At 68.9% G+C, this 57,671-nt stretch carries 45 protein-coding genes (2 of these 45 running past the window's edge); 22 read left to right on the top strand and 23 right to left on the bottom strand.

The genetic code is table 11. The features are described 5' to 3' along the window. The 5 genes from ACQPZQ_RS08055 to ACQPZQ_RS08035 form a co-directional block, all read right to left on the bottom strand. On the bottom strand, positions 1-810 hold the 5' portion of the coding sequence (locus ACQPZQ_RS08055) for an LLM class flavin-dependent oxidoreductase (protein WP_433293620.1). 45 nt of this gene lie to the left of the window's left edge; the window shows 810 of its 855 coding nt (coding positions 1-810); its start codon is at positions 808-810; the stop codon falls past the left edge of the window. 203 nt (positions 811-1,013) lie between these two features. Then, positions 1,014-1,703, bottom strand: coding sequence for a hemerythrin domain-containing protein (locus ACQPZQ_RS08050; protein WP_433293618.1), 690 nt, complete (start codon positions 1,701-1,703; stop codon positions 1,014-1,016). Positions 1,704-1,904: 201 nt separating this feature from the next. Continuing rightward, entirely contained in the window at positions 1,905-2,876 is a 972-nt protein-coding gene (locus ACQPZQ_RS08045) for a helix-turn-helix domain-containing protein (protein WP_433293616.1), read from the bottom strand. 87 nt (positions 2,877-2,963) lie between these two features. Beyond that, complete coding sequence (locus ACQPZQ_RS08040; RefSeq protein WP_433293614.1) at positions 2,964-3,212, bottom strand: hypothetical protein; 249 nt, start codon at positions 3,210-3,212, stop codon at positions 2,964-2,966. Then, positions 3,125-3,466: a helix-turn-helix domain-containing protein gene (locus tag ACQPZQ_RS08035; protein WP_433299066.1), complete on the bottom strand. Its 342-nt coding sequence runs from the start codon at positions 3,464-3,466 to the stop codon at positions 3,125-3,127. Before ACQPZQ_RS08035 ends, ACQPZQ_RS08040 begins: the two co-directional genes overlap by 88 nt. Here ACQPZQ_RS08035 and ACQPZQ_RS08030 point away from each other — a divergent pair. The 3 genes from ACQPZQ_RS08030 (at position 3,379) to ACQPZQ_RS08020 (ending at position 5,943) form a co-directional block, all read left to right on the top strand. Beyond that, positions 3,379-3,990, top strand: a complete 612-nt coding sequence (locus ACQPZQ_RS08030) for an aldo/keto reductase (RefSeq protein ID WP_433293612.1) — start codon at positions 3,379-3,381, stop codon at positions 3,988-3,990. The genes ACQPZQ_RS08035 and ACQPZQ_RS08030 overlap by 88 nt on opposite strands. Before the next feature lie 189 nt (positions 3,991-4,179). After that, positions 4,180-5,091, top strand: coding sequence for an alpha/beta fold hydrolase (locus ACQPZQ_RS08025; protein WP_433293610.1), 912 nt, complete (start codon positions 4,180-4,182; stop codon positions 5,089-5,091). Positions 5,092-5,436: 345 nt separating this feature from the next. Further along, a complete protein-coding gene (locus ACQPZQ_RS08020) occupies positions 5,437-5,943 on the top strand; it encodes a hypothetical protein (RefSeq protein ID WP_433293608.1) in 507 nt (168 codons plus the stop codon). A gap of 122 nt (positions 5,944-6,065) precedes the next feature. Here the strand turns inward: ACQPZQ_RS08020 and ACQPZQ_RS08015 are convergent, their stop codons facing one another. After that, positions 6,066-7,469 carry an FAD-binding oxidoreductase gene (locus tag ACQPZQ_RS08015; protein WP_433293606.1) on the bottom strand — a complete coding sequence of 468 codons (1,404 nt, stop codon included), beginning with the start codon at positions 7,467-7,469 and terminating at the stop codon, positions 6,066-6,068. A gap of 583 nt (positions 7,470-8,052) precedes the next feature. Between ACQPZQ_RS08015 and ACQPZQ_RS08010 the strand changes: the two genes are divergently transcribed. After that, positions 8,053-9,087 carry a class I SAM-dependent methyltransferase gene (locus ACQPZQ_RS08010; RefSeq protein ID WP_433293604.1) on the top strand — a complete coding sequence of 345 codons (1,035 nt, stop codon included), beginning with the start codon at positions 8,053-8,055 and terminating at the stop codon, positions 9,085-9,087. Positions 9,088-9,161: 74 nt separating this feature from the next. Here ACQPZQ_RS08010 and ACQPZQ_RS08005 read toward each other — a convergent pair whose 3' ends face one another. The 4 genes from ACQPZQ_RS08005 to ACQPZQ_RS07990 all read right to left on the bottom strand — a co-directional run bounded on the left by ACQPZQ_RS08005 (position 9,162) and on the right by ACQPZQ_RS07990 (position 15,036). Continuing rightward, positions 9,162-10,790: an MFS transporter gene (locus ACQPZQ_RS08005; protein WP_433293602.1), complete on the bottom strand. Its 1,629-nt coding sequence runs from the start codon at positions 10,788-10,790 to the stop codon at positions 9,162-9,164. A 10-nt stretch (positions 10,791-10,800) separates the two neighbouring features. Further along, on the bottom strand, positions 10,801-11,865 hold the full coding sequence (locus tag ACQPZQ_RS08000; protein ID WP_433293600.1) for an alkene reductase: 1,065 nt from the start codon (positions 11,863-11,865) through the stop codon (positions 10,801-10,803). Between the two features lie 183 nt (positions 11,866-12,048). Beyond that, a complete protein-coding gene (locus ACQPZQ_RS07995; RefSeq protein WP_433293597.1) occupies positions 12,049-14,007 on the bottom strand; it encodes an ABC transporter ATP-binding protein in 1,959 nt (652 codons plus the stop codon). Positions 14,008-14,622: 615 nt separating this feature from the next. Then, positions 14,623-15,036: a VOC family protein gene (locus ACQPZQ_RS07990; RefSeq protein ID WP_433293595.1), complete on the bottom strand. Its 414-nt coding sequence runs from the start codon at positions 15,034-15,036 to the stop codon at positions 14,623-14,625. 136 nt (positions 15,037-15,172) lie between these two features. Here ACQPZQ_RS07990 and ACQPZQ_RS07985 point away from each other — a divergent pair, with 136 nt between their 5' ends. The 3 genes from ACQPZQ_RS07985 to ACQPZQ_RS07975 all read left to right on the top strand — a co-directional run bounded on the left by ACQPZQ_RS07985 (position 15,173) and on the right by ACQPZQ_RS07975 (position 17,694). Next, a complete protein-coding gene (locus ACQPZQ_RS07985; RefSeq protein ID WP_433293593.1) occupies positions 15,173-16,045 on the top strand; it encodes a sigma-70 family RNA polymerase sigma factor in 873 nt (290 codons plus the stop codon). A 35-nt stretch (positions 16,046-16,080) separates the two neighbouring features. Next, on the top strand, positions 16,081-16,488 hold the full coding sequence (locus tag ACQPZQ_RS07980) for a VOC family protein (RefSeq protein ID WP_433293591.1): 408 nt from the start codon (positions 16,081-16,083) through the stop codon (positions 16,486-16,488). A gap of 549 nt (positions 16,489-17,037) precedes the next feature. Beyond that, positions 17,038-17,694: a hydrolase gene (locus ACQPZQ_RS07975; RefSeq protein ID WP_433293589.1), complete on the top strand. Its 657-nt coding sequence runs from the start codon at positions 17,038-17,040 to the stop codon at positions 17,692-17,694. 19 nt (positions 17,695-17,713) lie between these two features. Here ACQPZQ_RS07975 and ACQPZQ_RS07970 read toward each other — a convergent pair whose 3' ends face one another. From ACQPZQ_RS07970 to ACQPZQ_RS07945, 6 genes are all read right to left on the bottom strand, one after another. Further along, entirely contained in the window at positions 17,714-19,057 is a 1,344-nt protein-coding gene (locus ACQPZQ_RS07970; protein WP_433293587.1) for an FAD-dependent oxidoreductase, read from the bottom strand. 225 nt (positions 19,058-19,282) lie between these two features. Next, complete coding sequence (locus ACQPZQ_RS07965) at positions 19,283-20,236, bottom strand: 2Fe-2S iron-sulfur cluster-binding protein (protein ID WP_433293585.1); 954 nt, start codon at positions 20,234-20,236, stop codon at positions 19,283-19,285. Continuing rightward, complete coding sequence (locus ACQPZQ_RS07960) at positions 20,233-22,158, bottom strand: NAD(P)H-dependent oxidoreductase subunit E (protein ID WP_433293583.1); 1,926 nt, start codon at positions 22,156-22,158, stop codon at positions 20,233-20,235. The genes ACQPZQ_RS07965 and ACQPZQ_RS07960 overlap by 4 nt, the downstream gene beginning before the upstream one ends. A 3-nt stretch (positions 22,159-22,161) precedes the next feature. Then, positions 22,162-24,087, bottom strand: a complete 1,926-nt coding sequence (locus tag ACQPZQ_RS07955; protein WP_433293581.1) for a molybdopterin oxidoreductase family protein — start codon at positions 24,085-24,087, stop codon at positions 22,162-22,164. 142 nt (positions 24,088-24,229) lie between these two features. Next, on the bottom strand, positions 24,230-25,735 hold the full coding sequence (locus ACQPZQ_RS07950) for an amidohydrolase (RefSeq protein ID WP_433293579.1): 1,506 nt from the start codon (positions 25,733-25,735) through the stop codon (positions 24,230-24,232). A gap of 44 nt (positions 25,736-25,779) precedes the next feature. Next, positions 25,780-26,394, bottom strand: a complete 615-nt coding sequence (locus tag ACQPZQ_RS07945) for an MSMEG_1061 family FMN-dependent PPOX-type flavoprotein (protein ID WP_433293577.1) — start codon at positions 26,392-26,394, stop codon at positions 25,780-25,782. Positions 26,395-26,835: 441 nt separating this feature from the next. Between ACQPZQ_RS07945 and ACQPZQ_RS07940 the strand changes: the two genes are divergently transcribed. Continuing rightward, on the top strand, positions 26,836-27,585 hold the full coding sequence (locus tag ACQPZQ_RS07940; RefSeq protein WP_433293575.1) for an SDR family NAD(P)-dependent oxidoreductase: 750 nt from the start codon (positions 26,836-26,838) through the stop codon (positions 27,583-27,585). A gap of 20 nt (positions 27,586-27,605) precedes the next feature. Here the strand turns inward: ACQPZQ_RS07940 and ACQPZQ_RS07935 are convergent, their stop codons facing one another. Then, positions 27,606-28,454, bottom strand: coding sequence for an MBL fold metallo-hydrolase (locus tag ACQPZQ_RS07935; protein WP_433293573.1), 849 nt, complete (start codon positions 28,452-28,454; stop codon positions 27,606-27,608). 1,294 nt (positions 28,455-29,748) lie between these two features. Here ACQPZQ_RS07935 and ACQPZQ_RS07930 point away from each other — a divergent pair. Together ACQPZQ_RS07930 and ACQPZQ_RS07925 are read left to right on the top strand one after the other, a co-directional pair. Then, on the top strand, positions 29,749-30,666 hold the full coding sequence (locus ACQPZQ_RS07930) for a 2-dehydropantoate 2-reductase N-terminal domain-containing protein (RefSeq protein ID WP_433293571.1): 918 nt from the start codon (positions 29,749-29,751) through the stop codon (positions 30,664-30,666). Then, positions 30,663-31,874, top strand: coding sequence for a glycosyltransferase (locus tag ACQPZQ_RS07925; RefSeq protein ID WP_433293569.1), 1,212 nt, complete (start codon positions 30,663-30,665; stop codon positions 31,872-31,874). The genes ACQPZQ_RS07930 and ACQPZQ_RS07925 overlap by 4 nt, the downstream gene beginning before the upstream one ends. 301 nt (positions 31,875-32,175) lie before the next feature. On the opposite strand, the gene ACQPZQ_RS07920 is transcribed toward ACQPZQ_RS07925, so the two are convergent. Next, positions 32,176-32,454: a hypothetical protein gene (locus tag ACQPZQ_RS07920; RefSeq protein WP_433293567.1), complete on the bottom strand. Its 279-nt coding sequence runs from the start codon at positions 32,452-32,454 to the stop codon at positions 32,176-32,178. A gap of 1 nt (position 32,455) precedes the next feature. On the opposite strand from ACQPZQ_RS07920, the gene ACQPZQ_RS07915 reads away from it, so the two are divergent. The 4 genes from ACQPZQ_RS07915 (at position 32,456) to ACQPZQ_RS07900 (ending at position 37,901) form a co-directional block, all read left to right on the top strand. Further along, positions 32,456-34,360, top strand: coding sequence for a right-handed parallel beta-helix repeat-containing protein (locus ACQPZQ_RS07915; RefSeq protein ID WP_433293565.1), 1,905 nt, complete (start codon positions 32,456-32,458; stop codon positions 34,358-34,360). Next, the gene (locus ACQPZQ_RS07910; RefSeq protein ID WP_433299064.1) at positions 34,360-35,694 is read left to right on the top strand and encodes a right-handed parallel beta-helix repeat-containing protein; all 1,335 of its coding nucleotides are present in this window, start codon (positions 34,360-34,362) and stop codon (positions 35,692-35,694) included. The genes ACQPZQ_RS07915 and ACQPZQ_RS07910 overlap by 1 nt, the downstream gene beginning before the upstream one ends. Positions 35,695-36,066: 372 nt before the next feature. After that, positions 36,067-36,885: a polysaccharide lyase family 7 protein gene (locus ACQPZQ_RS07905; protein WP_433293563.1), complete on the top strand. Its 819-nt coding sequence runs from the start codon at positions 36,067-36,069 to the stop codon at positions 36,883-36,885. A 104-nt stretch (positions 36,886-36,989) separates the two neighbouring features. Further along, entirely contained in the window at positions 36,990-37,901 is a 912-nt protein-coding gene (locus tag ACQPZQ_RS07900) for an LLM class flavin-dependent oxidoreductase (protein WP_433293560.1), read from the top strand. A 26-nt stretch (positions 37,902-37,927) separates the two neighbouring features. Here the strand turns inward: ACQPZQ_RS07900 and ACQPZQ_RS07895 are convergent, their stop codons facing one another. Continuing rightward, positions 37,928-38,251, bottom strand: coding sequence for a hypothetical protein (locus ACQPZQ_RS07895; RefSeq protein WP_433293558.1), 324 nt, complete (start codon positions 38,249-38,251; stop codon positions 37,928-37,930). 901 nt (positions 38,252-39,152) lie between these two features. On the opposite strand from ACQPZQ_RS07895, the gene ACQPZQ_RS07890 reads away from it, so the two are divergent. Genes ACQPZQ_RS07890 through ACQPZQ_RS07865 form a run of 6 tightly spaced genes read left to right on the top strand, consistent with a single transcriptional unit; the run spans position 39,153 to position 48,749 of the window. Then, entirely contained in the window at positions 39,153-42,596 is a 3,444-nt protein-coding gene (locus ACQPZQ_RS07890; protein ID WP_433293556.1) for a glycogen/starch synthase, read from the top strand. Continuing rightward, on the top strand, positions 42,593-43,618 hold the full coding sequence (locus ACQPZQ_RS07885; protein WP_433293554.1) for a phosphotransferase: 1,026 nt from the start codon (positions 42,593-42,595) through the stop codon (positions 43,616-43,618). The genes ACQPZQ_RS07890 and ACQPZQ_RS07885 overlap by 4 nt, the downstream gene beginning before the upstream one ends. Beyond that, on the top strand, positions 43,615-45,525 hold the full coding sequence (locus ACQPZQ_RS07880; protein ID WP_433293552.1) for an ABC transporter ATP-binding protein: 1,911 nt from the start codon (positions 43,615-43,617) through the stop codon (positions 45,523-45,525). Before ACQPZQ_RS07885 ends, ACQPZQ_RS07880 begins: the two co-directional genes overlap by 4 nt. A 13-nt stretch (positions 45,526-45,538) precedes the next feature. Next, positions 45,539-46,732, top strand: coding sequence for a phosphotransferase (locus tag ACQPZQ_RS07875; RefSeq protein WP_433293550.1), 1,194 nt, complete (start codon positions 45,539-45,541; stop codon positions 46,730-46,732). Next, positions 46,729-47,757, top strand: a complete 1,029-nt coding sequence (locus ACQPZQ_RS07870) for a phosphotransferase family protein (RefSeq protein WP_433293547.1) — start codon at positions 46,729-46,731, stop codon at positions 47,755-47,757. The genes ACQPZQ_RS07875 and ACQPZQ_RS07870 overlap by 4 nt, the downstream gene beginning before the upstream one ends. Next, positions 47,754-48,749: a phosphotransferase enzyme family protein gene (locus tag ACQPZQ_RS07865; RefSeq protein ID WP_433293545.1), complete on the top strand. Its 996-nt coding sequence runs from the start codon at positions 47,754-47,756 to the stop codon at positions 48,747-48,749. Before ACQPZQ_RS07870 ends, ACQPZQ_RS07865 begins: the two co-directional genes overlap by 4 nt. 194 nt (positions 48,750-48,943) lie before the next feature. Here the strand turns inward: ACQPZQ_RS07865 and ACQPZQ_RS07860 are convergent, their stop codons facing one another. Continuing rightward, positions 48,944-50,437, bottom strand: coding sequence for an ABC transporter substrate-binding protein (locus tag ACQPZQ_RS07860; RefSeq protein ID WP_433293543.1), 1,494 nt, complete (start codon positions 50,435-50,437; stop codon positions 48,944-48,946). A gap of 568 nt (positions 50,438-51,005) precedes the next feature. On the opposite strand from ACQPZQ_RS07860, the gene ACQPZQ_RS07855 reads away from it, so the two are divergent. Next, positions 51,006-52,397: a Rieske 2Fe-2S domain-containing protein gene (locus ACQPZQ_RS07855; RefSeq protein WP_433293540.1), complete on the top strand. Its 1,392-nt coding sequence runs from the start codon at positions 51,006-51,008 to the stop codon at positions 52,395-52,397. A gap of 17 nt (positions 52,398-52,414) precedes the next feature. Here the strand turns inward: ACQPZQ_RS07855 and ACQPZQ_RS07850 are convergent, their stop codons facing one another. The 3 genes from ACQPZQ_RS07850 to ACQPZQ_RS07840 form a co-directional block, all read right to left on the bottom strand. Beyond that, entirely contained in the window at positions 52,415-52,786 is a 372-nt protein-coding gene (locus tag ACQPZQ_RS07850; RefSeq protein ID WP_433293538.1) for a trypco2 family protein, read from the bottom strand. Positions 52,787-52,879: 93 nt separating this feature from the next. Continuing rightward, on the bottom strand, positions 52,880-53,047 hold the full coding sequence (locus ACQPZQ_RS07845; RefSeq protein ID WP_433293536.1) for a hypothetical protein: 168 nt from the start codon (positions 53,045-53,047) through the stop codon (positions 52,880-52,882). A gap of 84 nt (positions 53,048-53,131) precedes the next feature. Next, on the bottom strand, positions 53,132-57,247 hold the full coding sequence (locus ACQPZQ_RS07840) for a trypsin-like peptidase domain-containing protein (RefSeq protein ID WP_433293534.1): 4,116 nt from the start codon (positions 57,245-57,247) through the stop codon (positions 53,132-53,134). A gap of 148 nt (positions 57,248-57,395) precedes the next feature. On the opposite strand from ACQPZQ_RS07840, the gene ACQPZQ_RS07835 reads away from it, so the two are divergent. Next, positions 57,396-57,671: the 5' portion of a class I SAM-dependent methyltransferase gene (locus tag ACQPZQ_RS07835; protein WP_433293532.1), read on the top strand. Its footprint extends 435 nt past the window's final position; the window shows 276 of its 711 coding nt (coding positions 1-276); it begins with the start codon at positions 57,396-57,398; the stop codon falls past the right edge of the window.

The following is a 57,671-nucleotide window of genomic DNA, read 5'->3' as shown; positions in this document are numbered from 1 at the left end:
GGTCGCGCCGATGAGGATGAACTCGTCGGCGCCGAGGTCGGTGTAGGCCTGCACGGCATCCTTCACGGCTCCGGGTGAGGCGCTCACGCCGTCCACGACGACCTTCGCGAAGTCCTCGCCGGTGACGTCGTAGTAGTGCTTGACGTTGGCGCGCCCCCGCTCCACGTCGCCGAGGGCGAAGTAGCCGAGCGCAACGAGCCGCGGGTCCCCCTCGCGGCCCGCGTCCTTCCATGCGACCCGAGCCGCGTCGAAGTACGGGGCGACCATGGGCGCCGGAACCGCGCCGCCGACGTAACCCACTCCTTCGCGCGCCATGCGGGCGTACGCCGGCGCGCTGTTGGCTCCGAAGAGCATCGGCACCTGACGGGTGCCGGCGGGCACGGCGGGGTTGGGCCCGCCACCGACGGGCTCGCCGTTCCAGATCTTGCGGTAGACCTCGAGATCGCGGTCCATCCGCTTGCCGCGGCCGGCCACACCCAACCCGTCCACGACGAAGTCGTCCGGGCGCCCACCGACACCGAACCCGATCGTGAGCCGATGGCCGGAGACGCCGTCGATGCCGGCAAGCTCCTTGGCCAACAGCTCTCCGGGCCACACCGGCGCGAGCATGACGTGGCTGAGCAGCCCGATCCTGCTGGTGGCACCCGCCGCCGCCGCGAGCGTGACCGTGTCGCTCACTCCCGGGAAGGCATAACGACCGACGGTGCCGAGCGAGGAGAATCCGGCCTCCTCCGCCGTGGCCGCCCACTGCGGAATCGTCTCGGGACGGACATTGTGGACCTGGTTGGGCAGCCCGATACCAATCTTCATACAGATCTCCTAGGACGGATCATAAGGTGCGCGAGGGCCGGCGCGCCCGGCTTCGTCAGGTCGTCCGGCGCACCGATGAGCCACCGACAAAAGCCTAGCCACCCAACCACACGACTCCTCTCCGGCGAGGTCGACGCCGCTGGATCGGACGTCCACGACGCGACCCCTCAGAACCGGCATCAACTTCTCGAAAGCGCTTCGGATCAGACTTCGGTACTGCGCGGTGGCGTGGCCGTACCGTGGATTTTCTCGGCGTGCATCGCAAAGGCCTGCGCTGCCGTCCGTCGGATGATCGGCCCTATTTCGGCGGGCATGTTGGAGATGGCGGCGTCCACGATCTCCGGGTCACCCTCGTACATCGTCATGCCGAACATGAGCGGCATGTCCGTGGGGGCCAGGTGCTCGGCCGCCGAGACCTGGATCATCTGGTTCCACTCGTCAAGCGTGATGCACTTCTCCATGACCGGCACCACGTTCGCCTCCTCGAACCGCATGTGCTCCAGGAGCACGGGAAGCATGCGGCCGAGGGCGGCGCTCACCCGCTCGCAGGCACCGGCAGTGGCGTGGTCCCGCCAGTACGTGACCGACTCGTCGAGGTCCGAAACAGCTCGCTCGATCTCCTCGTGCTGCTCCTCCACGTGACGGACGTGCGGCACGATGTCGGCCGCACCGCGTTCCCGCAGGATCGGCCAGACCTGCGCGTCCTCGAACTCGTGGTGGCCGTGCAGGGCGTTGGTCACGAAGTCGATATGGCCGGCAACGGTCTCCACACGCTCCCGGCCGCCGTTTCCGCTGGACTGGACCACCTGGGGCATGAGGGAGAACTCGCGGCGGAACATCCGGTGCAACATGTACATTTCGCGCGCGTCGAAGAACTGCCCGGCGCCTGCCATTTCCAGACCTTTCGTGAGATGACCATCAACAAGCCACAGGGCACGGAACGACGCGCTCCGTTCTGCACCGCTGGGACGAACCGGACAGCCGACAAGAACGAACTGGTTCATCGGCCCGGCGGCATGGTTCCCCTTCTGCGGAGTCGCTGTGCCAAGCCAGTCGACCGCATCGGCCCCTCAGCGGGACACGGCGATTCCTGCTCAGTGTGGAGGCACTTCCTGCGGCACGGGCGCGGGGGCGGCACCGGCCCGGCTGTGCTCGCGCCGCCAGCCGGCCGGAGTCATCCCGTACAACCGCAGAAACGCCCGTTCGAACGTCCTGAGGTCGAGGAACCCGACGGCAGCCGCGATATGCGACGTCCCCAGGCGCGCGTACCTCTGATCGGACAACATCACCTGTGCCGCGAGCAGCCGCTGCTCGCGAATGTAGGCACCGGGCGTCGTCCCGATCCGTTCGAACAGGGTGTACGCACGGCGGACCGACACGTGGTGGCGCCGTGCCAGCTCATCGACCCCCAGGTTCGGGTCGGCCAGGTGTTCACGGACGTGCACCAGCATCATGTCGAGCACGACGCCCCCGGACCCGTTGCCACTCGGTACGGAGGGTGCGACGTCCCGCAACACCATCGCGAGCAGATCGATAGCGGCCTGCCCCGCGTCGAGCCGCTGCGGCGCCGTGAGGTCGTCGGCAACCGTGAAAAGTCGGCTGAGGTAGCCGGAGAGCATCTGCATGGCCGGCGCTTCGGGGCGTATGGTGCGTGCGCATCCGTCGGTGATCTCCGCGGCACGCAGCGGAAGCAGCTCGCGTGAGAATCGCAAGGTCAGGGTCCGAGTCTCGGTCGAAGAGACTCGCTCGGAGGGGCTACACGCCTCAGCCAGAAGTCCCGTTCCCGCCGTCATCGCGACGAAGCGGTCGTTCTGGTAAACGCTGCACTCACCGGCGGTCTGGACGCAGAAGAGCATCAGATCGTCCTCCGACGGCCTCGCTGCCATCTGGGCGGTCCGGACCGCCGACATCGGTCCCCAGTACGACCGGGAGAGCGCCAGGGTCCCGCCGAGCTCGTGAAGTGCCATCCGCCCGCGATAGCCGGGAGCCGTCCGGGCGATCACCGGTACAAAGACCTCACCGGCGACATCTTCCAGCTCCGCGCCGGAGTACTCGTGGATCCGCACAACCCGAGGCTAGCCGTGGCCATCCGCCCAGGTAGGGGGCGTGCCATCCGGCCGATGTCGCGGGCTTGACGCAACGCGACCGGGTGCTCAGCGCACCTGCAAGCCGGCGACCGCACGCAGGTCGGCCACGAGCTGACAGGCGTGGTACTCCTGCTCCTCGGGCGGGCAGACGGCGCGGGCCGCAGGGTCGGTGAACCAGCGGTGTACGACGTAGCGCCGGTCGTCGGAGAAACCGGTGTGGTCGCCCGTCAGCAGCACGGCTGCGCGGTTCTGGGCGAGGACCTCCCCCAGGTCGGACAGCACCAGGGCCGGGGTGTCGCCGAGCAGGTCGAGCATGCGCGGCAGGCCGGCGCGGGCCAGGCGGGCCAACCCGTCGGCCGGCGGGGGCTGGTGGCCGGCCAGGTGGACAAGTGGTCGCGCTCGTCGTCGGAGAGGCGCAGGGCCCGGGCCAGGGCGCCGAGGAGCTGCGTCGAGGGCTGACTGCTGCGGCCCTGCTCGAGGCGTGCGACGTAGTCGACCGACATGCCGGCGAGCATGGCCACCTCTTCGCGGCGCAGGCCGGCGGTGCGGCGGCGCGGGCCCTCGGCGATACCGGCCTCGGCCGGGCCGATCGCTTCGCGACGGCGGCGTAGGAAGTCGGCGAGCTGGTCACGCGCTCCTGTCTCGCGCGGTGGAGGCGGACATTCTCCCCACGCTGCGGGAGCTGGGCATCGGACTGACCGCGTACGGGGTACTCGGCCGCGGCCTCATCTCGGGGCATTGGAGCGCCGGCCACGTCGGCGGCCCCGGCGACCTCCGTGGCTTCAGCCCTCGGTTCTCGAGCGGGAACGTGGAGCACAACCTCGCCCTCGTGGAGGCACTGCGCCGGGTCGCCGACGCGAAGGGCTACACGGTCGCCCAACTGGCCATCGCCTGGGTGGCCGCGCAAGGCGAGTACATCGTGCCGCTGGTCAGCGCCCGAACCCGCGAGCGGCTGGTCGAGGCGCTGCCCGCGACGGAGCTGGACCTCACCGCGAACGACCTCGCCGAGATCGAGAAGGCCGTGCCGGAAGGAGCTGCGCGCGGTGACCGCTACCCGCCCGCGTTCATGTCCAGCCTCGGCGTAGGGAACTGAGTGGGGCGCGTGAATCGTCCTGCGGCACATATGGTCGTAGACGGCGTCCGAGCCAATAGCGTTTTCCATGGTAGCGATCGAAAACTTGGAGCAGCCACATCTTCCTTGTCTTCGATGTGACTCACCCGACAGTCCACGGCGCAGACTCGGCAGTACGTTGCAGGGAAGCTCAGCGGCACACACACCCTCATGAGAGAAGCGCCGATGAATTCCCTGAGTGTACCCGGTCCCGGCGAGCACATCGTCGATATCCACGGCGTGCCACAGCGCTACCACGTTGCCGGCTCCGGACCTGTGTGCATTGCGCACTCCGGAGGACCAGGAGTCGGGTGGGAGTATCTGCGCATGCCGCACCTGGAAGAATTTCTGACGATGGTGTACGTCGAGCCGGTCGGAACCGGGAAATCGGGTAGGCTGCCTCAGCATCCGCATGGCTACACGATCGACCGTTACATCGCCCATATCGATGGAATCGTCGATGACATCGGCCGACGCAGCGTGATCCTTCTCGGCCACTCATACGGTGGACTGATAGCACAGAAGTACGCCTTGGCCCGCTCGGAAAAGCTCAGCAGTGTCATTCTCTACGCCACCGTGACCACAGACGGCGACGACTTCTACGCCGAAGTTGAACGCAATTTTCAGGAGTTTCTCCGTAGGCATTCGGACGCGCCCGATCTCGACGACGTCAAGCAGGCGTACATGCAGGGCTACAGGGGCGACGCCACCGCTCATGACGACGAGTCCCTGACAGCGATCTTTCGCCAGGTCCTCCCCATCTACTTCGCCGACTACTGGCGACGCGAGCACGAGTTCGGCTCGCTCCGCCAGGGGGCGCGTCGCGCGTACGTCGTTGACGACGGACGCCCCAACGATCACCGCGGACAGCTCTCCGCCATCGTCACCCCGACCCTCGTCACGACAGGTCGCTTCGACGTCGTCTGCCCTCCACGCTGGTCCGAGGAAATACATGAGGAGATCAACGGATCAGCCCTCGTCATCCTGGAAGAAAGCGGCCACATGGCACACCTCGAGCAGCCGCAGAAGTTCGCTCAGACCGTGAAAGACTTCCTCGACCATCGGCCTCGGACTGCGGGGTAGCCGGACTATCGCCTGCGGAGCCTCGTGACAAGGCCTCGACCCCTCGGACTCGGCAGGCAGTCCGGGCAGAAACGCCAATAGCCCGATGTGGCACGATACCCGACCTCATCGACATTCGGCGACTCTTCACCCTTTCTCATAGAACGCGAAATCTCGACAGCTTTCCCCGCCTCGGCCGGCGGCTCGCTAGGCTGGGTGTCGGGGGAACGAGCCTCGCGTTCCGCCGCAGCGCTGCGGGGGGCACGACGAATCACCCGGGCAGTCCCGAACCATGCGTCTTCCCGGCAGCGGAGCTGCGCGTGATCGTCGTTTCGAACGATCTCTGCGGTGATGAGGAGTTTGCGAATGATGATATCTATCTATCGCTTTCTGGCGTACCTGATGGTGCTCGCGGTGGTCTTCCAGGCTTCAGTGATCGCATTCGCGGTGTTCGGCTTGCGGAACTGGGTCATCGTGGACGGCGGGGCGTTGGAAGGGGGTTCCCTGCGTGGCGAACCGGCATACACCGGGCAGATCGGGTTCCTGCTGCACCAGAAGAACGGCGAGATCGTCATACCGCTGATCGCGATCCTGCTGCTGATCTGTTCGTTCTTCACGGCGGTGAGACGCGGAGTGATCTGGACAGCAGCGCTGGCGGCAACGGTGGCAGTACAGATCTACCTGGGCACCTTCCCCATCGGCCTTCCCGTGCTGGGCATCCTGCACGGGATCGGAGCTCTCGCAATATTCGCGTTCGCGTTGATCACCGCGACTCGCCCGAGACTCATCTTCACCGCCCGGCATGCCGCACCAACCCGCCGGAACAAGGCCGACACGGCCACGTTCGGCTCGGGTTCCGAAAACGCCACATAGGCCGCGGCCGTACTCCCCCGCGGAACTGGACCGGGCCCCGTGTGCGAGAAGCACGCCCGCACCTTGTGGGCCTTGCCGCGGCAGCGCCCGGGAGGTGGCGCCGGGCGCTGCCGGGCCCGTGGTCAGGCGGGAAGGATGTTGAGATTGCGGTGGAACAGGTTATGCGGGTCGTACTCGGCCTTGATCCGGGCCAGCCGCGGGTACTTCTCGCCGTAGGTCGCCCGCACCCGGTCGTCCTCGACCTCCGACATCGCGTTGATGTAGCTGCCGGTGCCGATGGAGTACGGCTGCAGCGCATGCCAGAAGTTCCGCACCCAGTCCCGTTCGGCTGCCAACATCTCCGGTGCCTCGCACACGGCCGTGATGAAGAAGGCGAAATGGGGCGTGCGGGCCCCGCCGAACGCGGTGTCGGCGTCGGCGGTGTCGCAGTAGGCCCCGTCCATCCGCATGAACAGCATCACGGAGTGCGGTGACGTGCGCAGCGGCGCCTGCTCGACGAGGACGGAGATGACCTCCTCGGTGAGCTCCTCGATGTAGGTGCCCTTCTCGTAGCAGTGCAGGCCCCAGCGAGTTGCCTCGTCGAAGAGCTGCTGCAGCTCGACGAACGGCGTCGGGGCGACCATGTCGAACAGGGGCGGCAGTTGTTTCCGGATCCGCTCGACCAACTGGGTGTGCACCTCGCCAACGGCGTCCTCGGGGCCGAGGTCGGCGAGCATGAGGACGTAGCCGGGCTGGTGCTGGTACTGCTCGGGCACGAACGGGGCGTCCGGAGCTGTGATGGCGCCCATCGCCAGAGCGAACCGGCGGGGCAGCTCGTCGAGCAGCGCTTGGCCGAGCCGGAACATCTCGGCGGCCTGGTCCTGGCCGTAGAACAGCAGGGCGAACTGGACGGTGGGGCCGACCTCGTGCAGCTGGAACTCGAACTCGGTGATCACCCCGAAGTTGCCGCCGCCGCCGCGGATCGCCCAGAGCAGGTCCGGGTTCTCGTCATCGGCGGCCCGTCGCACCTGGCCGTCGGCAGTGACCACGCGCGCCGACACCACGTTGTCCAGGCCCAGCCCGGACTTCCTCGCCTGCCAGCCGATGCCGCCGCCGAGGGTCAGCCCGCCCACACCGGTATGGCTGATCATCCCGGCCGGCGTGGCGAGCCCGTGCTTCTGGGTGGCGGCGTCCATGTCGCTCAGCAGGGCGCCGCCGCCCACCTTCACGCGCCGGGCCGACGGGTCGACGTGCACGCTGTTCATCCGTCGCAGGTCGATCACCAGCCCGTCGTCCACGGTGGAGAGGCCGGCGAAGCTGTGGCCGCCCCCGCGCACCGCGATCTCGAATCCGGCGTCGCGGGCGAACGTGATGGCGGCAGCCACATCCACATCGGACTCGCAGCAGACGATCACCGCCGGGTGCCCGTCCTTGTCGCCGTTCCACACGCGCCTGAATTCGTCGTAGTCGGGCGACTCGGGAGTGATGAGCGATCCGGCCAACGTGGCGCGCAGAGCGGTGACGTCGCCGGCGATTGTGCTGGACATCTACGAGGACCTCCGTCGTACACAAATTGTTTGCGGCCGGCGTCCCCAGACCCCGCCGGCCGTCGGCGACACCCATGTCGGATCAGTCGAACCTACCCCAGATTCCAGCCTGCTCTCACTTCCATGGTCTGCGCAATCTCGGAATTTGCGACAAAGGCCGAGAAATGGCCCAGCCGACCGGAAAGCGACGGCCGCTGCCTGCATGACAAGGTAGCGGCTGATCACGATACAGGACTCGCGCATTTCCGCAGAAGCACTCGGCGAGCTGGCATCGGGAACATCATCAGCGGGACCAATATCGTCCATACTGCCGCACCGGACTCGCTCCACCCTCCGTCGAGCGACAATCGACCCGGCGCGTCACTCGGCCGTCGCTCAGCGTTTGCGCTGTTCAGCATGGCATTTGCAGACCAGGATGACAGAGAATTGCGATAGCGATACCCACGCACCGCCGTTCGCGAGGTGAAGCTTCCGGAGCGGACTGCTATTGTGACCGTATCGGCAGACTGCCGACACCGAAACAGCAACGCGAACGGGGGATATTGTGGCGGGCTCCACAACATCGTTGAATGATAATCGGACCATGGAGTTCGTGGAACGTGTGATCGCCGATGGCGCTGCCGCTGTCGCAGGGCTCTCCACTGCGCTCGGCGACCGGCTCGGCCTGTACTCGGCGATGGCCGGAGCCGGTCCTCTCACATCGGTCCAACTGGCGGAGCGCACCGGCCTGAACGAGCGCTACGTACGGGAGTGGCTCGCCGGCCAGGTCTCCGGGGAGTACGTGCGGTACGACGAGCAGGCCGACACCTACCTGCTTCCCGACGAGCACGCCGCCGTGCTGGCCGACCCGGACTCACCCACCTACGCCGGCGGAATGTTCCGGCAGCTCGGGGCCTACTACGGCAAGGAGGACGCCCTTGCCGAGGCGTTCCGCACCGGCGAGGGTGTGGGCTGGCAGGACTACGGCGCGGGACTGTTCGAGGGCACCGCAAAGTTGTTCCGCCCCGGCTACGCCGCTTCGCTGGTGTCGGAATGGCTCCCGGCCCTGGACGGTGTCGTCGCGAAACTGGAGCACGGTGCAACCGTTGCGGACGTCGGGTGCGGCTTCGGCCATTCCACCCTGCTCATGGCTCAGGCATATCCGAAGTCCCGATTCCACGGATACGACTTCCATGGCCCGTCCATCGAGGCGGCGCGCGGGTTGGCGGCCGAACAGGGATTGAGTGATCGGGTGAGCTTCGACGTCGCCACGGCTCAGGACTTCCCGGGCGAGAAATACGACCTGATCACGTTCTTCGACTGCCTGCACGATCTCGGCGATCCCCGGGGCGCGTTGCGTCGCGCCGAGCAGACGCTGGCCGACGACGGCACCTGCATGGTCGTCGAGCCGAACGCCTCCGGAAAGGTCTCCGGGAACATCAGCCCGATGGGGCGGGCCTTCACGGCGTCGTCGGTCATCGTGTGCCTTCCCGCCGCACTCGCGCAGGAGGGCCCTTACGCGCTGGGCAACCACCCGGGCGAGGCGGCCGTGCGGGCGATCGCGGAGGAAGCCGGACTGCGCACCTGGAAACTCGCCGCGGAGGGGTTGGCCAACCGCGTCTACGCGATCAAGCGCTGAACCGGAGGGGAGGCGACGGCGCCTCCTTTCCCTCCGAGGGAAACGCCCCGCTCCGGCGCTTCCCACGATCCTGCTCACCGCGCGGCTCGGCCCGGTTGCGCGGCCAGCCAGTGTGTCACCGTCGGTGGGCGATCGGGGTCGGTCATCGCCCAGATCCTGGCCAGCCGTTTCTGATCCCGCTCGCTGACCCGCTCGTGCTGGCGAAGATGCTCCTCCCAGGAAGCGACGACGAATTGCTCGACGATCCGGTGTGGTTCGGCCGCGTCCTGCCAGACCCGCCATGCCGTCGCGCCGCTGCGCCGCCGGCTGAACCGGACGTCCCGGAGAGCCGCGAGCAGTTCCTCATCAGCTCCGTCACAAGGGCGGTACTCGATGGTCACCATGACGGGTCCGCCGCGGAGCGCCGCGGTCGTCAGCGTCGGCTGGGACCAGTCGTCTGCGGACACGAGTTCTTCCGGAGGAATGGTCTGAAATCGGTGGCGCAGTTCGACAAGCGCGCCCAGCACCAATCCCACGGCGACGACGAGCAGCGTGGACGAGAACCCGAGACGTTGGGCGACGACCCCGAGGATCGCGCTGCCGACGGCGTTGCCGCCCTGGAACACAACCAGGTAGTACGCCATTCCACGGCTCTTGGCCCAATCGGGCAGCATCAGCTGGTAGGCCGAGTTCAGCACCGACAGCGCAAGAATCCAGGCGAACCCACCGATCACGAGCGCGACGGCGACCGGCGCGACGAGGGGCACATAGGCCAGGACGATCGCCACGGCGGCGAGGCCGAACGAAGCGGCTGCCAACAGGAAACCCGCTGTCGTCCGAAGCAACAGGCGCGGCAGCACGGCGGCACCGACGACCGCGCCGACGCCGACGCACGCCAGCAGCAGCCCGTAGCCACCCGAACCGAGCTGCAGCTCCGACTGCGCGACGAGCGGGAGAAGGGCCCAGATCAAGCTGGCGAAGAAGATGAACAGCCCCGCGCGAAGCAGGATGACGCGCAGCGTCGGGCTGGCCATGACGTAACGGGCGCCGGCCCGGATCGCCTCGCCGACATGCTCACGCGGGAGCACATGGGTGGAGGGCTTGTCACCGCGCCACCATGCGATGACGCCGATGACGGCGACAAAGGTGACCGCATTGATCAAGAAGAGGGTGCCTGCGCTCGACGCCGCGAGCACGATGCCGCCGATCGCCGGACCAACCGCGCGGGCGAGGTTCTGGTTCACGGCGCCGAGAGAGATCGCCTGAGGGCGTTCGGCCGGGGAGACGAGCTCCGGTTGGAGCGTCTGCCAGGTGGACGCGGTCATCGCCGCACCGCTGCCCACCGCGAAGATCAGGGCGAGCAGCAGCCAGGGCGTGAGGAGCCCGGCGAGGGCGAGCACGCCCAGGGCTGCCGCCGCGAGCAGCATGAACGCTTGCGACACCAGCAGGAACCGCCGCCGATCCACGACATCGCCCAACGCCCCGGCGAACACCGCGAACACCATCACCGGCAGGCTCGACGCGGTCTGGACCAGCGCCACGTAGGTCGCCGAGCCGGTGAGCATGAGCATCAACCACTGCGCGCCGACGGTCTGCATCCAGCCGCCGACGTTGCTCACGAACTGTGCGCTCCACATCCCGGCGAATGCGCGATGGCGGAACGGAGCCCACGCCGACCCCGGCGCCGGTGGCGCCGTATCCGTGGACGGGCTGGTGGAAGACATTGATGAGCTGTCAGTCCTCGAGTGCGGGGTAGTCGGTGTAGCCGTGGTGGTCGCCGCCGTAGAAGGTGGTCCGCTCGGGAGCGTTGAGGGGTTTGTTGCCGGCCAGGCGGGCGGGCAGGTCGGGGTTGGCGAGGAACAGAGCGCCGAAGGTGATGATGTCGGTGGTGCCGTCCTCGATCAGACCCAGTTGTTCCCTGCTGGTGAAGGAGTCCGGGGTGGAGGGGTTGAGGATGAATGTGCCGTCGAACTCCTTGCGCAGGTGGAGGGTGATGTCCCGGTAGGGGCCTTCGAAGATGTGCAGATAGGCCAGGCCGATCGGCCGCAGGCCGTCGACGAGAGCGGCGTAGGTGTCGTGAGGGTCGTCCTCGTGGATGTCGTTGTTGGTCACCCCGGGAGAGATGCGCAGGCCGACGCGGTGTGCGCCGATGCGCTCGGCGACCGCTTTGGCGGTCTCGACCGCGAATCGGGCGCGGTTGTGCTGTGAGCCGCCCCAGCGGTCGGTGCGCAGGTTCGCATTGGTCGAGAGGAACTGGTGGATGAGGTAGCCGTTGCCGCCGTGCAGTTCCACGCCGTCGAAGCCTGCGTCGATCGCGTTGGCCGCGGCCTGTGCGTGGTCCTGGATCGTGGCGGCGATGCCGTCTTCGGTCAGTTCGGCGGGCACGGGCGCGTCGCCCATGCCGTCGCCGATGAAGATCTGGATATTGGCGGGTACCGCCGAGGGCGCGACGTAGCGCATGCCGTCGGGAAGCAGGCTGGCGTGCCCGACCCGGCCGGTGTGCATGAGTTGGACGAAGATCCGGCCGCCGCGCTCGTGCACGGCGTCGGTGACCTTGCGCCAACCGTTGATCTGTTCGGCGCTGTGGATGCCTGGGGTGTTCAGGTAGCCCTGTCCGACGACGGATGGCTGGGTGCCCTCGGTGATGATGAGCCCGGCGCCGGCCCGTTGTGCGTAGTACCTCGCCATCAGGTCGTTGGGGACCTGCCCGGGGGCGCGGTTGCGCGTCATCGGGGACATCGCGATGCGGTGCGGCAGGACGAGGCCGCCGACGGTGACGGGATCGAACGGGCTGGGCATGGACGCTTCTCCTCGACTGTGGCGGGAGTCCGCAGAATTAGTCAGTCACACGGACTATCACTAGTTATTACTACATCGAGGCGACGCTGAGCCTGGTGGAGTGACCAGCGCTACACGAACACCGGATGACGCGAGGTCGGCGCGAAGCCGGCGAGAAAGACCATCGACCACCGATGGCGTGAGCTATGCGGCGTCCCTGCCCGTAACGGCCCGGCCGTCGGCGTGTCCGGTGAGAAGCGTTGCGCCGTCGCTGAAGCGCACGCCGTCAGCGCAGCGGCACTCGACCTTTCCACCGGCGAACTGCTCGGTGTAGAGACGGGCGTACAGCCCGCCCTTCGCGAGCAACTCGGCATGCGTACCGCGCTCCACCACCCGCCCCGCCTCCACGGCGAGGATCACGTCGGCGCCGAGGATGGTGGAGAGCCGGTGCGCGATCGCGATCGTGGTGCGCCGCCTCGTCGCGTTCTCCAGGGCCTGCTGCACGAGCCGCTCACTGGTGGTGTCCAACGCGCTGGTGGCCTCGTCGAGGATGAGGATCCGCGGGTCCTTGAGCAGCACCCGTGCGATCGCGAGCCGCTGCTTCTCCCCGCCGGAGAGCCGGTAACCCCGCTCCCCCACCACCGTGTCGTAGCCCTCGGCGAACGACAGGATGCGGTCGTGGATGTTGGCCGCCTTGGCGGCCTCCTCGATCTCGGCCTGATCGGCGTCGGGCTTCGCGTACCGCAAGTTGTCACGGACGGTCGAGTGCAACAGGTACGTGTCCTGCGTGACCATCCCGACCGCATCCGCCACCGACGCCTGAGTGAGCCCGCGAACGTCACGTCCGTCGATCAGCACGCGGCCGCGGTCGACGTCGTAGAGCCGTGGGACGAGGTAGGAGATCGTCGTCTTGCCCGACCCGCTCGGCCCGACGATCGCGGCCAGCTGTCCCGGCTCGACGGCGAACGAGATGTCACGCACGGCCCACGTAACGCCGCCGTCCCCGCCGGACCCGTCGTTCGGCGCGGCCTCCGCCACCGGCGCGGTGCCGTCCGGCACGGCACCCAGCTCCGGGGCAGGCGGGTAGGCGAACCACACGCGGTCCAGCTCGACGCGCCCGGTGACGGTGGCGGTCTCGAGCGTGCGCGCGGACGGCGCGTCGACGATCCGCGGCCGCAGGTCCAGGTAGGCGAAGATCCGGCCGAAGAGCGCCAGCGAGGTCTGCACGTCCAGCGAGACGCGCAGCAGGTTCACCGTGGGGAAGAGCAACCGTGACTGGAGGGTGCTGAACGCGACGATGGTGCCTGCGCTGACCCCGATCCCTGCGGCGATGAGGAACCCCGCCACCAGATACACCAGTGCCGGGGTGATGCCCATGAACGTCTGCACCACGGCGAAGAACGACTGCCCCGACATCGCCTGGCGCACCTGCAGATCCACCTGACGGCTGTTCTCCTGGCGGTAACGAGCCACCTCGTCGGCCTGCCGGTTGAAGACCTTGGCCAGCAGCACCCCGGACACCGACAACGACTCCTCGGTGATCGCTGTCATGTCCGAGAGCGACTCCTGGGTCCGCGCGGCGAGCTTGCGCCGGACCCTGCCCACCCGAACCTGGAGCAGCAGGAACAGCGGTGTCATCGCCACCGCGACGAGCGTCAGCTGCCAGCTCAGCACCACCATCGCGATCAGGGCGGCAGCGACCGTCACCACGTTGCCGAGGATCGAGCTCGCGGTCTCCGACAGCACCGACTGCACGCCGCCGACGTCGTTGGCGAGCCGTGACTGGATCACCCCGGTGCGCGTGGCGGTGAAGAAGGCCAGGTCCATCCGCTGCAGGTGCTCGAACAACCGCCCACGCAGATCGGCCATCACGCGGTTGCCCAGCAAGGTGGTGCGGTAGGTCTGGTACACCCCGATCAGCGCCGACACCACCGGCACGGCGACCATCCCACCCACCAGCCACGCCAGCAGCTCGATGTGCACACCGCTGCCGTCCGCCGGGAACAACGCCTGGTCGAACGCAGCCTGCGTCAGGAACGGGGTGATGATCCCCAGCCCGCTGCTGAGCAGAACAGCAACGGTGATGACCACCAGACTCGTGCGGTATTGGGTGAAGAGCGACCACACCCGCCGACCCAGCTGGTCGGACTCCGTGCTCGTCATCGCTCCTCCTCGGATGAGCTGCGTCGGGGACAGGCAGATCGATCGCTGGGTGCGTGGCCGATGCCGAGCTGTTTCGGGCAGCTCCACCGGAGACTCGCGGGCCGGCGCGTCGGCAGGCGGGCGAATGGCCCAGCGACATCAGGTTGTCGAGCAGGGTCACTTCCCCATCTGCCCGAGAGAAATTGACCACTCATGATGATTGTCATGATTAGTGACAAGATCTCAGGCTAGCACTGCAACGGCGGCCGTGGCGTGTCGTGGGGTGCTGATCACCGCGTGGTGGATCTTGCCGGGTTGGTGCCGCCGGCGATCGAGCGTGATCCGCCCCGGTCCGCACGGACGGATGCGAGCGCTCACCGATCCGGCTGCGCGGGGTGGTGGCCTGCCAGTGGACCTGTCCATGCCGCCCGACGAGCGGCGCGGATATCGCGCCAGGTCGCGCGGCGTTCTGCCGGCCAGGGGCTGGAGCGGCGCAATGGATTCGTCCGAACAAGGATGGCGGTTCGGCGTCGACACGATCCTGCGTCGACGCCGAACGCTGTTCGCCGGTCCCGGTCACGCCGGTCACGCCGAGGGTCCGTCTGTCCAGACGGGTCCGGCCGGCGTCTTCGGCGGCTACTCCGCGTAGGGCTGGTCCGCGCCCTGGGCGCTGTAGCCGAGACTCCAGACGTACCCGTCCGGGTCCGCGAAGGAGCCGCCGTACCCGCCCCACGGCAGTGCGCCGGCGGGCTTGAGGATCGTGGCGCCGGCCTTTTCGGCCTCCGCGATGACCTCGTCGACCCGCGCCTCGCTACGGACGACGTAGGTGAAGACCAGCCCGCTGAAACCGCTGCCTTCCGGGCTCGTGCCCACCTGGTCGGCCAGCCCTTCCCGGCCGTAGAAGCCGACGAGCGAGCCTCCGTCCTGCTCGAAGAACACCGAGACGCCGTAGTCGTGCTTGACCTTCCAGCCGAGCCCCTCCACGTAGAACTGCTTGGACCGGTCCAGGTCCCGGACGCCGACGAGGATCGAGCTCACGTGCGCTTTCACGCCTTGTCTCCTACTGCTTGAGGTGTATGTGCTGCCTGAACCGGCGGACCTTACGTCCGGCCCGGGCCCGGATGTCACATCGGTCGGGGTTCACCGGTCAACTGGTATGACAGGCCCGGACGGAGGAATGTGACAGATGATCGAGCAGGACTGGCTGAGCGAGCGGTTCGCCGAGCACCAGGACCGCTTGCAAGCGGTCGCCTACCGGATGCTCGGCTCACCCGGTGAGGCCGAGGATGCGGTGCAGGAGGCGTGGCTGCGGGTCAGCCGCGCCGATACCGGCCAGGTGGAGAATCCGGCCGGCTGGCTGACCACGGTCGTGGCCCGGGTCTGCCTGAACATGCTCGAGGCCCGCCGGACCCGGCGCGAGGAGTCGGCGGGCGCGCTGCCGCCCGAGCCGGGAGCGCCGCACGTGGGCATCCACCCCACCGGCAGAGCCGATCCCGAGGACGAGGCGCTGCTGACCGACTCGGTCGGTGTCGCGCTGATGGTGGTGCTGGAGACGCTGACTCCCGCCGAGCGGCTCGCGTTCGTCCTGCACGACGTCTTCGCCGTGTCGTTCGGCGAGATCGGCGCCATCATCGACCGCTCCCCGGCGGCGGCTCGGCAACTCGCCAGCCGGGCCCGGCGCCGGGTGCAAGGCGCGGCTGAGGCATCCGATGCCGCACGATCCGAGAAGCGGGAAATCGTCGCCGCCTTCCTCGCCGCCTCCCGGAGCGGGGATTTCACCGGCCTGCTCGACCTGCTCGACCCGGACGCCGTGGCCCTCGAAGTCCGCGGCGCCCACGCGGTGGCGGCTTTCTTCGCCGGACGAGCTCAGGCCGCCCGGCTCGCTCTCGTCGACGGTGTTCCGGCGGCCGCCTGGTCACACCATGGCCGGCCGAAGGCTGTCTTCACGTTCACCATCAGCGGCGGAAAGATCACCCACATCGCCATCGACGCCGACCCGGACCGGCTCCGCGACCTCGACATCGTCTTTCTCGGCGCCGACAACGCGGAACGGCGATGAGCCGTACTCCCCGACCGGTCCACAGCGTGACCGGCATGAACCTCAAGCTCTCGTCGTGCACTCTCGTCGTCCACGACCTCGACGAGGCGCTCGGCTTCTACCGTGACGTGCTCGGCTTCGAGGTCCGCGATGACGTCGATCTCGAGGGGGTGCGGCGGGTGAGCCTCGGGCCGCCGTCGCACCCCGACGTGCAGATCCTCCTCGAATCGCCCGGCGCGGACCCGTGCGTCTCGCCGGCCGACCGGCGGGTGATCGAGGACTTGACAGCCAAGGGCCTGCTGGGCCGTCTTGTCTTCACGACCGACGAGTGCGACGCCACCTTCGAACACATCGAGTCCGCCGGCGCTGAAGTGATGCAAGAACCGATCAACCAGCTCGATGGCGTGCGCGATTGTGCCTTCCTCGATCCCTCCGGCAATATGCTGCGATTCGCCCAGCGGTAGGCGCTGACCGGGCACCGAGTCACAGTGAGGCGCTGCGGTGTCTTGGCCGGCCCGGACGAGACGACAACGGCAAACGCGTGAAACCTCCGGCCGGATCACGGGCGCCAGAAGGGCGATTGCGACTCATCTGCCCAGTTCAGAGATCTCGCAGGCGCGATGAGATCGAGATCTCAGCACGTACTCGCCGACCGCGTGACCGGCCCACCCCGCCCGCCCACCTGCGACGACGAGGGGACGCCCCACCCTCGTCGCCACCGTGGCCGTGACCCCGACATGCAGCCACTCACGCATCCTCACCGAGCCAGTTGCTTCCGGCTACGCAACTGACTACCTTCAAATTGTCAGATCAACTGACTATCAGCATCAGTGATCTCTGGGCTCGTACCGTGCGGAGAGCGCGGGTCATCCGAATTCCGAAACGACGTGAGCGACGAGTCCCGCCCGGAACCTTGGACAGGAATCGGGCATGCATCACGCGCCACTCCGAGGCGGACCGCGCCATCGGATCAGTCACCACGTACCCATGAACCTCGCACAAGGGGGATGAAATTGTCACAGCCACGTGCGCTGCCGGACCTGCCGGACAGCGAGATCAAGGCGCTGAGCACCGCGACGGACACAGCAGTGCTGTTGATCGACCACCAGCCCCAGATGATTTTCGGGGCGCGGAGTGCGGATCCGCAGGTCGTGATCAACAACGTCACTGCGCTGGCCAAACTCGCGAGGCTGTTCGAGATCCCGACGGTGCTGGCGTCGATTGCCGCAACCTCGTTCGCAGGGCCCCTCATCCCTGAGATCACGGACGTGTTCCCGGATGCGCCTGTGATCGACCGCAGCTACATCAACGCCTGGCAGGACGGCGTGTTCAGGGGTGCGGTGGAGGCCACGGGCCGGCGCCGGCTCGTGATCGCGGGGCTGTGGACAGAGGTCTGCCTGACGTTCCCCGCGCTCTCGGCGATCGAGGCCGGCTACGAGGTGTTCGCCGTGGTGGACGCCTCAGCCGGATCCAGCACCGCAGCACACGACGCCGCGGTCGTCCGGATGACACAGAAGGGCGTTGTGCCGGTCAGCGTCGCCAACCTGCTCTCGGAATGGCAGCGCGACTGGGCACGCGAGAAGACCTACGGCCCGGTCAACGAGATCGTCCGCGAGCACATGGGGGCCTGGGGGCAAGGGGTCAACTATGTTCGGGCGATGATGAAGTAGGCCTTCGCAGTCGATGACCTCACGAGGCAGGGGCGGTGGCCGGTCCGGTCGCCTGCAGCACTCGCGCTTTGAGATCGGGCTCCGACAGCCGGGACGGCTCGTCGAGCAGGTTGAAGACGCGCAGCAACGCGCCGGTGAGCACGGCGTCGTTCGCCGCCGCCTCCCGGTACCGCTGGAAATACGCTTCCATTTCGAGCATCTCCACGCTCGGCTCGCCCTCGACATGGGCAAACTGGATGTCGCCCGAGGTCGTCATGTTCCACGGAGTGTCGAGCAGGTCGGACGCGGCCGAGAAGAAGCGACGAGCGAGATCGTCGGCCCGCTCCCGCAGCAGGCTCATCAACAGCAGGGCCTCCAGCGCGGCAACGGTCATGCCCTGCCCGTAGAGAGGGTTGAAGCTGCACAGGGCATCGCCAACGACGAGATACCCCTCCGGCAATCGATCAAGCTGTTCATAGTGCCGTCGGACACTTTCCGGGAAGCGCATGAGCACAGGTTCCGACAGCGGGGTCGCCGTACGAATGATCTCGGCGATGTCGTGGCCCCCGATGCTCTCGGCGAACTCGGCCATAGCTTCCTCCCGGGCCGGCAGGTCCTCACCGCCGCAGGTGCTGAGACAGACCGTGAAGCGATCAACTGCCACAGTGTTGATGGCCGCGCTGCGGGTCTGCTCGGGATAAGGGGCATAGACCGAGCCGAAATCCGCCGCGAGATCCTCGGGCTCACGGCTGTAGGAACGCGTCTGGTAGGCGAGCTGAATGCGGAGGCGCTCCTCGGGTGCCCGCTGATAGCCCCGCGCCTCGAGCCACGTCGCGCCACGCGTGCCACGCCCGGAGGCATCGACCACCAGGTCCGCGTCCAGCGCGGACCCGGCACTCCCCTCCGCATGTCTCCGGGTGCGCACCCCGGTGACCCGGCGCAGATCAGGATCGACCAGCAGATCCGTCACATCGCATCGCTCGACCAGCGTCACCGGGGGCAGCTGCGTGACCCGAGAACGCACGGTGAACTCGAGCAGCGAACGGCTCACCCCGATCCCGATCAAACCGGACTCCGCCCTCCGCAGCCGATGACCGGCGAAATTCCAGTTGACAGCAGCCTGCATGTCGGCAGCCACCGCGCCTGCCCCGATCAGCTCATCGCTCATTCCGGGAAAGAGCTCGTCGAGCGCCTCTCGACCTCGGGCGAGCAGAAAGTGCAGCTGACGACTCTGCGGCACACCGCGTCGCGCGACCGGCTCCGCGGGCAGCTCGTCACGATCGATCACCGTGACGCGCTCGAAGAACTCACTCAACGCCCGCGCTGCGCACAGACCCGCGATCGATGCACCGATGACAATGGCATGCTGACGCGACAATCCCATCGAACCCCTCAAGGATTTGTGCGCAGCGCCCCGCTGCTGTGCGCACGCCGGCAAACGTCACACATGCCCGATTTCGCCGATATCTGATAGACGATCGGGCATAGAATTCTCGACAGTCAGATTACAGCCGCGATTGGAGCAGCCCAACCCGAGATGCCGAGAAAGCCGGTTCTTCCCGTCTGGACCCGCGGGTTCGGCGGGCCGGCGGCAGACTCCTCAGAGCGTTCAGTCGGGCAGGTTCTGGACGTGCTGGAACCCGAACCGGCCCTTGATGCACAGGTGTCCGTGCGTCACGGAGTGGTCCGAGGGCGAGGTGACGTTGACGATCTGCCCCTGCTGCACATGGAGTTCGAGGTTGCAGCCGACCCCGCAGAACGAGCAGATCGTGGTGGTGACGGTCTCGTCCTCCGGCTTCCACTCGTCCGCCTCGCGCAGCTCGTGCTCCCGCACCGACTTCAGCGCGCCCGTCGGGCACACCCCGATGCAGTTGCCGCAGTAGACGCAAGCGGAGTCGGGCAGGGGGTTGTTCAGCTCGGTGGCGATACGGGCGTCGAACCCGCGCCCCGCGGCGGAGATCGCGAACGTGAACTGCGCGTCGGTGCCGCACGCCTTGACGCACTTGTAGCACATGATGCAGCGGCCGTAGTCGCGCACGTAGAGGTCGTTGTCGACCTTCACCGGCTGCGCGACGGTCTCCGCAGTGGACCCGTCCGGGGCGTGGTGGTGGCCGGGGTGGCGGGTGTCGCGGTCGGTGGACGGCGGCGCGGGCGGGCCGTAGCGGTCGGCGTCGACGCCGTAGTCGGCCATCCAGCGCTGCACGTCCGCGCTCGCCTGCGAGAGGTCGGCCGAGGACGCGAGCAGCTCCAGCACCATGCGCCTGCTGTGCCGGACGCGCTCGGTGTCCGTGCGGACCGCCATGCCGTCCTCGGCCTTGCGCGCGCACGACGGCGCGAGCACCCGGCTGCCCTCGACCTCGACGACGCAGACGCGGCAGGCGTTGATCGGGGTGAGGTTCGCGCCCCAACACAGCGTGGGGGTGTCCGCCTGGGCACCGCCCATGTCGTGCAGGGCGTCGAGGATCGTGGCGCCCTCCGGGACGCGGACCTCCTCGCCGTCGACGGTCAGCGTGACCAGCCTGCGAATGCCGCCGAGCAGCACCGGTTCCGTGGTGGTGGTCATCGTGCTCTCCCGTTCCTGCTCGCCCCGTTGCTGCTCACTGGCGCGTCGAGCAACCCGAGGTCGAGCGCCGATCGGACGGCCGAGGGCGCGGTCTGCCCGAGCCCGCAGATCGACGCGTCCACCATGACTCGGGCGAGGTCGTCGATCAGGGCGAGCTCCGTCTCCCGCGAGCCAAGCGGCACGCCGCGGGCCAGCCGGGCCAGCGCTTCTTCCTGTCGCACGGTGCCGACCCGGCAGGGCACGCACTGCCCGCACGACTCGTCGCGGAAGAACGCGGCGATCCGCCGCAGCATCCCCGGCATGTCGGCCGACGTGTCGATCGCGAGCACGACGCCCGACCCGAGCGTGGACCCGATCTCGCGGGTGCCCTCCAGGGTGAGCGGCACGTCGAGCCGGTCGGGCAGCACGAACCCGCCTGCCGCGCCACCGAGAAGCACCGCACGCAGCTCCCCGCGCACCCCGCCGGCGAGCATCAGCAGCTCGCGAAGGGTGGTGCCGAAGTCCACCTCGTACACGCCTGGGGTCTGCACCGCGCCCGCGACGCAGAACAGCTTCGTGCCGGTGGAGCGCTGCCCGCCGATCGACGCGAACGCCGGGCCGCCGATCGCGAGGACCTCGAGGACGTTGTAGAGCGTCTCCACGTTGTTGATCACGGTGGGCTTGCCGAAGAGACCCTTGACGCTGGGGAACGGGGGCTTGTTGCGCGGTTCGCCGCGCAGGCCCTCCAGCGAGTTGAGCAGCGCGGTCTCCTCGCCGCAGATGTAGGCGCCCGCGCCGCGGCGCAGCTCGATGTCGAACGCGAAGCCCGCCCCGAGCACGTCGTCGCCGAGGTACCCGCGGGCCCTGGCGGCCTCGATCGCGCCCTGCAGCCTGCGCGTGGCGAGCGGGTACTCGCCGCGGATGTAAAGGTAACCGCGCTCGCAGCCACTGGCGTACCCGGCGATCGTCATCGCCTCGATCAGGCCGAACGGGTCGCTCTCCATGAGCACGCGGTCCTTGAACGTGCCCGGCTCGGACTCGTCGGCGTTGCAGACCAGGTAGTGCGGCCGCTCGGGCGCACGCGCGACGCCGTCCCACTTCACGCCGGTGGGGAACGCGGCCCCGCCACGGCCGGTGAGCGATGCGTCGGTGACCTCTTTGATCACCCGAGTCGGCCCGAACTCGATTGCCCGGCGCAGCGCCGTGTAGCCGCCATGGGCGCGGTAGTCGTCGAGGCTCTCCGGGTCGACGAGCCCGACGCGGCGCAGGAGGCGCAGGCCTGCCCGGCCCGAGGCGAGAACGCGGTCGCCGCCGGTCTGCGGGGCGCTCACGGTGGTGTCGGCGAAGGCGAGGTCGGCGGGCAGGTCCGCCGCGACCCCGGTGTCCGAGCCGACGGGCCGCGCCAGCTCGCCTGCCACGGCCTCTGCCGTGGCAGGCGCCAGGCTGACGTCCGGACGGCGGGTCCGCTGCAGCAGCACCGCGGGTGCCCGCTCGCACAGGCCCAGGCACGGGCTGCGCACCCAGCAGGCGTCGTCGCCCTTGCCCTCGGGGCCCAACTGATCGGTGAGCCGGGCGGCGATCTCCTCGCCGCCCCGCGGGCCGCAGGCGATGTCGTCGCAGACGTGCACGACGTCCGGCGCGCGCTGCTCGACGGCGAACATCGCGTAGAAGGTGGCGACCCCGTACACGTCGGCGGGCGGGACCGACAGCACACGGGCGACGTGGTTGAGCGCGCCGGGGCTGATCCAGCCGACCTCTTCCATCACCGCGTGCAGGGCGGGCAGCAGCAGGTGCCGTCGTCCGCGGGCGGCGTGCCCGGAGTCGGCGAAGTACGCGTGCTCGCGGACCTCGTCGCCGGTGACCCGGCCGTGCTCGCGCAGCACGGCCGCGACGGCCTCCTGTTCGGCGGGCGACGCCTCGGCGTTCGACAGGCGCAGATCCACGCGCTACTCCCCTGCCGCAGCCGCGGGCACCCGCAGCTTCTCGATCCGCACGGCAGTCGCCTTGAACTCCGACGTGCCCGACTTCGGGTCCCACGCGTCGTTGGTCAGAACGTTGACGTCGACCTCCTCGGAGAAATGCGGTGTGAACGACGCGAGGCCCGGACGCAGCGACGGGTCGAACCAGACCGGGGCCTCGACCGAGCCACGGCGCGAGGTGACCCGCACGCGCTCGCCATCGGCGATGCCGAGCTCGGCCGCGTCGGTGGCGTCCATCCGCAGCGACTCCCGGCGGCGCAGCGGCGAGGCGTACCCGCCGGTCTGCACCCCGGAGTTGTAGCCGTCGAGGACACGCACCGTGGTGAGCCGGATGGGAAAGTCCTCGGTGAGCTTGTCCACCGGCGGCACGTGCTCGACGGGCATGAACGGCGCGGGCATGCCGCGCTCGGCCTCGTTGTCCGCCCACAGCCGGTCGTGCAGCAGTGGCGTGCCGGGGTGCTCCTCGTCCGGGCACGGCCACTGCAGTCCGCCGAGCTCGTCCAGCCGCTTGTAGGACATGCCGTGGTGCCAGTTCAGCGACACCGACCGCAGCTCGTCCCAGACCTGCTCGGCGGTCGGCTCGCCCCAGCGGTGGCCCATGTGGTTGGCGATATCGCAGATGATGTGCGTGTCCGGCCGTGCCAGTCCGGGCGGGTCGATCGCCTTGCGCACGCGCTGTACACGGCGCTCGGAGTTGGTGACCGTGCCCTCGTACTCGCACCAGTCGGCCGCCGCGGGCAGCACGACATCGGCGAGCTCCGCGGTGGCGGTTCGGAAGATGTCCTGGACGACGAGGTGGTCCAGGCCCTCCAGCATGTGCCGGGCGTGGGTGGCGTTGGCCTCGGACTCGGCCGGGTTCTCCCCGATGCAGTACAGCGACCGCAGCGTGCCCGCCTGCATGGCCTCGAACATCTCCGAGAGATGCATTCCCGGCTTCGGCGAGATCGTGGCGCCCCACACGGCTTCGAAGCGGGCCCGCGCCTCGTCGTCGCCGAGGTCGTAGCCGCCGGGCAGCTTCGCCGGGATGGAGCCCATGTCGCCGCCGCCCTGCACGTTGTTCTGCCCGCGCAGCGGGACCAGGCCCGAGCCGTAGCGGCCGACGTGCCCCGTGAGCAGCGCCAGGTTGATCAGCGCGAACACGTAGTCGGCGGCGTTGTGGTGCTCGGTGATCCCGAGCGTCCAGCAGATCTGCGCGCGGTCGGCGCGGGCGTAGGCGTGCGCCAGCTCGCGGATCAGCGCTGCCGGGACCTTGGTGATCTCCTCGGCCCGCTCGAGCGTGTAGGGCTCGACGGACGCGCGGTAGTCCTCGAAGCCGTTGGTCGCCCTGCGGACGAACGGCTCGTTCACCAGCCCGGCGTGGATGATCTCCCGGCCGATCGCATTGGCCAGCGCGATGTCGGTGCCGACGTCGAGGCCGAGCCATGCGTCGGCCCACTGCGCCGTGGACGTGCGCCGCGGATCGACCGAGTACATCCGCGTGCCCGACTTGAGTCCTTGCAGCACGTGGTGGAAGAAGATCGGGTGCGTCTCACGCGCGTTGGAGCCCCAGAGCACCAACAGGTCAGCGTGCTCGGCCTCCACGTACGCCGAGGTGCCGCCACCCGCACCGAACACTGTCGTCAGACCGACGACGGAGGGAGCGTGTCAAGTTCGGTTACAGGAGTCGACGTTGTTGCTGCCCATCACCACGCGGGCGAACTTCTGGGCGGCGTAGTTCATCTCGTTCGTCGCCTTGGAGCAGCTGAACATGCCGAACGCGTCGCCGCGGTGGGGCGCGAAGCCGGCGGCTGCCCGGTCGAGCGCCTCGTCCCAGGTGGCGGGCCGCAACCGGCCCCCGTCCCTGACCAGCGGCTCGGTGAGCCGAACGTGCCTCGGCGTGCGCAGGCCTCGCATCGGCGTCTCCTTCCGTTACCCACAGATCGCAACAGACTTACGATACGACCCGTTGGTGACAGGCGAAAGTTGTCAAGACGATCATATCACGTCCGTGTATACAGTACACCGCCGCACGCCCGGCGCGAGGCCGCCGACCGGATCACGGTGACTCCAGGCCCGCTCGATGGGTCCAGCGGCCGCCGACCATCGTCCCCGCCACCGGCAAGGTACGGAGGGCCGAGGGATCCAGTTCTGCGGGGACGTCCTCGGTGACGATCATGTCGGCCCTTCTACCGACGCGGATCGGACCGTCCGGTCCGGCCGACGCGGCGAGCGCGACGTCGAAGGGGATCTCCTGCTCACCGTGCCAGCTGGGGCGATCGTCCGCGCTGCGACGGACAGCGGCGGCGATGCTGACCCACGGGTCGAGTGGGGCGACCGGGGCATCCGATCCGAACACGAGCTCGGCGCCGGCATCACGCAGCGAACGGTAGGGAAAAGCGCGGCTGGTCCGCCCCTTCCAATAGCGGTCGGCGACGTCACGATCGTCGATGGCGTGCTCGGGCTGCACACTCGCGACGACCCCGAGCTCGGCGAACCGGGCGACGTCCGGTTCGGACAACAGCTGGGCGTGCTCGATACGGCCACGTGCGCCGCTGGCGGCGAAGGCATCGAGCGCGAACGTGTTCGCCCGGTCGCCGATCGCATGCACCGCGGCGTCGATCCCGGCGGCGGCGGCCTTGCGCAGCAGCGGCACGAGGTCCTCGGGCGCGACGAGCAGAACGCCGCACGGGTGCGCCGTTCCCTCGAGTCCTGGATAGGGGTCCTGGCAGTAGGCGGTGCGCGTGTTGAGGGACCCGTCGCTCACGACCTTGAGCGGCCCCATGGTGAGGAGTCCGGCCGTTCCGGGTATCGGGTCGCCGGTGCGCAGTCCGCGGGAGATCGCCTGATCGAGATGAGACGGCCACACCGACGACACGACGCGCAGGGCGGTGCATCCGCGGGAGATCCGGCCTGCCCAGGCGTCGAGCTGCCACGGTGCCTCGAAATCGATGACGCCGACGACCCCTCGCGCCGATGCCGCCTGCGCGGCCTCACCCGCCCAGGCATCGAGCTGGCTCGCCGGCACCTTCCTGGTGTCTTCCATGATGGGATGCCAGTCGGTCTCGCGGAGCACGCCGGTGGGATGGGTGGCCCACCCGTACGCCCGCGCGGCGGCAGAGTTCAACCAGCAGCAGTGGAGATCAGCGGAGACGAGAACGACCGGCGTGCCGCCGGTCACCGGGTCGAGCAGGTCGCGGTGCGGGACGTCGGGCCAGAGCGCATCCCGGAACCCGACACCGACGAGTGCGGCGCCCTGTGCCGGCGGATCGGTGCGCATCCGCCGGGCCACCAGCGCTGCCACCTCGTCGGCAGACCGCGCCGAGCCGAGATCGAGTCGCTTGCGCGCCAGCGTCCACTGATCGAAGTGCACGTGGTTGTCCCACAACCCGGGCAGGACGCTCCGGCCGTCGAGCGCCACCACCTCGGCATCACGGGATGCGGTCAGCTCCGGACCGATCGCGGTCACGACCCCCGCCTCGATCGTGATGTCCACGATCCGGCCGGCCACCCGGGCCGAGCGCAGCACGAGCGCGCCCGGCCCCGTTCCGGCGTGGTCAGACATCGATTCGATCATCACGAGAGGAGATCCTGTCGGCGCACATGCGTTCAGTAGCGGTTGACACGCGCGTCGTGGCGCAACGCCTCGTCGATGACATGGGCAGGCACGGGAGTGCCGTGCTGGCCTCGCACGATCTCCCCGGCCGAGGGAACCTGGTCCGCTGCGGGCCACGTGGCCGGATCCCAGAGTAACGAGCGCGCGAACGCCTTTGTGCAGTGCAGGAACAGCTCGTCGACGGTGACCTCGATCGCGAGGTCCGGGGTGACTCCCGAGACCGTCAGCCGGGGAAGGTACGGGGCATCCGCGACGACCCGGGCGGTGCCGTTCAGCCGGAGCGTGTCGCCGACCCCGGGCACGATGAAGAGCATTCCCACGGCCGGGTTACCGAGGATGTTGCGCATGCTGTCCAGGCGCCGATTGCCCTTGCGGTCGCCGAAGGCCAGCGTCCTGCTGTCGAGTACGAGCACGCTGCCGGCAGGGTCGCCACGCGGCGAGACGTCACACGAACCGTCAGCCGCGCTGGTGGCGAGCATGAACAGCGGACTGGCCGCGATGAACCGCGCGGAGACGTCGTCGATGTGATCGATCGCCTTGTCGGCGATCGCAGCCGAGGGGGCCTGCACGTACTCGCGGAGTTCGGACTCACCGCAGATCATGCGCATCTCGTCAGGTCCTTACTCGATCGTCCGCCTATCCGTGACGGTGCAGTAGACCCCGATGGACCACCCCACCGGCATGGGTTTGTCAATGAGCCCTTACCGCGAAGTAAAGATAGCCTGTCCTCCGTTCGTGCTCCCACCCCCCGGCCGGCAACCGAGCTGCACGGCGTCGGCCTGGACCTCGGCTACCACGGCGTCGACGTCGTGCACGCGGCCGGTGTCCGGCTGCGCTCCGGTTTCGTCACGGCGTTGGTAGGACAGCTACCCGCCGGCGCGCTCACATCGCTGATCGGCACGCCGTAGTTCGCGTGGCTACTCTGGCGCCCCAGCGCCCGGCGAGCTGACGGTCCGGGCGAGTCGGCGCGCGCCACCCGACCCGCACGGTCGCTACGCGAAGGTCGAGGCGCGTACGGGCAGGCCTCTCGTCGAAAGGACGTCAGTGAGGTGACCGCCGAGAGCGACGTCGCCGTCGTCACCGGCGCCGCTCGGGGGCTGGGCGCGGTGATCGCGGCCCGGCTGCACGGCCACGGGCTGCGGGTCGCACTCGCCGACGTCGACGTCGATGAAGCGGCCGAGGTCGCGAGCCACCTCGATCCGTCACATGCCACGGCGCGCGCGTTCGCTCTCGACGTCCGCGAGCGCGCCTCCTTCCACGATCTCCTGGCCGGCGTCGTCGCCGTCTGGGGCGGGCTGCACGTCGTGGTCAACAACGCCGCCAGCACTCAGGCGACGCCGGTCATGCAGATCAGTGCCGAGGAGTTCGACTCGGTCGTCGGGGTGAACCTGTCCGGTACCTTCAACGGCTGCCAGATCCTCGGCGGCTACCTCGCCGACAACGGCTACGGCCGGATCGTCAACATCGGCTCGCTGGCCGGGCAGAACGGCGGCACCGCCACCGGCGCGCACTACGCAGCCTCGAAGGGCGGCATCCACACACTGACCAAAGTGTTCGCCCGCGAACTCGCGGCGTCCGGTGTGACGGTCAACGCTGTCGCTCCTGGCCCCCTGGACCTGCCGGTCGTGCACCGTCTCGTCCCGCCGGAGCGGATGGGGTCACTGATCGCCACGATCCCGGTCGGCCGGCTGGGCTCGCCCGGCTTCGTCGCGCAGGTCGTCGTCCTGCTCGCGAGCCGGGACGCCTCCTCGGTCACCGGCGCCTGCTGGGACGTCAACGGGGGGCTCCACCTGCGCTGATCCTGACCTCCCCCACAGCGTCAGCCGCCGGTTTCGGGCGCGAAGCGGTAGCCGTCCTCGGTGAGGAGCACCCGGCCGGCGCTGGTACCGGCGAAGTGCGTGCCGAGCACCAGCGCATTCGTCGACGCCGCTGCGGCCAGCAGTTCCCTGCGAGTCGCCCGGGCAGCGTCCGGGTCGACGTCGCCACTCGCCGTCCACTCCGGATGACGGCACTGGATCGGGTGGTGCACGACGTCGCCGGTGATCACACAGCTGTCGCCGATCCACACGCTCAGGTGCCCCGGCGTGTGTCCCGGTGATGTCCGGATCCGGACCTCGGCGGTGAGCCTCGTGTCCGCCACCACGGGCTCGACCAGCCCGGCATCGATCACCGGCTGCACCGAATCGGCGAAGGCGGACGCATGCAAGGGATCTTCCGAATTCGACCAATGGTCGATATCGGCGGCTCCGAACAGGTAACGCGCACGGGGGAATGTCGGAATCCATCTGCCGTCCTCGAGACGGGTGTTCCAGCCGACGTGATCGACGTGCAGGTGCGTGCAGACGACCATGTCGACGGACTCCGGGGCGAAGCCGGCCGCAGCAAGGTCCGCGAGAAACGGGCGACGCTGGTGGTCGAACTCCGGGATCAGCGGGCGGTCCTTGGAGTTGCCGGTGCAGGTGTCGACGACGATGCAGCGCCCTCCGGCCTCGACGACAAAGGTGTGAAAACTCATCAGATACCAGCCGCGAGAATCGACGAAGTCGGGCACCAGCCACGGCTCCGCAGCAACGTGCGCCGGTGTCGCCTCGGCGAAGAAGTCGACCGGGAACGGCATCACGTGCTCGACCACCCGGGTGATCCGGACGCCCTCGACATTCCACAACATCTGCCCGAACCTACCCAACGCAGCAACCGGATCGACGCTGTTCGTGCACCACTTACCTCGATCGTGGCGGCACTGCCGCGTGACACATGTCATCCCGAGCGCCGAATGAAACTTCGTCACACAGATCTGGCCGCCGCAGCGCGCTGACCGCTGCGGTTCCCGACACGGGACGATGACCGGATCATGATCCCCGGGAGTCTGTGCGCACGGCTGTCAAAAGAGTAGATCGTCGACGAGATCAGTAAGTCGATTCAGACCATTCACCGCGAGCTGCACGACAACTGCAATCCCGACGGGAGCCACAGCCGTGATGGGCGCACAGTATGGCGGTTCCGCGGCGCCGATGCACGAAGGCGGTCGCCATGCCGTGCGGCGTGGCGACGGCGGGCCGAAGATCAAGTAGTCTTCACTGTGGATCACCCGATTCTCGGCCCGCACGACCTGACGGGCACGGGCCGCGGGTGTCTGCCGAGACCATCTATCGCGCGTTTGTTCCGCGGCTTGGCCGATCGCAAGGAGGGCATGCCGCACAGCAGTCGCCGGGATCGCATACCGCAGTGGTGCGGGACGGCACCGCAAACAGCAGCGGGCGCTGTCGATTTCCGCTGCCGCCATCACGATCACTGACAATTCCCGCTATCCGCCGGTTGAGCCGGCGGCCTACAGGTCTCACCGACCTCGGCCTCGGCCACATCTCCGGTGCGCGCGAGCAGCCGATGACCGGCGCCGGATCGTGTCGCCCCAGGCTGTGGGCCTGCCCGCGTGGACGCTCCCCCTGCCATCCGGCCGACCCGGCGCAGTCGCGTCCCGACCTCCGCCCGGGCCGACCGGCCGCCGGATCCGGGGTGGATATCCGGCACATCTCATGGCCCGCCATACGATCATGGACAGATCACCTTTTCCGCACGACGCGCAGGGTGCAGCCGAGCGCAGGAGGAATACTCCGGACAGCGAAGGCGTCGGGAATGGGACAAAATCTACGACAAAGGGGGCGGCCGGAACAATTAACTTGGCGATCTGAAACATTCTCATCATGCAATGATCGCCAATTAGGATGGCGTTGATCACTCTTGACTTTGGCCAGTCATATACCCCTCGTCATCACGAGATGGCGCTCCGCCAAGGGCGGCAGCCACGCGAGGCCTCTGACCTGGGAAGAAACGATCTAGGCGCTGCGCGGTTCGATCGATCGGCACCCGTCCGCGACCCGAGACCGGTGTGCGACCTCTTAGACCCGGTCCGCAGAATCACACTCCCAAGTGATCGATCACGGTGCCGAGCGAGAGGCGTGCTAATGCAGCCATCGAGGGTATTCATCGTTGGTTCCGGCGTCGTCGGAACAGCGACAGGCACAGGACTCCTGGCCGCCGGTAACACAGTGACCTTCATAGACATCTCCATGCCACGCGTACGTCACCTGCAAGCCCAGGGTTTGGACGCACGGACGGAGCTGGACCTGAGCTCCGAGCCGGACTCCTTCATTTTCCTGACGCTGCCCACGCCGAACGTCGGGTGGCGCTACGACCTGGGAGCTTTCACGGCGGGTTCCGCGGCCGTCGGTCGAGCCCTGGCCGGGTCGAGCGCCCAGCACACCGTCGTCGTGCGGTCGACGGTGTCCCCGGGAACCACCGAAGGATTGGTGCGGCCGGTGCTAGAGGAGAACTCCGGCATGACCGCCGGTGAGGGGTTCCGCCTGGCCTCGAATCCGGAGTTCCTGCGCGCGGTCTCCGCGGCCGAGGACTTCAGCCACCCGTGGATGACGGTGATCGCCAGCCGGGACCCGCAAGCCGTTGCCCAGCTGCGAGGGCTGCTCGAACCATTCGGCGGAGAGATGCGCACATTCTCCGACCCGGCCGAAGCCGAGTTCATCAAATGCGCGCACAACATCTTCAACGCAACGAAGATCAGTTTTTGGAATGAGATGTGGCTCATCGCCCAGCAGATCGGCCTCGATCTCGACCCGATCGCGGCCACGGTCGCAAGGTCCGCCGAAGGTTCGATAAACCCGCAGTACGGAATCCGCGGCGGCGCCCCCTACGGCGGGGTTTGCCTGCCCAAGGACACCTGCGGATTCCTCGGATATTCTGATGCGATCGGCGTCGATATGCCACTGCTGCGAGCCGTGGTCGAGACGAACAATCGGCTCGAAAGCGTGGTCAAGCAGGAGGTCGAAGCCGCCGGGAAAGCAGCGTCCGGCATCCCGACGGCATGACGCTCCCGTTCTACTACTACGTGCTGGGCACGCCGCTCGGCGTACTCGGTCTGGTCCGGTGGGCATGCTGGCTCGTGCGGCGCATCCCGGCGGTGCTGTACAAGCCCGTGATGAACGACCACAGACTGCCGATCACCGTGGTCGTGCCGGTGTACCAGGAGGATCCGGAGGTATTCGCCACGGCGATCGAGTCCTGGCTGGCGAACAGGGTCGCCGTCATCCTCGTCATCGACGTCTCCGACGAGGACTGCCAGGAGGTCGCCGCCCGCTACCCGGTGCGGGTGCTGATCACTGACGTACCGGGAAAACGGGACGCGTTGCGGCGGGGATGGCGAGCGGCCGACACCGAGCTGGTCGCCCTCGTCGACTCCGACACGATCTGGGCCCCGGACGTCGCGGACGAGGTGTGCAAGCCGTTCGCGGACCCCCGGATCGGAGGCGTCGGGACCCGGCAGAACGTCTACGGGTCCACGGGCTTCCTGGCCCGCATCACCGACATGTTCCTCGATCACCGGTACTTCGACGAGAACGCCAGCCAGACCCTGCTCGGACGGGCAGTGTCGTGCCTGTCCGGGCGCACCGCGATCTACCGCCGCGCGCTGCTGCTCGAGATCGAGGACGAGTTCATGCACGAGACGTTCTGGGGCGTCCCGTGTCTGTCGGGCGACGACAAGCGCCTGACGACGCTCATCCTGGAACGCGGCCATCTCACGTACATGCAACGGACGGCCGAGGTCTGGTCGACCTTCCCCAGCCGCTGGCGGATCTTCCTCCGCCAGCGGCTGCGGTGGGCACGCAACACCTGGCGTTCCGACCTGCGCGCACTGTCGCGACGCTGGGTGTGGCGACGCCCCTTCCTCGCCTACACGATGATCGACAAGGGCGTCAGCAGCTTCACCCTGCTGCTCGGACCCGCGTTCATGATCCACTCGCTGGTGCACAGGAACTGGGTGTTCGCCGCCGTACTGGCGCTCTGGTGGCAGATCAGCCGGTCGGCGAAGCTGCTGCCTCACCTGCGCCGTCGGCCGTCCTCGTTCTTCTTCATCCCGGGGTACGTGTTCGTCTCGTGGATCATGGCCTTGATCAAGCTGCAGGCCCTGTTCACCATCCGCCGGCAGCGCTGGCTGACCCGGCAGGTGGCCGTCGAGAACGGCGAGGTCGTCCGCACTGAGCAACCAGGGTCAACTGCGCAGGGGATACCCGCATGACAAGTACCCGACCGAGCCGGCACCGGGCCGGCCCACTGCTCTCCTGCTGCGCGATCGCCGCGCTGCTCGCCCTGGTGGCAACGCCCGGTGCGGCGGCCGTGGCCTCGTCGGCTGCCGTGGTGCCGGCAGCCGAGGCTGCGGCGATGTCGGCGGCAGCGGACACGCCCGGCACGGAATCGGCAGAACCGGAATCCACCGCGAGACCAGGACGTGGGTTCGATCCGTCGCGGCAGCTGAGGCCTCGCCGCCGACCACCCCGGCAGGACGCGATCCCGCAGGGACCGCGTGGTCCACGTCAGACTCAGCAGCCCACCCAGACGCCGGACCCCTCCGCACCGACCGCCACCGCGTCGGAACCCGCCCTGCCGGTTCCCTCCGCAGCGACACCGTCGCTACCGGCACCCTCCGCGACGACACCCTCGATACCGACGAACGACGGGGCGGCGGTCCCCGCGCCGGCCGTTCCCGCAGAGCCGTCGGTCCCCACCTCACCGGACGCGGGCGCGCAGCCGGCCCCGGCACCCCCCTCGATCTCGGCACCCCGCGAATCGGCAGCACCCGCGCCGGAGCCCTCTCCCACCGTGGCCCCGCCGCCCCAGGAGAGCGCCCAGGCCCAGGCAGCCGAGAGAGCAGCTGATCTCGCAGCGGCCGCCGGCCAGGCCCGGGCATCGTGGGAGTCTCACGACCGGCCGCACCGGATGGCCATCCTCCGGCCCACGAGCGTCGACCTGGTGGTCGACGGGCAACTCCTCAGCAGAGAACCGTTTTTCGGACGCGCCGATGTCATGGATCTCGATCGGTACCTGCCCAGCTCGTGGTTGACGGTCGCCGGTACCACGGCGACGCTCAACGCCGCCGTGGTACTGACGCCAGGCGCCCTGCTGGACTCCGGCGGCGACGTGCGAACACTGAGGCTGGTCGGCGGAGCGACGCAGCCCGACGCCGCCTCGCTCTACACCGGTGGCGGCCGGCTCATCCTGCGCGGCATCACGGTCACCTCCGCGGACCCCAGGTCCCAGGCGGCCCTGCCTCCCTCGGCGGCCGGTCGACCGGTCATCGTGGTCTCGTCGAACGGCAGGCTCGAGAGTACCGACGTCACGATCAGCGACCTCGGCACGCTGCCGGCGGGGGCCGACGACGGCCAGGCCGGCGTGCTGTTCAACCCGAACAGCAGCGGCTTCCTGACCCGCACCACGCTGACCCGCAACAGCATCGGCCTCGAACTCTCCCAATCGCTGAACGTGCGTCTCCAGGACGTCACCGCGAGCGACTCGGCAGAGGACGGGATCGTCCTCCGGGGTGACCGCGGCACGACGATGAGCGGTATCCGCGCGACGGGCAACGCCGGGAGCGGGGTGGACGTCACCGGGGTGAACTCGAACCGGCCGATCACCGGAGTCTCGACAACGGGCAACGGCGACTACGGGGTAGCCGTCGACAAGCAGAACGGCGCGCGGATCAACGGGATCACGACCGCCGCCGACCAGAGCGGAGGGCTGCGCATCAGCCAGTCGGCCGACACCAACGTCACCGACTTCACCGCAACCGACGAACCCATCGGCGTTTTCACCAACGTCAACAGCACCGGCACGGTGATCGACCGGATGCACACCACCGGTGGCCTCCGCGGCATGGTGATCGAGAAGACCACGCACGGCCTCGAGGTGCGGGAGTCCACGTTCACCGGCACCAGGGTCGCGGGCATCGCGGTCGGCGGGCACCAGGTCCAGCTCGACGGCGTGCAGATCAACGACTGCCGCACCGGTGTGCGTGTCGAACGTGGCGCGAGCGATGTCGCGGTGACGGGCATCGTGGTCAACCGCGGACACGACGGGATCGTCATGGCGGAGGGCACGAGCGGAGTCGTCGTGACCGACATGTCGGTGAACGACGTCGTGTCCGACGGGGTCCGTACCTTCAGCCCGAACACCCGGATCACGGGAGGCCGAATCGTCGGTGGCAGCACGGGCATCGACGTCGCCGCAGCCACGAGCATCTCCGGCACATCCATCGAATCCACCCAGGGAATCGCCGCACGACCGACCGGCTCCGTCCACGCCGACAGGGTCAGCATCGATGCGGAGGACGTCGGGGTGAACGCCTCCACCGGCAGTTCCGTGGTGCTGAGCAACTCTCGCGTGCACGCGCTCGAGGCGATACGCGGCGTGGTCGGGCAGCAGGGGGTCAACGACCTCAGCCTGCCGCCCCTCAACCTGCTCGGGGCGATCGGAGTGCCCGTGATCCTGCTGGCCATCGCGTTGGAGCTGGTGCACGCCATACGCCAACGGCGTGTCACCGGCTTCCGGCCTCGATACCGGCCCGGACCACCGACCGGGCGCCCCCAGTCCCAGGGCGGAGCCCACAGGGCTCGCCGGCAGGACCCGCAGCGGACGCGGGTCGCATCAGGATCTGTGCCCATGACCGCGACGGCCGGAACAGCCGGAGTGGTCACCCTGAACGACACCGACCGCAGGGATCTCTCGTGATGATCAAGACCGCGGCCCGTGTGGTGCTCGTCGTGGCTGCGTTCGCCCTGCTGGGCAGCGCCTGTGGCAGGCCCCTACCGGAGCCTCTGGTCCCTCGGCACGTCCCGGCAACGGCGGCGGTCGATCCGGCCCGGCCCTGTAGCAAACCAGCCCCGGTGGCGGCTCTGGCCAGCCGAGACGCGCCGGTCGGCCTCGATGCCAGTTACGACAGCGCCATGAACACGATCACTCTCACTCACGGAGAGGCCGTCACGCTTCCCGCGCTGAGCGCGGCGGTGAACAGACCGAAAGCACTGCAGGAGGTCGCTCCCGGTGAGTGGCTGCTCGGGGCGAACATCCAGGTGCTCGCCGGCGCTTCGCTGCGAATCGCTGCGCCGGCCGTCCACTGGCTGAAGCTGTCCAGCGACCCTGCCGGTTTCGTGTCCGTCAGGGCCCTCGGCGGCGGCCTCGACATCAGCGGTTCCTGCGTCACCTCCTGGAACGCGGCGCAGAACCGCGCCGACACCGACAACACCGACGGCCGCAGCTTCCTGCTCGCACGCGACGGTTCGCAGATGACGATCGACCACTCCGAGCTGCGTTTCCTGGGCTACGGCGAGGTCGAGTCGTACGGGCTGTCCTGGCGAACGCCGGGCACCGGTGGCGGGATCACCGACAGCGTCGTCTCCAACCTGTACTACGGGCTCTACACCTTCGAGGTCAGCGGCCTCGTGGTGCAGAACAACGAGTTCTACGACAACCAGCTGTACGCCATCGACCCGCACACGAACTCCCATGATCTACGCATCGAGGGGAACACGGTGCATGACAACGGGAAACACGGGATCATCCTGGCCCAGGACTGCACGGACAGCGTGATCCGCAACAACGTGGTCTACAACAACGCAGACCACGGGATAGTGCTCTATCTCAACTCCGACCGGAACGTCGTCGAAGGAAACGAATCGTTCGGCAACGCCGACCAGGGCATCAACATCAACGAATCGTCGAAGAACATCGTTCGCGGCAACCGCGTCTACGACAACCACGGCAGCGGCGTCGGCGTCTCACTCGGAGACGACAACATGCTCGATCAGAACCAGGTCCGCGGCAACCAACAGGACGGCATCCGGCTGGTCACCGACTCCGCGCACACCACCGTGAGCGACAACGTGATCGGGGGGAACGTCCGCTACGGCCTGTACGTCGACTCCGAGGGCGGCTTCGCCCTCTCGAAGAACACCATCGTCCAGAACCGCACCGGCATCCTGCTGAAGGGCACCGCCACCGGTCCCACGCAAGACAACAGCGTCTTCGACAACCAGGAGAACGACATCAAGGACGCGCCTGAATAGTCCCGCGGGGTGCTCCGGCGCGCTGATACCCGAAGTGTCGCGAGAAGCGCCACCGGTCCCGTCCGGGACGAACAATCGGTAGAACTGGTGTGGACGATCATCAGTCGATTGAAACCAGTGGCGCCCGTAGCTCGTTACTCCAGTGAGGAGCACGAGAAGCAGCACTGTCGGCACCGGACGCACCTGACGTAGCCATTGCCGGCTCGTACCGGACACGACATCCGCCGCCCATCGCCGACGGACCGACCCGACGCTGTGCTCACATGGCCGGCTCGACGGGACGGCCCGCGACCGATGCCCGGAAGGAGCCGACCGATGAGGGCGCACAGCAAACAGCGTTCCGTTCCCGCGTCACGACCGGGACGTGCCCACGTGAGTGAGAAGGTGTTCGCGCGCCGGATACTGCCGATGACCGCGGCGCTGGCACTGCTGCTGATCGCCACCGCGTGCGGCGGTCCTTCCGAGCCACCACCGCCGCCGCCGGGCACCACCTCGACCGCGGCGCCCCCGGAGCCGGGCGGGACGCCCAAGCCGAGCGCGCAGTACCCGGCCGATCTCATCGACCTCTCGAACTGGTACCTCACGTTGCCCACCGGGGACGACGGCGACCCCGACCTGGTCCACCAGCCGGAGCTCGCCACGTACAGCGGACCGGCGTTACACCTCGACGACGCCAAGGACGGCGTGGTCTTCACCGCTGACGCCGGCGGCGCGACCACGAAGGGCAGCGAGTACCCGCGCTCCGAACTTCGCGAGATGTCCGGCCAGGACATGGCCAGCTGGTCGAACACCAGCGGCACCCACACACTCACCGTCCGCGAAGCCTTCACCAAGCTGCCCCCGAACAAGCCACAGGTGGTGGGCGCCCAGATCCACGACGCCAAGAACGACGTCGTGCTGATCCGGCTCAACGGTGAGCGTCTCGTCGCCGAGTACGGCAGGGACTCCACAAGGATCACCATCGATCCCGCATACAAGCTCGGCACCCCGTACGACCTCAAGATCGTCGCAGCCGACAGCCACATCCAGATCTTCTACAACGGCAACCTCGCCGCCGACATCCCGATGAGTGGCTCGGGGTGGTACTTCAAGGCCGGGGCCTACGTCCTGTCCAACCCCGACAAGGGCGACAGCCCCGACGCCGAGGGTCAGGTCGTCATCTACTCGCTGCACGTCGAACACACCATGTGAGCTGACGCCCGGAAGGACGCGCCAGATCGTCATTCTCTGTGATCGTCAATCTTCATGACTAGAGTGGACCCCGGCGCACCAGCCGAGACCAGGGAGGTCACTCCGTGCAGGATCTGACGTTCGGCTTCTCCTTGCAGCCCACGACGGACATCGGGGCCCACCGCGAGCTCGCCGCCGCAGCCGACGCGCTGCGACTCGACCTGGTGGGAATCCAGGACCACCCCTACATCGCCGACTTCGTCGGCACCTTCACCCTCGCGGGCGTCCTGCTCGCTGCGACGGAGAACATCGCCGTCTTCCCCGACGTGGCAAACCTGCCTCTGCGCTCCCCAGCCATGCTCGCCAAGTCCGCCGCGACGCTCGATCTCGCATCTGGTGGCCGGTTCGAACTGGCACTCGGCGCAGGAGGCTACTGGGACGCCATCACCGCAATGGGCGCTCCGAGACTGACGCCCGGCGAAGCCAACGTCGCCCTCGAAGAAGCGATCACGATCATCCGGGCGCTCTGGCGTGGCGACGACAAGCCGATCCATCACGCCGGCCGCTACTACTCGATCTCAGGCACACATTCCGGGCCGGCGCCCGCACATCCGATCGAGATCTGGACCGGGGCGCAAGGCCCACGCGCCCTCGCGCTCACCGGGAGAATCGCCGACGGCTGGGCCGCTCCCCTGGCGATGTACAAGCCGTACGAACAGTGGGCGGCGGCGAACAGGCTCATCGATGACGCCGCACGGCAGGCCGGCCGCAACCCAGCAGACCTGCGCCGGATCGCTCAGATCGTCGGGACGATCGGCGGCGTCCCGGGCACCACGACGCTTCGCACCGGCGCTGCGCCGCTGCGAGCCGACGCGGAACAGTGGGCCTCCGAGATCGCACGTCTCGCCATGGAACAGCCGTTCACCGGGTTCGTGTTCTGGCCCGAGCACCAATCGATCGAACAGATCGAACTGTTTGCGAGCGAGGTCGTGCCGGCCGCACGTGCGCTGATAGGCAGGGGATCTCCACAGCGGTAGCGCGTCAGGACCTGCCCAGCAGGTCATTACTCGCCGACGGCCGCAGCCCAGCGATCGACCAGGATCGGCAGCCCGGTGAACTTCCAGAAATGCAGCGAGACGGTTCCGTCGCTGATGCCCGACCCGGTTGACAGCTCCTTCCGGTACACGTTGTCGCCCTCCCCCACCGTTCCCTTCAGGTCGATACCGACGATCTCGGCGAAAGTCTTCTCGAAAAGGCGCCGAGCGGCGAAGAAGTCTGCCGGAAGCTCTCTCCCACACAATCGCTTCCGCATCTCTTCCCATACCCGGGGGTCGCCCCGTAACCCCCACGTCATCGGCTGACGCACGAACAGTTCGTCGACAGTCATTCACTCCTCCGACCCGGCTCCGGCCAGAACCCTACGCCGGCCTTTCACGTCAGCCGCACTTCGGGTCAATTCATTTCGGCGGGCCGATCCACCCCACAGGTTCTGATGGCGGAACAGGCGGTCGACCGCACCGGGGAAATTCACGGAATCCGTAGGTCACCCGCGGCGTCCTCCGGACGCCATGACAATACGACCCGGACCACCATGAGTTCTTCGCCTGCCAATCCCGGGACAACCGGCCAACCGCGGTCACAACGTCGCGCCCCGCGAAGCACGCGACTCCTGAACTGATCAACCGCGGCGCGAGCGGTGCGATCATGGCCGCCCGACCGAGCGAGGCGTGTTCGAGACGGGCAGCCGTCACCCGCCCTTGCGCGCCGGCATCGAGCCCGCGGGCCCAGCCGACGACGACGGCCGGGCAAGCGCATCAGGACCGGTGAACCCGTTGCGGAGGCGTGGCATCCGGATCGGTACGACGGCGGCGTTCGTAGCCATCCTCACGGGCCTCACACGATGCCGTCGCTCCTTCGAGGACGCCGACCCCAATTGAGGGATTCGTTGATCCGACACTGGAGCCGGGCCTGCCGGATCAGTAACTTCGCAATGTCTGGTTCAGCAAGAATTTACCCAACTTTCAGGGGATGGACGTCCCCGGTTGAGGGATTCGTTCAGCAAGCACTGGAGCTGGACCTGCTGGATCAGTAATTTCGCAACTCTCCGTTCCGCAAAGATTTTTCTGACGTTCAGTCGCCGTCTTCCCTGGGCTGGGTGCCCCCGTGCCGTCGCGGGGGTGGGCACCGCTCCGCCCCGATGGATCGGCGAGCCGTAGCCATGCATCGACGCGGGCAGATGCGATCCCACTGCCGTGGGGCGCAGCTGTACCCGAAGAAGGAGACGAGCAGTGGAAGAAGACCCAGCGCCGTCCGAACCGCAGCGGGTGCTGTTCGCCAGCGCTGAGGCCTACCCATTCGTGAAGGTCGGTGGGCTGGCCGACGTCAGCGGTGCACTGCCGAAGGCGCTGGCGGAGTCGGGCCTGGACGTCCGCCTGGTGATCCCCGGATACGGCGGGCTCGAGGGAACCCCGGTGACGACGTTCGAGGTCCCGTTCGGCCAGGTCGCAGAGCAGATCGTGGTGAAGCGCCTGACCGGCCTCGACGGCGTCGAGGTGTTCACGCTCAGCGTCCGGGAGTGGTTCGACCGGGCAACTCCGTATGGGTACCAGGACGACGACGTGCTGCCCTTCGTGCTCTTCTCCAAGGCGGTCACCGCCCTGGCGGCGCAGGACTCGTGGCGCCCCGACGTCATCCACTGCAACGACTGGCACTGCGGCCTGGTCGCCCAGGAGGCCCGCCAGGGTCCCCACCGGCGCGCCCTCGATCGCACGGGCGTCGTCTTCACCATCCACAACATCGCCTACCAGGGGCAGGTCGGCGTGGCCACCGACCAGCTGATCGGCCTCCCCCCGGCCGGCACCCTGCTCCAGCGGGGCATCGCCTTCGCAGACCGGGTCAACACCGTCAGTCCCCGCTACATGCAGGAGATCCTCACGCCGGCGCAGGGAGCCGGGGTCGACGGGCTCCTGCGCTCCCGGGGTAAGGCCGTCCGGGGAATTCTCAACGGCATCGACTACGCGGAGTTCACTCCCGAGCACGACCCCTGGATCGACACCCAGTACGACGGTTCCTTCGTGGTCGGCAAGCGGGCGAACAAGGAGGTCCTGCAGAAGCTCAGCGACCTCGAGATCGCGCCGGACCGCCCGCTGCTCGGCATGGTCGCCCGGCTGGTGCCGCAGAAGGGTGTCGGCCTGCTCTCCTCGGCGCTGGACCAGATCGTGGACCGCGGCGCTCAGGTGGTCGTGATGGGAGAGGGGGCGCCCCGCTACCGGCGTGAACTGCAGGCGGCCGCGCGCCGGCTCCCCGGCAGCGTGTCCTACCACCCGACCGCGGAGGAAGGGCTCGCCCGGCAGGTATACGCGGGCTCGGACCTGTTCCTGGCCCCGTCCGTCTTCGAGCCGTGCGGCCTGACTCCGCTGATCGCCCTGCGGTACGGCACGATCCCCGTCGTCCGGCGCACCGGCGGGCTGGCCGACACGGTGCGCGACTACGCCTCCGACCCGGCCACGGGGCTCGGTTTCGTCTTCGCCCACCGCCGGGTCGCGTCGATGCTCGCGGCGGTGGACACCGCGCTCGCGGTCTACGGACGGCCCGCGGAGTGGCAGCGCCTGCAGCAGCGGGCGATGGCAGCGGACTTCTCGTGGCGGGCACCCGCCCTGGAGTACCTCGCCATGTATCGGCAAGCCGTGCGCGCGCGCCGATCCGCAGAGCGTCCCGGAGCGGCATCGCCCGACATCCCGAGGCCCCGCTCGAGCGCCCTGCCGCTGGCGCTGGTCCACCACGCCAACCAGTTCCTGGTCACCGACGGCTATCCGGACCGGGAGGGCCTGACGTCGCTCATGACCGGCTACGCCGCTCTCCTTCGACTGCACGAGAAGTACCGCATCCCCGTCAACCTGCACCTGTCCGGGACCCTGATCGAGGCGGCCGCCTGGCACTACCCCCAGTTCCTCGACGACGTCCGCCGCCTGCGGGACGTCGGGTTGCTCTCGCTCATCGGCGGTACGTACGCGGAGAACGTCCTCACCGCATTCGACCCCGAGTTCAACCGCCGCCAGCTGCGTGAGCTGCTCTGGCTGTACCGGCGGCACCTCGGATGCGGCCCGGAGGAGATGGAGATCTGCTGGGTCCCGGAGCGGGTCTGGGACACCGAGCGCGTCTCCGACGTGCTGACCGACCCGGAGCTGCCCAACGGCGGGTATCAGTACGTCCTGCTCGACGACCGGGTGCTCTACCCGACGGGCGGCGACTACGCGACCAGCGACCGGGCGGACTTCGACAGCGCCGACCCGGCCACCCCTCCGCCTGCCGACGCACTGCGGCCGTACCGCATCGCAGGCGGCCACGGCCTGCAGGTCGTGCCGATGTCGACGCGCCTGCGCTACTGGATCCCCCCGGAGGACAACGCTCATTGGCGCAGCCTGTGCCGCACGGCCGAACTCCCCACAGCTCCCGGTGACGACACGGTGCTCGTCTACGCGGACGACATGGAGAGGGCTGCCGGGGTGGGGCCGTGGCACCCCAGCGCCCTGGGCCGGTACGAGCATTTCCTGCGCTGGCTCGCCGCCCAGCCGAACCTGGCCCCGGTGTCACTGCGGAACTGGCTGCAGGGACGGCGGCGGATCCCCGGTGTCCGCGTCGTCGAGCGCGGCACCTTCGTGGAGCTCGCGCAGGACTGGCACGCGGGTGAGGACTACCGGGGCTGGGACAACGACGAGGCCTGGCGTCCGTACCGCGAGCACCTCGTCCGGGCACGAGAGGCCGTCAGCCGGGCGGAGAGCGCCGGCGCCGAGCCACGGCTCACCGCACTCGCCTGGAAGCACCTACTGGCCTCGGGTTACGAGACGGCGTGGCACGACACCGACCACCCGGGACGCCCACCCGCGGCCTGGGCCAAGGCGGTGGCCAGCCATGCGCGCGCGGCCACCGTGCTGGTGACCGCCGCTCAATGGTTCGCCCGGTCCGATCGCCCGCTCGAGGTGGAGCTGACCGACATCGACGACGACGGCACGGACGAGCTGGTCATGCGCAACGAGCACCTGTTCGCCGTGTTCGCCCCGACGTTCGGGGGGCGCCTGGTCTACCTGGCCTGCTGCGGCCGGGACGGCGGCGCCCTCGTGATCGGAAATCCGACCGACGACTGGAATCGCCAGGAGGAGTTGAACCGCTACATGGACGAACCGTCCAACCATCCCGGCGGCCTCGCCGACGAGGGCGGTGTCCACGACCGCCACGAGGTCACCGTCCACCCGGAGGACGGGTCCGTCACGGTGGAGCTGGAGAACGTGCAGGAGGACAGCCCGCTGTACGGGCTCCGCAAGAGGATCGTCATCGACGACGGGAGCACGTCGCTGCTGGTGGGCTACGACCTACCCGCAGCCGCATCCGGGGTCACCGTCGAGACGTGCCTGTCGCCGGACTACTACCGGCTGCTCCGCCACGGTGCCGCCGACCTGGAGCGCCGCGGAGAGCGGAACCTGCGCGGAGCGCGCAACGGCGACGTCACGGCCTGGGTTGCCCTGGCCTCCGACGAGGACACCGCCTGGTGCAGGCCCACCCGTCCGGAACCGGGGCACGGCGTACTCGTCCACCTGCGCGCCGAGACGCGATCGTTCCATCTGCTCCTCGGCGTCGGCGACATCGACGACGAGGAGGCCGGTCAGGCAGTGCAAGCCCGGCGTGAGCGACTCGCCCAGCTGACGGACCTCGTCCCGGCGGGAGCCTCGCGGTGAGCGCCGGAACCGGCGCGATGGCCGACACGGGGGGCAATGCCCGCAAGGCCGAGCGGCTCGCGATCGCCGAGTCGATGCTGAACGCCCCTCCCCCGCTGGATGCCCTGCCCGCCGCCCGGGTGGAGGTGCTCATGCGCTCGGTCGTGCACGCCTCCCGCAGCCGCCCGGTGGTGCGGTGGACCGTCGCCCTGCACTCCGGGACCGGCCCGTCGTCGCCGCTGGCGGTGATCGGCAAGGGCTATCTCAAGGGCGGGGGCGAGGCGGCATGGCGGTTGCTGTCCCGCCTGCGCCACGTCGGCTTCGACGACCCCGAACTGCAGGTCCCCGCTCCGTTCGGCTTCGACCCGACCCGGCAGCTGCTCGCTCAGGAAGAGGCGCCGTCCACGACCCTGCACTCCTTGCTGGACGGTGACCCCGCGTCGGCGGCGCCCGAGGCCGGGCGGGCCGGACGTTGGCTCGCCCGCCTGCATACCGTCCGAGGCGCGGACGTGCCGCACCTGGCGGAGGACTTCGAGCAGCTCAAGCTCGCCGAGTACGCCGTAGCGCTGGCCGCAGAGCTGCCGGGATCATCCGCCCGGCTGGACCTGCTCACCGCGGGCACCCTCGCAGGGCTGGCCCGGGCCGACGGCCCCCGGGTGGTGACCCACGGGGACTTCCAGCCGAAGAACATCCACCTGGACCGCCGCCGGATCGTGGTCATCGACTTCGACCGGGCGGCCTACGCACCCGCGGCGCGCGACCTGGGCCACTTCATCGGGCAGACCCTGACCATGGGCGCCTCCCGGCACGGGCACCTCGGCGCTGCCGCGTCCTGGGTGGAGGCGTTCCTGCGCGGCTACATCGCGGCCGGCGGCGACCCGGGTGCCGTCCGCTCCGCCCACGCGTACGTGGCCCGCACCTTCGCCGAGGTCCTCTTCTACCGCCTCGTGGTCCGCCCGGTGGGGAGCACGTCGTTCGTGCCGGAGTGGCTCGACGCCTGGGAAGCCGCCGTCGACGCCGCGCTGGACGGCGAGCGCCCGTGAGCGGAACCGACTCCGAGCCCGACCCCGCTCCGCGGCACTCGGGCACCTCCTCCGTGACCGTGATGCCCGCCCGCACGATCGTGCGGACCTTCGGGCCGTTCCTGCGACCCCAGTGGCCCGGATGCGTGCTGGCCGGGCTGCTCGCCGTCGCCGGGACGGGTGTCGCTCTGCTCAAGCCGTGGCCGCTGAAATACCTCTTCGACGAGGTGCTGCTGCCCGGCGGCGGCCCGGTCCGTCCGGACGTGCAGAGCGTCCTGCTTCTCATCGTCGTGGCCCTGGCCGGCGTGGCGCTCCTGGATTCCGTCGTCGGCGCCGCACGCTCCTACGCCCTCACCTTCGTCGGCGAGCGCGTGGCCGCCGCCATCCGCACGCGGCTGTACGACCACCTGCAGCGGCTGTCCCTCAGCTACCACGAGCGGACGCCGACCGGTGAGCTGACCACGCGTCTCACCGGAGACGTCGACAAGGTCCGGGGGCTGCTCACCAGCACGCTCGTCGACGCATCGACCAACGCGCTGACGCTCCTCAGCATGGTGGGCGTGCTGCTGGTGCTGGACTGGCAGCTCAGTCTGGCGCTTCTGCTGGTCCTGCCCCTGCTCATGCTGACGGTCGCCAGCTTCCGGGCGCGCATCCGGGCCGTGGAAGAGAACGCCCGCGAGGTCGAGGGCGACCTCGCCGCGGTGGCACAGGAGTCGCTGGTCGCGGTCAAGCTGATCAAGGCCACCGGCCGGGAGGAGCACGAGTCCCGGCGTTTCCGGGGCCGCTCCGACGACTCCGTTGCGGCCGTGCTCCGCACCGCTCGCACCAGCACCTTCTTCGGCGGCGCGGTCGACGCGGTGGTGGCCGTGGCCGTCGCGGGCCTCGTCGGGCTCGGGGCCCAGCGCGTGCTGGCGGGCGCCCTCACCCCGGGCGACCTGGTGATCTTCACGTCCTACCTGCGTGACTTCTTCGGCCCCACCCGCGCGCTGTCGAAGCTGCCGGCGCAGCTGACCCGCGCCGGCGTCCGCGCGGCGCGGATCGCCGACACCCTCAAGCGCTCTCCGGCCATCGTGGACCGGCCCGATGCCCGGGTGGCCGGCCCGCCGCGTGACAGCATCGCCCTCGAGGGGGTCGGTTTCGCCTACGCCCCGGGCCGTCCCGTCCTGCGGGAGGTCGACCTGACCGTGCCTGTGGGCACCACCCTCGCGGTCGTCGGACCCACAGGCGCGGGCAAGTCGACCATCGCCGCCCTGCTGTGCCGCCTGCAGGACCCCACCAGCGGCCGGGTCCTCCTGGACGACGCGGACCTGCGCGACCTCACGAGCGACAGCCTGCACGCCCAGGTCGGGCTGGTTCCGCAGGAGGCGATGCTGTTCCGGGCGTCCGTTCGGGAGAACATCGCGTACGCGCGCCCCGGCGCGTCCGCCGCCGAGATCGAGCACGCCGCCCGCGTGGCCCAGGCCCACGACTTCGTGATGGCGTTGCCCGACGGCTACGACACCGTCCTGGCCGAACGCGGCGCGACGTTGTCCGGAGGACAGCGGCAACGGCTGGCGCTGGCACGCGCGGTGCTGCAGGACTGCCGCGTGCTCGTGCTCGACGAGCCGACGACCGGTCTCGACGCCCGATCCGAGGACGCCGTGCTGCGTGCCCTGCAGCAGGTCAGCTCCGGCCGCACGACGGTGATCATCACCCACCGGATGGCGGCCGCGATGACCGCGGACGACATCGTCGTCCTCGACGCAGGCCGGGTCGTGGAGCGAGGCAAGCACCACCAGCTGATCGCCGCAGGCGGCCTCTACACCGAGATGTGCCGGCTCCAGGGACTCACCGGTCCCTCCACCGCTCTGCACGACGAAGAGACGAGCTACGAGCACCGCTCCGCCCGTCAGCTCGAGACCGAACCCGCCCAGCCCTCACCCACCTGATGGGAGTCGCACCATGACAGCGCTCGGGACAGCGCCGAACGACCCGGAGGCCAGATCCACCGGATCCGTCGGGAGTGTCCTCGCGGCCGTCTCCGGCGTCACGGAGCCGGTCGCCGCACCGACCCCCCAGCTGCTGCTGCGCAGCCCGGTCCACCGCCAGGGCGGCAGGCTGCCGTGTGCTGCGGTCGACGAGGGTCACCTCTTCGCTGTGCTGGAGGCGGCCTACGACCTGGGCCGCTGGCACACGTGGCGCCGCACGGACAAGGGCAGCTCGAACACCAGCTGGTTCGTCCGCACCGACGCAGGCGACGTCGTGCTGCGCCGCTCGCACAACCTGAAGACGGTGGAGGCAGCGGAGTTCGAGTGCGCGCTCATCGACCACCTGCGGGGCCACGGCTACCCCGCGCCGCCCGTGCACCGCACCCGTGACGGCGCGATCCTCGTGCAGGTCGACGGCGTCCTGCACATGGTGATGCAGCTGATGCCCGGCGTCGGCTACGACGACCCCGCGCACCTGGCCGAGGTGGCCAAGGGTCTCGGCCGATACCACGCCATCGTCTCCGAGCTGACGAGCTCGGGAGAGCGCAGCTCCGTGGCTCTGGCCTCCCTCGGCCGGAGCGGGCAGGAGAACCTGAACTCGGCTGTCGAGGTGGCGACGCCGCTCCTGCCGCGCGACGCCGGGGCGGTGCTGCGCGAGGACGCCCGGTTCATCGCCGACCGGATGGAGCACCTGAACGTCGAGCTCGGGGAGCGCCAAGGGGAACTGACGTCCCTGGTGATCCACGCGTCCTACGGGCGGTCCGCGGTGTTGCTCAGCGAAGGCCGCCTCACCGGGGTGCTCGACTTCGACCGGGCCGCGCAAGACCTCCTGGGGCTGGACCTGGCCTACGCGCTGAAGGCGTTCTGCCGCGGCGGCCCGGTGCGGCGTACCGGGGTCGGCATCGACCCGGACATGTGCCGGACCTTCCTCCACCACTACCGCAGCCAGGCCCCGCTGGCGGAGGCGGACCTCGCCGCGATGCCGGAGGTCTTCCAGGCCCAGCGACTGATCAAGATCGCGAAGAAGTGCGACAACCTGCTGGCGAAGCAGGCGACGATCCCCCAGCAGCCGAAGGACGCCGTGAAGTTCGCGCTGGTGCTGGAGCGGGAGTGCGCCCGGATGCGCTGGCTGTCCGACAACCCTTTCACCCTGACGGAGAACGCATGAACCGCACCGAAAGCCGCACGCAGAGCCGCCAGGTGAAGGAGCGCCAGGTCGATCGCGCCGCACGCGCGTGCACCCCGGAGTTCCTCGACCGGTACGTCCGGCCGCACCTGCGCTCGGGGCCGCCTGCCACCGGCGGGACGTGGACGACGAAGGTGATCCAGCTGGACGGTACGGGGGCCGCGACCGTGCAGGTCGAGCTCGACGGCGGCGCGCCGGTCTTCGCCAAGCTCTTCCCCTTCGACGATGGCCCCGCCGTCCACGCGAAGCTGCAGGCGCTGCGCGCCGCCGGGCTGGGAGCCGGCTCCCCCTACCAGGCGGTCGAGCCTCTTGCCTGGTACGGCGAGGAGAAGGTCCTCCTGTGCCAGGGAGCGCCGGGCAGGCCGCTCTCGGAGCTGCTCGGTGGGGGCGGCGAGGAGCTGACCAGGGCCTGCGCACGCGCCGGGTCGTGGTTGGCGCGGCTGCACGGTTCGGAGCTGCGGGTCGGAGCCCAGCAGTCGCTGCTGGTCACCGGGGAGCTCACCAGCCTGGCCAAGCGTCTGTCCAAGGTGGCTGTCGACCACCCCGGCTACATCGACTCCGCCTTGGGCATGCTCGAGCGGCTCGACGCCCTCACCCGGGACACCACGGACGGCATCCTGGCCCAGAGTCACGGGCAGTACCGGCCGATCCACGTCTTCCTCACCGAGGACGTCGTGACGGTCATCGACCTGGACCGCAGCGCCCCGGCCGACCCCGCTCGCGACGTGGCGGAGTTCCTCCACCGGCTGCGCCTCGGCGTGCACTCGGCGACCGGTGACGTCGGGAGGGCCGACGCGCCGTGCGCCGCGTTCCTCGACGCCTACCGCGCTGCCCTCGGCGACATGCCGCTGCGCAACCTGCGCTTCCACTGGGCGCGCTACGTCTTCCACAGCCTCAACCGCAAGATCAAGACCGGGGAGGCCGACTGGCGGAACGGCGGGAACACGGAGTTCCAGCTCTACCGCGACGAGTTCCAGCGGATCGCGGACGGGCGGGCGGGGGCATGACGCTGCCCGCCGACCGCATGCTGGACCGCACCGGGCAGGAGCATCCGCTGGACGAGCTCGCCGGCATGTGGCCGCTCGGAGGCTGGACGGCGCTCGAGCGCGTCCCGGGCGGCAAGAACGAGCACCTGCGCCTGTACGCCCGGGACGGCGTCCACTACCTGAGGCGCTCGTACCGTTCCAAGCCACGTGAGGAACTTCTCGCCCAGCTGACGCTGATGCGGCTGCTCCGGAGCCGGGGGTTCCCGGCTCCGGAGATCGTTCCCGCGAGTACGGGCGCCGACCACGTGGAGATCGCCGGCCGGTTGTGGGTCGTGACCCGCGGCGTCGAGGGCACCCCGTTCGATGACGGCTCGCCTGCGCACCTGCAAGCCCTGGGCCGAACGCTGGGGTGGTACCACCGACTGATCGCGGATCAGCCTGTCGCAGCCCGGGAGCCGATCTTGCTCTCCGAGCTGCGCAGGCGGGTCGACGCAGGCGACCTGGAGCCCGGGCTGCACGCTCGGGCGGCACGCGTGGTCGAGCGCCTGACCGCCGTGCTCCCGGATCTGCCCAGGGTGACCGTGCACGGCGGGGCGCGGCGCAGCAGCCTGATCTTCGACGGCGAGCAGGTCGCGGGGGTGCTGGACTTCGACAGCGCCCACCCCGACGTGCGAGTGCTCGACCTTGCCGTCGCCGTCCACGACGTCGGCAAGGTGTACACCCGCCTCGGCGAGGCCGACCACAAGGTGGCGCTCGACCTCGACAGGGTCGCCGAACTGCTGGGCGCCTACGGCCGCGAGGTGCGCCCCACCACGGCCGAGATCACGGCCCTGCCCTTGCTGCTGGAGGCCAAGCGGCTCAAGCGCAGTCTCGGGCGACGCCTCCGGGTCGTCCACGGCGAGCCCTTGTCGGAGAACGACCACATCAAGATCCGCCTGGAGGACAGCCGGCTGGCCTGGCTGGATGAACACCGCGATGCCGTGGCGGCCGTCTGCCGCAAGGTCGTGACCTGAGGACGCGGGACGGCCGGGCAGGCCGGGCAACGCGGTGCGATCGATACGGCTCGCCGCGGGTGTACACCTACTCGCGGCGAGCCGCCATCGCTGTGCCGGACCGGTTCGTGCCGTTCGCGGCGTCGCTCCCCGACACGGGACAACACGGCATCCTCGACGCCGATTCGTCGTAGCCGGCCGGAACCTCCTCAGAGTCATTGATGCCGATCGATCCACATGCGGTCGAACCAGATGGCCAGGTTCAGATAACGGGACACTCCGTTGACTTCAGGCCTGGTGATCGTCGACGCGTAGCCGCGGCTGAACCAGCCGACGGCGAGGTCGCGGCCGGAAATCAGCTCCACTTGCCTGTACGCCTCAGCACGCTCCTCCGGGTCGGTCGTGAGCATCGCCCGGTCCAGCAACCGATCGACTTCGGGGTTCGAATACTTGCCATGGTTGGCTGTACCGTCGGTGCGCAGCAAGCGCGCAACACCCGGGTAGAGCGAGTCGACCGGTCCCAGACTGAACGCCAGTTGAAAGTCGCCGCTCCGCATGAGCGCGGTGGCATACTGCGCGGGGTCGTAGATCTGGATGTCCACGTCGATGCCGACCGTCTTCATTTGTGCCTGTACGAACTCGGCGAACGAGACCCGGTCATTCGCAACCTTGAACGTGAAGTTCGGGTTGCCGCCGTCCGCGCGGTAGGCCTCGACGAGCTGCCGCGCCACAGCCGGATCGAAGCGCGGCCAGGCATCCGACGCCGCCTGGGTGTGGTAGGGACTGCCAGCGGCGAACAGACTGTCCGCAGACACCATCTGACCCCGGTAGGCGGTGGCACTCAAGGCCTTCGGATCGATCGCCCGGAGGACGGCCTCGCGCATGCGGTGATCGTCGAACGGCGGCTTGGTGTGGTTGAACCGAAGGAGCTCACCACCGTCCCCGGGGCCGTAGTAGACCTCGAGGTCCGGGTCGGCGAGCGCCCGGCTCAACTCCTCGTGATAGCCGGCGGATATGAGATCGACGTCCCCGTTGATCATCGAGGCGAAACGGGAGTCGGTATCCGGGAGCGGCCGGAACTCGATTCCATCGAGGTAGGGCAGATCGGCCTGCCAGTAGTCATCGTTACGGACGAAGGTGATACGGGAGTCCGGGATCCATTCCTCGAACGTGAACGGGCCGGCACCGATCGGATGCCGACCGATTTCAGCGCCGTACTTCTCCAGCGCCGCCGGCGAGATGATCATCCCGAGCGTTCCTTGCGTGAACGCCAGCGCGAAGACCGTCGGAAACTCCCCCATCGGCTCGGTCAAGTTGAACTCGACAGTCAGCGGGTCGACCACCGACATCGACTTGATCCGTTCAGTGTGTGCATGTGCCGGCGACGAGATGGAGTCGATGTGTCGCTGCACGTTGATCACCACAGCGTTCGCGTCGAAGTCGGTCCCGTCCTGGAACCTCACCCCGGGACGAAGCCCCATACGCCACGTGCGCCCGCCGTCAGGGCTCTCCATGGACTGCGCCAGTTCAGGCTGCGGCTTGCCATCGGGACCCAGCCTCAGCAGCGAGTCGTACACAGCGGTCGCCGCCACGTTGCCGCTGAACACCGTGGGGTCGAAGCTCGTGATCTCACTGCTCATCCCGACCAGGAGGGTGCCGCCGCGCTGCGGTGTTCCTTCCGCGCCCGGATCGCCACCGAACGGGTTCACCGCGACGAGCGCCTGGTCGGGCCCGCCGTCCCGGTTCGGCGCGGTGCCGCATGATGCCACGATCCCGATCAGGACGAATACGGCCAGGATGCAGCAGTACATTCGTCGACGTCGAATCACTCCGCACTGCTCCCTTACCTCGGGTGCGGGCTCTCGACGACCCGCCGCGCTGCGGGAAGAACGGGACTCACGTGGGGCGCATTGACTGACTGCAATCCTGAAAGTATCGAGAAATGATCACAACGGGAAACAACTACTTCTTATACCCAGGCATAACAATCACTGATGGCTAGTCGGCCGGATCGCCCCCTCCTGGCAGCAGCAGACCTGGAGCAGGAACCAGACCACGCCGTCCACCGAACTCGGTCGACGCAAGCATCGACAATCCTTATGTCCAAGTAGAAACAATCCGAATTTCAGCCGGAGCACGTGTGTCCGGTATCGTCGCCACCAGCCAGCGACCACCGTTTCCAGGAGGGCGCCAGCGAGGCCTTCTCGAATGGGTCCGGCATGGGCGTTCCGCGGAGTATTCAGGTCGAGGCCATCGCTGCAATGTGGAGGTCGGACAATGCTGTCCCAGCAGGACAACGATATCCTGACGCGCGTCGGGCCCGGCACGCCGATGGGAGAGCTCCTGCGGCGCTACTGGACTCCCGCTCTTCTCTCGAGCGAACTTCCGTCGCCTGGCTGCGATCCGGTCCGCGTACGGCTGCTGTGCGAGAACCTGGTGGCCTTCCGCGATCTGAACGGGCGCGTGGGCCTGATCCAGGAGAACTGTCCGCACCGTGGCGCGTCCTTGTACTTCGGTCGTAACGAGGGCGCCACCAGCGACCCCCGAACGCCGGGCGATGAAACGTGCGGCCTGCGGTGCCCGTACCACGGGTGGCAGTTCGATGTAGACGGCAACTGCATCGACATGCCCTCGGAGCCGCCGACGAGCAGCTTCAAGGAGCGGGTCAAGGCCAAGTCGTATCCAGTGCACGAGTCGGGTGGCGTGGTGTGGACCTACATGGGCCGCGCCGACACAATGACGCCGTTTCGCGACTTCGGCACGGAGTCGCTCCCTGCCGAGTATCACCGCGCGGCCAAGCTGCGCTCCTCGTGCAACTGGGTTCAGACGATGGAGGGCAACGTCGACACCGCCCACATCTCCTGGCTGCACATGTTCAACGCGGCGGCCGACATACCCGACGACGGCACCGACAAGCCCGGTTACCCCTCCAACGCCAGCACCTGGAAGTTCTGGATCCACGACCGCGCGCCGCGGCTCGAGGTACTGGACACCTGGTACGGCTTCCGTTACGCGGGCCTGCGCACCACCCCGAACGGGCACACGAACGTCCGGATCACCGAGTACATCGTGCCGTACAGCACCATCATCGCGGCCGTTCCGTTCAACCGGCGGCACCTGATGGTCGTACCGATCGACGACCACAACTGCTGGCGCTACACGTTCAACGTGTCGATCCCCTCGAATCCGCAGGGCTACGGCGGTGCACCGCTACACGACCTCAGCCCGTTCGAGACACCCTTCGCGCGGCGCAGCGGCGGCGGAATCAGCCCGCGCGACTACGTGGCCGAGAACGACTACAAGATCGACCGTGAGAACCAGCGCGACGAGACGTTCAGCGGGATTCGCGACTTCGTCAGCCAGGATCTGATGGTCACCGAGTCGATGGGACCGATCTACGACCGCTCCCAGGAGCGTCTCGGAACGATCGACAAGGCGATCATCAGGATGCGCTCGCAGCTCATCCGGTCGGCCAAGCAACTGGTGGCTGACGGCACCCTGCCGCCCGCTCTCGCCGAACCTGGCAACGACTTCACGAAGCTACGGGGAGCGGACAAGATCTTGGAGGACGGCGAGGACTGGCACTACCTGGGCACCGAGGACGACCCCGTCGTCCGAGAGGCGGAGGCGGCGATTCACGTGGTGGGAGGGCAGTCCGAAGGCGACTAGGGGTGAGCCCTTTACCCCTACCGCTCGCCCGGCACCTCCGTGCCGGAGATCATCGGTCGCCGGTCGGGCTCGGTTGCACGGCGCGGGTCGAGAACGAGCTTGATCCGTTGCGTCGAGGTGGAGCCGAGCTTCGTCTCCGCTCCCAACTCCAGGACCCAGAACTTGACCTTCGCGCCGGGCTTGGCCTCCTTGTCGATACCGACGGTGAGCTCCAGCTCCACCGGCCCCAGCTCGAAGCGCAGTTCCTCGTCCTTCCCGGCGCGCATCGCCTCCTCGAGCTCAGCCCGCAGGTTCGCGACAACTTCGGCCAGCGCCAGTGCCATTCCGTCCGTCTCCCTCATGTCGATCGACAGCCCGACGACGGGCGTGCCCGGGTCACGCCGTGTCATCGACGCAGGGCCAACCATCGTTTCCGTTCGACGTGATCGGATCGCCACCGGTCATCGGGCTTCGCGACCCGATCTAGGATGGCGATCCGCCTGTCACGGCTTGGAGCCCATCCTCATGCGCGGTCGTGACGCCCGGTCGCGGCAGTGCTTGGACACTGCGACGTCCATCAGTACGTCGTTCTCCGACTCCGCGATGCCCCACGGGGGCACCGCCACGATGTTGTGGATCAAGGCGATGGCTCGGTAACCGGAGCGCTGCACGGCGGGCCTCCTCTCAGGGTGTGATCGGTTCCGTCGCAACCTACACGCAGGGTGCTGCCGTGATGTTCACGACTTTGCAAAGAATTAAGTTGCGAGATTCGGTTCGTCGTCCTCGAGCACTCCGACCCGGGCCGAGAGCCACGCCACCACGGCGTCGAACGCGGCGCGATCGAGCCACGCAATCACGGGCACGACCTCGATCCACGCATCCGAGACGAGCAGCTCGGCGACGAGCTTCCGCAGCCAGGTGCGCCGCTGATCGGCCGGGCCGGACGCGTCGCCCGCTCGTAGGACGGCGACGACCGAGCCTGCGAGCCGCCCCAGCGCCCCTGCACGGTCGTCGGGATCGCCGATGAGTTCGAGGTCGGCCTCGGCGCGGCTCAGCAGCGCCCACGCCCGGTCCCCATCGCGCGTGGCGCCGGCAGCAGCGGCCAGCGCCCGCACCCGGCGCGCAGGATCGACGATCACGACGGCGATCTCGGCAGCCTGCCCGGCACGCCCCGCCTCCGCGAGCATCTGGGCCCTCCGCGCGAGGACGCGGTCGCGCCGCCCTCCGTCGAGGAGTGCGAGAGCATCCTCGAACTGTTTGTCGAGATCGTCGGCCCGGGACCGATCCCCGGCATCGGCGGCAGCGATCGCCAGCTGGGCCAGCGCTCGCGCCCGCTGGCTCGCGTCGGCGATGTCGTCGAGCACGAGGCCGGCCACCGCGAGCACGCGCTCGGCATCTCGATCCGCACCGACTGCACGGAGCGCGCGGTAGAGCCGGATGAGGGCGACCACTCGGGAGTACCGGTCGTTGATCCGTTCCAGCCCCGCGGTCGCGGCCGACGCCGCCTCGATCGCCTCTCGTCGTCTGCCTGCCGCACCGTGCGCCCTGCAGATGCTCACCAGCACCCAGGTGCGCCGCTCGGGTTCGGACAAGGCCCCGGCGATCTCCTCGGCGGTAGCGACGTCCCCCGACTCGGCGCAGGCCTCGGCCACTCGCGTCAGCACCGTTCCGCGCTGAGTGAAGTCGCTGATCCGCTCCGCGAGCCGCCGTGCAGCGTCACGGTCGCCGACGGTGGTGAGGCCTTCGGCCACCCGCGCCGCCAGCATCGCGAGCCGGCGCGGATCGCTCGTCCGGCGCGCCATGCGCTCCACCTCGGCGGCGTGCACGGACGCGCGCACCTCCTTGCCGGCCTCCGCGCCGGCCGCCGCGACGTCGGCCAGCGCGTGCATCCGGTGCCGTCCGGCAGGAATCCGGCGGATCGTGGCCTCCGCCCGGTCCAACCGGCCGTCGCGCGCGGCGGTGAGGGCGATCGAGGTGAGGGCCTTCGCCACCCGGTCAGGATCGGGGAGTCGTTCGATCAGCGCGTCCGCCGCCCGGGGGTCGCCCGCCCCCGCCCGGGCCATCGCGAGCCGCATCGCGGCCCATTCCCGCTGGTCAGGGTCGGCGAGCTGGGTCGTGAGGTACTCGGCGTCGGCGTCGAGCGCTGCTGCATCTTCGGCGCGGCCGCACCGTCGCAGGACACCACAGACCTCGATCAGGACCTCGATGGCATCGCCCTGATGCGCCGCGCCACGGGCGGCCTGCCGCAGTTCGACGAGGAATCGCTGGAGTGCCGCGTCGTCGCGGTGGTCGGCGGCGGCCCGCATGAGATCGGCAAGGAGCTGCACCCGCACCCCGGAGCGGCGTACGTGCTGCGCGATGAGCTCGGCATCGTCGATGCGACCCGCGGCAGCGAGGGCGACAGCGAGCGCAGCCCACGCCCTGACCCGGCGAGACGCCGGCTCGATCTCATCGAGGGTGGACTCCGCGCGGGCGACATCGCCTGCGGCGACAGCCGCTACCGCCGTCGCGACACGGGCGTTCACGGCATGCGGCGAGGCGGCGATGTGTGCAACGAGGTCCGTTGCCCGCTCCGGGTCGGAGAACGCCACTGCGGAGGCGATCCGGACGAGCGCGGAGTCCCGACGTTCCCCCTCCATCCGCCGCGCGATGCGTACCGCTCGGTCCACGTCGTGCGGGGCTGTCGCCACAGCGACGCCCGCGAGCGCCAAGTTCCGCTGTTCGGGATCGTCGATCCCGGCAGCGAGCTGCTCGGCCTGTGCGACACGACCGGTGGCCGCGGCGGCGACAGCCGCCCCGGCCAGGGCAGCGGCGCGCTTGCCGGGCCGTGGGATACCGCGCGCCAGCGCCTCCGCGCGCGTGAGCCGGCCGATCGACGCCCATACCGCCGGCAGCCGCACCGGGATCTCCGTGTTGCGGCGGATCAGCTCCTCGCGGTGCACGGCGAGGAGCGCAGCGGCGACGAGGTCCGGGTCGCCCGTGCACCGGTTGACCGACTGGGCAAGGGCGATTTCGTCGAGCGCGAGCGCGTCACCGCCGGTGATGTCCAGCATCCGATCGTGGCGGTCCGCGTCGGCGGCGAGCGCGGTGAGTCGTGCGGCGTCGCCGACCATCGCGAGCATTCGCGGGTAGTCGCGCAGCAGGTACAGCGGGGTGTCCTTCGGCCAGCTGTCGCGGCGGTAATTGTCGGCCCATGCATGCACCCGTTGCCGGTAGCGGCTGAGCCGGGCGCCGAACTCGCGCTCGGCGATCTCTCGCAGCGTGCGGTGACCCAGGAGGTAGCCCCGCCTCTCGCCTGCACTCCCTTCCGACCCGGCAAGCCGCTGCACCCGCGTCCCGACGGTGTGGCCGAACGTTCCACGGAGGAGCTCATCGATTGCGAACGGGGAGGAGTTGGTGAGCTCCGCGAGGTCGTCGCGACCGATACCGCCGCCGGACGCGGTGATCAAGCCCAGTAGATCCTCGGACAGGGCGCCGGCACGGAGGCGTTCACGGAGCTCACGTCGCGCGAAGACCTCGTCGTGGTGCGCGTGGGGCGACACTCGCAGGAGTCGCCGATGACAGCGGTGCAGCGGGTGGTCCGCTGGCACGTCCAGAGGGAGCTGCCGGTCCGGCCTGCTCGTGACGACCACGCGCACACCGTCGGGCGGACGGCGGGGCAGCAAGGAGGCGATGCTCGCCTTGTCGTTCTCGGCGCTGGTGTCCTCGTCCAGCCCGTCGACCACGAGCACGAGCCGACGGCCGATGTCGCGGCAGCGGTGCGCTGCGCTCTCCAGCAACGGGAGCAGGTTGCGGCGCCGCGCCGCTGTGGTCGACGGCGCGCCCGGCGGTTGTCCTGAGAGGAACGTCAGCTGCTCCGACGTCGCCTCGAGGAAGGCCTCGCTGTCCGACTGGCCCGCGAGCGCGGACGCCACGAAGAACGCGACCACGTCGACGTCCGGCGGTGGGTGCAGGGCGAACCACGCCATCAAGGCCGTCTTGCCTGCCCACGCCTCCGCCTGCCACCAGCCGTAGGACTCCTCGCCCGCGGCGAACGTCATCAGCTCGGCGAGCTCGGCCTCCCGTCCCAGCAGCCGGTCCGGTGCGATGTCATCGACCTGGTGGTGGTACGACGTCACGAGGTGACCCGGCACCGGCAGGGCGTCGACGCCCGGCAGTTCCTGGGGCACCGACGGCAGGCCGAGGACCGCAAGGAGCTCGATCACAGCTGGTTCGCAGTCCTCGCTCGCCCGCTGGACGAGGCCGTCGAGGCGGGTGGCGGCGAGCCGGGCGAGGCCGTCGGACCGATGATGGTCGGTGACCACGCCGATGATCCGGCCACCGGCCCACAGGGCCGCCCCGGACATGCCCTCCCAGGGCGAGACCATCGGGTCCGGATCCCGCTCGGGTGGCCGGACAGTCACCTCGAAGGTCCCCGAGCGGCGATTCGACAGTGCCGCCACGGTGCCGGTGGCCTGGTGTGAGTCGCGGTAGACACCATGGGCGCCCGGCTGCTCGTAGGCCTTGAGCTTGAACCGCGGGAAGCCGACCGCATGAACCATGAGCTCGTTCGCCGCGTCCTCGACATGACCGAATCCGGGTGCGGTGAACGGGGACCTCGGCGGCGGATCGATGACGATCGCGGCGACGTCCGACTGCGTGTCGGCCACGACCCGCCGCGCCTGCGTGCACCACTCCCCCGGCCGGTCGGCATCGAACCGGACGCGGACGGACTCGGCCCCGGCCACGACATGCGCGGCGGTCAGCACCGCGGATGCGCCGACCCGATAGCCCGACCCCCGCCGCGCCGCGCCGCCGGGCAGGGCGACGAGCACCTCCGCGATCTGGCGCGGATCGATGCCGATCGCATGGTCGGTGGACTCGGCGGACACGAGACGAACTCCTCGCAACGGGACGGCCCGCAACCTACCGGCTACACCCGGTCAGGGAGAACGAGTCTGCGCAGTCGGCACACGCTTCGCCTCCCGCATCGGCACCGGCTCTTGACCTGCACTGCGCTTCAGCTTTTACGGTCGCCTCATGAGTTTGACCGAGGACGAGCACAGCAACCCCGCCGGACACATCACGCCACAGGACGTTGCCGACGCGCCGGCACCAGGCGGGACGACACCGCCACGACGCACCTTCGACGAGGCGTACCTGACCCACACCGCGCCATGGGTGATCGGCGAACCGCAACCGGCGATCGTCACCCTGGAGAGCAGCGGAGGAATCCGCGGACGGGTGCTCGATCCCGGCTGCGGCACCGGCGAGCACACCATCCACCTCACTCGGCTCGGCTACGACGTCGTCGGG

It is taken from the genome of Pseudonocardia sp. CA-142604 (genome assembly GCF_050948475.1).
GTDB lineage: Bacteria > Actinomycetota > Actinomycetes > Mycobacteriales > Pseudonocardiaceae > Pseudonocardia > Pseudonocardia alaniniphila.
The sequence above is the reverse complement of the archived record's forward strand: the minus strand, read 5'-3'. Positions and strand labels throughout refer to the sequence as shown.

Coding starts and splice junctions, on each gene's coding strand:
- ACQPZQ_RS07930 (WP_433293571.1), top strand. CDS start 29,749: ATGCAGCCATCGAGGGTATTCATCGTTGGTTCCGGCGTCGTCGGAACA.
- ACQPZQ_RS07850 (WP_433293538.1), bottom strand. CDS start 52,786: ATGACACGGCGTGACCCGGGCACGCCCGTCGTCGGGCTGTCGATCGAC.
- ACQPZQ_RS08015 (WP_433293606.1), bottom strand. CDS start 7,469: ATGTCCAGCACAATCGCCGGCGACGTCACCGCTCTGCGCGCCACGTTG.
- ACQPZQ_RS07895 (WP_433293558.1), bottom strand. CDS start 38,251: ATGACTGTCGACGAACTGTTCGTGCGTCAGCCGATGACGTGGGGGTTA.
- ACQPZQ_RS07995 (WP_433293597.1), bottom strand. CDS start 14,007: ATGACGAGCACGGAGTCCGACCAGCTGGGTCGGCGGGTGTGGTCGCTC.
- ACQPZQ_RS07970 (WP_433293587.1), bottom strand. CDS start 19,057: ATGGGATTGTCGCGTCAGCATGCCATTGTCATCGGTGCATCGATCGCG.
- ACQPZQ_RS08010 (WP_433293604.1), top strand. CDS start 8,053: ATGGAGTTCGTGGAACGTGTGATCGCCGATGGCGCTGCCGCTGTCGCA.
- ACQPZQ_RS07950 (WP_433293579.1), bottom strand. CDS start 25,735: ATGTCTGACCACGCCGGAACGGGGCCGGGCGCGCTCGTGCTGCGCTCG.
- ACQPZQ_RS07855 (WP_433293540.1), top strand. CDS start 51,006: ATGCTGTCCCAGCAGGACAACGATATCCTGACGCGCGTCGGGCCCGGC.
- ACQPZQ_RS08005 (WP_433293602.1), bottom strand. CDS start 10,790: ATGTCTTCCACCAGCCCGTCCACGGATACGGCGCCACCGGCGCCGGGG.
- ACQPZQ_RS07935 (WP_433293573.1), bottom strand. CDS start 28,454: ATGTTGTGGAATGTCGAGGGCGTCCGGATCACCCGGGTGGTCGAGCAC.
- ACQPZQ_RS07980 (WP_433293591.1), top strand. CDS start 16,081: ATGAACCTCAAGCTCTCGTCGTGCACTCTCGTCGTCCACGACCTCGAC.
- ACQPZQ_RS07965 (WP_433293585.1), bottom strand. CDS start 20,236: ATGACCACCACCACGGAACCGGTGCTGCTCGGCGGCATTCGCAGGCTG.
- ACQPZQ_RS07865 (WP_433293545.1), top strand. CDS start 47,754: ATGACGCTGCCCGCCGACCGCATGCTGGACCGCACCGGGCAGGAGCAT.
- ACQPZQ_RS07985 (WP_433293593.1), top strand. CDS start 15,173: ATGATCGAGCAGGACTGGCTGAGCGAGCGGTTCGCCGAGCACCAGGAC.
- ACQPZQ_RS07925 (WP_433293569.1), top strand. CDS start 30,663: ATGACGCTCCCGTTCTACTACTACGTGCTGGGCACGCCGCTCGGCGTA.
- ACQPZQ_RS08000 (WP_433293600.1), bottom strand. CDS start 11,865: ATGCCCAGCCCGTTCGATCCCGTCACCGTCGGCGGCCTCGTCCTGCCG.
- ACQPZQ_RS07870 (WP_433293547.1), top strand. CDS start 46,729: ATGAACCGCACCGAAAGCCGCACGCAGAGCCGCCAGGTGAAGGAGCGC.
- ACQPZQ_RS07945 (WP_433293577.1), bottom strand. CDS start 26,394: ATGCGCATGATCTGCGGTGAGTCCGAACTCCGCGAGTACGTGCAGGCC.
- ACQPZQ_RS07875 (WP_433293550.1), top strand. CDS start 45,539: ATGACAGCGCTCGGGACAGCGCCGAACGACCCGGAGGCCAGATCCACC.
- ACQPZQ_RS08050 (WP_433293618.1), bottom strand. CDS start 1,703: ATGGCAGGCGCCGGGCAGTTCTTCGACGCGCGCGAAATGTACATGTTG.
- ACQPZQ_RS08025 (WP_433293610.1), top strand. CDS start 4,180: ATGAGAGAAGCGCCGATGAATTCCCTGAGTGTACCCGGTCCCGGCGAG.
- ACQPZQ_RS07910 (WP_433299064.1), top strand. CDS start 34,360: ATGATCAAGACCGCGGCCCGTGTGGTGCTCGTCGTGGCTGCGTTCGCC.
- ACQPZQ_RS08020 (WP_433293608.1), top strand. CDS start 5,437: ATGATGATATCTATCTATCGCTTTCTGGCGTACCTGATGGTGCTCGCG.
- ACQPZQ_RS08040 (WP_433293614.1), bottom strand. CDS start 3,212: ATGCTCGACCTGCTCGGCGACACCCCGGCCCTGGTGCTGTCCGACCTG.